The organism is Exiguobacterium sp. s102, from assembly GCF_018618635.1.
In the GTDB taxonomy this organism is placed as follows: Bacteria; Bacillota; Bacilli; order Exiguobacteriales; family Exiguobacteriaceae; genus Exiguobacterium_A; species Exiguobacterium_A oxidotolerans.
Genome location: NZ_JACSML010000009.1, coordinates 1 through 54,377 on the forward strand (window position 1 = coordinate 1; position 54,377 = coordinate 54,377).

The 54,377-nt window shown below is 47.2% G+C and carries 70 protein-coding genes, 1 rRNA gene and 2 other annotated features; of the genes, 70 read left to right on the plus strand and 1 reads right to left on the minus strand.

The genetic code is table 11. The features are described from left to right. From rrf to rpsI, 67 genes are all read left to right on the plus strand, one after another. A 5S ribosomal RNA gene (gene rrf, locus KNQ02_RS15875) occupies nucleotides 1–80 on the plus strand; the annotation flags it as partial. Between the two features lie 140 nt (nucleotides 81–220). Next, on the plus strand, nucleotides 221–676 hold the full coding sequence (locus KNQ02_RS14590; RefSeq protein WP_088835991.1) for a CtsR family transcriptional regulator: 456 nt from the start codon (nucleotides 221–223) through the stop codon (nucleotides 674–676). Nucleotides 677–693: 17 nt separating this feature from the next. Further along, nucleotides 694–1,122: a hypothetical protein gene (locus tag KNQ02_RS14595; RefSeq protein WP_088835992.1), complete on the plus strand. Its 429-nt coding sequence runs from the start codon at nucleotides 694–696 to the stop codon at nucleotides 1,120–1,122. Further along, entirely contained in the window at nucleotides 1,115–2,188 is a 1,074-nt protein-coding gene (locus tag KNQ02_RS14600) for a protein arginine kinase (protein ID WP_214771737.1), read from the plus strand. Before KNQ02_RS14595 ends, KNQ02_RS14600 begins: the two co-directional genes overlap by 8 nt. Beyond that, on the plus strand, nucleotides 2,188–4,635 hold the full coding sequence (clpC, locus tag KNQ02_RS14605) for an ATP-dependent protease ATP-binding subunit ClpC (RefSeq protein WP_088835994.1): 2,448 nt from the start codon (nucleotides 2,188–2,190) through the stop codon (nucleotides 4,633–4,635). The genes KNQ02_RS14600 and clpC overlap by 1 nt, the downstream gene beginning before the upstream one ends. Nucleotides 4,636–4,712: 77 nt before the next feature. After that, the gene (gene radA, locus KNQ02_RS14610; protein ID WP_029332236.1) at nucleotides 4,713–6,089 is read left to right on the plus strand and encodes a DNA repair protein RadA; all 1,377 of its coding nucleotides are present in this window, start codon (nucleotides 4,713–4,715) and stop codon (nucleotides 6,087–6,089) included. A gap of 130 nt (nucleotides 6,090–6,219) precedes the next feature. After that, a complete protein-coding gene (locus KNQ02_RS14615) occupies nucleotides 6,220–7,311 on the plus strand; it encodes a PIN/TRAM domain-containing protein (RefSeq protein ID WP_088835995.1) in 1,092 nt (363 codons plus the stop codon). A 51-nt stretch (nucleotides 7,312–7,362) separates the two neighbouring features. Beyond that, a complete protein-coding gene (gene ispD, locus KNQ02_RS14620; RefSeq protein WP_088835996.1) occupies nucleotides 7,363–8,046 on the plus strand; it encodes a 2-C-methyl-D-erythritol 4-phosphate cytidylyltransferase in 684 nt (227 codons plus the stop codon). Between the two features lie 2 nt (nucleotides 8,047–8,048). Then, complete coding sequence (gene ispF, locus KNQ02_RS14625) at nucleotides 8,049–8,531, plus strand: 2-C-methyl-D-erythritol 2,4-cyclodiphosphate synthase (RefSeq protein WP_029332239.1); 483 nt, start codon at nucleotides 8,049–8,051, stop codon at nucleotides 8,529–8,531. 44 nt (nucleotides 8,532–8,575) lie between these two features. After that, a complete protein-coding gene (gltX, locus tag KNQ02_RS14630; RefSeq protein ID WP_214767893.1) occupies nucleotides 8,576–10,021 on the plus strand; it encodes a glutamate--tRNA ligase in 1,446 nt (481 codons plus the stop codon). Next, nucleotides 10,021–10,238: a binding site (T-box leader), on the plus strand. Its footprint overlaps the gene before it by 1 nt. Before the next feature lie 45 nt (nucleotides 10,239–10,283). After that, the gene (gene cysE, locus KNQ02_RS14635; protein WP_088835998.1) at nucleotides 10,284–10,967 is read left to right on the plus strand and encodes a serine O-acetyltransferase; all 684 of its coding nucleotides are present in this window, start codon (nucleotides 10,284–10,286) and stop codon (nucleotides 10,965–10,967) included. Next, a complete protein-coding gene (gene cysS / locus KNQ02_RS14640; RefSeq protein ID WP_214809014.1) occupies nucleotides 10,921–12,318 on the plus strand; it encodes a cysteine--tRNA ligase in 1,398 nt (465 codons plus the stop codon). The genes cysE and cysS overlap by 47 nt, the downstream gene beginning before the upstream one ends. Next, nucleotides 12,315–12,719: a Mini-ribonuclease 3 gene (locus KNQ02_RS14645; protein ID WP_214805995.1), complete on the plus strand. Its 405-nt coding sequence runs from the start codon at nucleotides 12,315–12,317 to the stop codon at nucleotides 12,717–12,719. The genes cysS and KNQ02_RS14645 overlap by 4 nt, the downstream gene beginning before the upstream one ends. Nucleotides 12,720–12,798: 79 nt before the next feature. After that, nucleotides 12,799–13,560, plus strand: coding sequence for a 23S rRNA (guanosine(2251)-2'-O)-methyltransferase RlmB (gene rlmB / locus KNQ02_RS14650; RefSeq protein ID WP_088838388.1), 762 nt, complete (start codon nucleotides 12,799–12,801; stop codon nucleotides 13,558–13,560). Beyond that, on the plus strand, nucleotides 13,557–14,087 hold the full coding sequence (locus KNQ02_RS14655; protein WP_088836001.1) for an NYN domain-containing protein: 531 nt from the start codon (nucleotides 13,557–13,559) through the stop codon (nucleotides 14,085–14,087). Before rlmB ends, KNQ02_RS14655 begins: the two co-directional genes overlap by 4 nt. A gap of 179 nt (nucleotides 14,088–14,266) precedes the next feature. Beyond that, a complete protein-coding gene (sigH, locus tag KNQ02_RS14660) occupies nucleotides 14,267–14,911 on the plus strand; it encodes an RNA polymerase sporulation sigma factor SigH (RefSeq protein ID WP_088836002.1) in 645 nt (214 codons plus the stop codon). Nucleotides 14,912–15,067: 156 nt separating this feature from the next. Beyond that, the gene (gene rpmG / locus KNQ02_RS14665; RefSeq protein WP_029332247.1) at nucleotides 15,068–15,214 is read left to right on the plus strand and encodes a 50S ribosomal protein L33; all 147 of its coding nucleotides are present in this window, start codon (nucleotides 15,068–15,070) and stop codon (nucleotides 15,212–15,214) included. Nucleotides 15,215–15,258: 44 nt separating this feature from the next. Beyond that, nucleotides 15,259–15,429: a preprotein translocase subunit SecE gene (secE, locus tag KNQ02_RS14670; RefSeq protein ID WP_029332248.1), complete on the plus strand. Its 171-nt coding sequence runs from the start codon at nucleotides 15,259–15,261 to the stop codon at nucleotides 15,427–15,429. A gap of 19 nt (nucleotides 15,430–15,448) precedes the next feature. Next, the gene (nusG, locus tag KNQ02_RS14675) at nucleotides 15,449–16,000 is read left to right on the plus strand and encodes a transcription termination/antitermination protein NusG (RefSeq protein ID WP_214809017.1); all 552 of its coding nucleotides are present in this window, start codon (nucleotides 15,449–15,451) and stop codon (nucleotides 15,998–16,000) included. 149 nt (nucleotides 16,001–16,149) lie between these two features. Then, the gene (gene rplK, locus KNQ02_RS14680) at nucleotides 16,150–16,575 is read left to right on the plus strand and encodes a 50S ribosomal protein L11 (RefSeq protein WP_012368996.1); all 426 of its coding nucleotides are present in this window, start codon (nucleotides 16,150–16,152) and stop codon (nucleotides 16,573–16,575) included. Nucleotides 16,576–16,692: 117 nt separating this feature from the next. After that, complete coding sequence (gene rplA, locus KNQ02_RS14685; RefSeq protein ID WP_029332250.1) at nucleotides 16,693–17,379, plus strand: 50S ribosomal protein L1; 687 nt, start codon at nucleotides 16,693–16,695, stop codon at nucleotides 17,377–17,379. Nucleotides 17,380–17,433: 54 nt separating this feature from the next. Then, nucleotides 17,434–17,588 (plus strand) — a sequence feature (ribosomal protein L10 leader region). Between the two features lie 50 nt (nucleotides 17,589–17,638). Continuing rightward, nucleotides 17,639–18,145: a 50S ribosomal protein L10 gene (gene rplJ, locus KNQ02_RS14690; RefSeq protein ID WP_029332251.1), complete on the plus strand. Its 507-nt coding sequence runs from the start codon at nucleotides 17,639–17,641 to the stop codon at nucleotides 18,143–18,145. Nucleotides 18,146–18,221: 76 nt separating this feature from the next. Next, nucleotides 18,222–18,587 carry a 50S ribosomal protein L7/L12 gene (gene rplL / locus KNQ02_RS14695; protein ID WP_214767887.1) on the plus strand — a complete coding sequence of 122 codons (366 nt, stop codon included), beginning with the start codon at nucleotides 18,222–18,224 and terminating at the stop codon, nucleotides 18,585–18,587. 81 nt (nucleotides 18,588–18,668) lie between these two features. Beyond that, nucleotides 18,669–19,265, plus strand: coding sequence for a class I SAM-dependent methyltransferase (locus KNQ02_RS14700; RefSeq protein WP_088836004.1), 597 nt, complete (start codon nucleotides 18,669–18,671; stop codon nucleotides 19,263–19,265). 231 nt (nucleotides 19,266–19,496) lie between these two features. Beyond that, a complete protein-coding gene (gene rpoB / locus KNQ02_RS14705) occupies nucleotides 19,497–23,054 on the plus strand; it encodes a DNA-directed RNA polymerase subunit beta (RefSeq protein WP_088838389.1) in 3,558 nt (1,185 codons plus the stop codon). A 20-nt stretch (nucleotides 23,055–23,074) separates the two neighbouring features. Then, nucleotides 23,075–26,674: a DNA-directed RNA polymerase subunit beta' gene (rpoC, locus tag KNQ02_RS14710; protein ID WP_088836005.1), complete on the plus strand. Its 3,600-nt coding sequence runs from the start codon at nucleotides 23,075–23,077 to the stop codon at nucleotides 26,672–26,674. Nucleotides 26,675–26,754: 80 nt separating this feature from the next. Further along, nucleotides 26,755–27,006, plus strand: a complete 252-nt coding sequence (locus tag KNQ02_RS14715) for a ribosomal L7Ae/L30e/S12e/Gadd45 family protein (protein WP_088836006.1) — start codon at nucleotides 26,755–26,757, stop codon at nucleotides 27,004–27,006. Between the two features lie 125 nt (nucleotides 27,007–27,131). Continuing rightward, nucleotides 27,132–27,554: a 30S ribosomal protein S12 gene (gene rpsL / locus KNQ02_RS14720; RefSeq protein ID WP_012369004.1), complete on the plus strand. Its 423-nt coding sequence runs from the start codon at nucleotides 27,132–27,134 to the stop codon at nucleotides 27,552–27,554. A gap of 49 nt (nucleotides 27,555–27,603) precedes the next feature. Next, a complete protein-coding gene (rpsG, locus tag KNQ02_RS14725) occupies nucleotides 27,604–28,074 on the plus strand; it encodes a 30S ribosomal protein S7 (protein WP_023466623.1) in 471 nt (156 codons plus the stop codon). A gap of 124 nt (nucleotides 28,075–28,198) precedes the next feature. Further along, nucleotides 28,199–30,277: an elongation factor G gene (gene fusA, locus KNQ02_RS14730; protein WP_029332256.1), complete on the plus strand. Its 2,079-nt coding sequence runs from the start codon at nucleotides 28,199–28,201 to the stop codon at nucleotides 30,275–30,277. A gap of 117 nt (nucleotides 30,278–30,394) precedes the next feature. Beyond that, nucleotides 30,395–31,582 (plus strand): elongation factor Tu, encoded by a 1,188-nt coding sequence (gene tuf, locus KNQ02_RS14735; RefSeq protein WP_088836007.1) that lies wholly within the window; start codon nucleotides 30,395–30,397, stop codon nucleotides 31,580–31,582. A gap of 316 nt (nucleotides 31,583–31,898) precedes the next feature. Beyond that, on the plus strand, nucleotides 31,899–32,207 hold the full coding sequence (rpsJ, locus tag KNQ02_RS14740) for a 30S ribosomal protein S10 (protein WP_029332258.1): 309 nt from the start codon (nucleotides 31,899–31,901) through the stop codon (nucleotides 32,205–32,207). 68 nt (nucleotides 32,208–32,275) lie between these two features. Then, entirely contained in the window at nucleotides 32,276–32,902 is a 627-nt protein-coding gene (rplC, locus tag KNQ02_RS14745) for a 50S ribosomal protein L3 (protein ID WP_029332259.1), read from the plus strand. 29 nt (nucleotides 32,903–32,931) lie between these two features. Continuing rightward, entirely contained in the window at nucleotides 32,932–33,555 is a 624-nt protein-coding gene (gene rplD / locus KNQ02_RS14750) for a 50S ribosomal protein L4 (RefSeq protein ID WP_029332260.1), read from the plus strand. After that, nucleotides 33,555–33,839, plus strand: coding sequence for a 50S ribosomal protein L23 (rplW, locus tag KNQ02_RS14755; RefSeq protein WP_029332261.1), 285 nt, complete (start codon nucleotides 33,555–33,557; stop codon nucleotides 33,837–33,839). Before rplD ends, rplW begins: the two co-directional genes overlap by 1 nt. 32 nt (nucleotides 33,840–33,871) lie before the next feature. After that, a complete protein-coding gene (gene rplB / locus KNQ02_RS14760) occupies nucleotides 33,872–34,702 on the plus strand; it encodes a 50S ribosomal protein L2 (RefSeq protein ID WP_029332262.1) in 831 nt (276 codons plus the stop codon). A 63-nt stretch (nucleotides 34,703–34,765) separates the two neighbouring features. After that, nucleotides 34,766–35,044 (plus strand): 30S ribosomal protein S19, encoded by a 279-nt coding sequence (gene rpsS / locus KNQ02_RS14765; protein ID WP_012369013.1) that lies wholly within the window; start codon nucleotides 34,766–34,768, stop codon nucleotides 35,042–35,044. Nucleotides 35,045–35,064: 20 nt separating this feature from the next. Next, the gene (rplV, locus tag KNQ02_RS14770) at nucleotides 35,065–35,397 is read left to right on the plus strand and encodes a 50S ribosomal protein L22 (protein WP_029332264.1); all 333 of its coding nucleotides are present in this window, start codon (nucleotides 35,065–35,067) and stop codon (nucleotides 35,395–35,397) included. Nucleotides 35,398–35,409: 12 nt separating this feature from the next. Continuing rightward, nucleotides 35,410–36,066 (plus strand): 30S ribosomal protein S3, encoded by a 657-nt coding sequence (gene rpsC, locus KNQ02_RS14775; protein ID WP_026834299.1) that lies wholly within the window; start codon nucleotides 35,410–35,412, stop codon nucleotides 36,064–36,066. Between the two features lie 33 nt (nucleotides 36,067–36,099). Beyond that, complete coding sequence (rplP, locus tag KNQ02_RS14780; protein WP_012369016.1) at nucleotides 36,100–36,537, plus strand: 50S ribosomal protein L16; 438 nt, start codon at nucleotides 36,100–36,102, stop codon at nucleotides 36,535–36,537. Next, entirely contained in the window at nucleotides 36,524–36,727 is a 204-nt protein-coding gene (rpmC, locus tag KNQ02_RS14785; RefSeq protein ID WP_012369017.1) for a 50S ribosomal protein L29, read from the plus strand. The genes rplP and rpmC overlap by 14 nt, the downstream gene beginning before the upstream one ends. 31 nt (nucleotides 36,728–36,758) lie before the next feature. Continuing rightward, nucleotides 36,759–37,022, plus strand: coding sequence for a 30S ribosomal protein S17 (gene rpsQ / locus KNQ02_RS14790; RefSeq protein ID WP_014969155.1), 264 nt, complete (start codon nucleotides 36,759–36,761; stop codon nucleotides 37,020–37,022). Between the two features lie 48 nt (nucleotides 37,023–37,070). Beyond that, complete coding sequence (rplN, locus tag KNQ02_RS14795) at nucleotides 37,071–37,439, plus strand: 50S ribosomal protein L14 (protein WP_012369019.1); 369 nt, start codon at nucleotides 37,071–37,073, stop codon at nucleotides 37,437–37,439. A 34-nt stretch (nucleotides 37,440–37,473) separates the two neighbouring features. Then, a complete protein-coding gene (rplX, locus tag KNQ02_RS14800; RefSeq protein WP_029332265.1) occupies nucleotides 37,474–37,785 on the plus strand; it encodes a 50S ribosomal protein L24 in 312 nt (103 codons plus the stop codon). Nucleotides 37,786–37,816: 31 nt separating this feature from the next. Beyond that, nucleotides 37,817–38,356, plus strand: coding sequence for a 50S ribosomal protein L5 (gene rplE / locus KNQ02_RS14805; RefSeq protein WP_029332266.1), 540 nt, complete (start codon nucleotides 37,817–37,819; stop codon nucleotides 38,354–38,356). Between the two features lie 14 nt (nucleotides 38,357–38,370). Next, nucleotides 38,371–38,640: a 30S ribosomal protein S14 gene (gene rpsN / locus KNQ02_RS14810; protein ID WP_012369022.1), complete on the plus strand. Its 270-nt coding sequence runs from the start codon at nucleotides 38,371–38,373 to the stop codon at nucleotides 38,638–38,640. 31 nt (nucleotides 38,641–38,671) lie between these two features. Further along, nucleotides 38,672–39,070: a 30S ribosomal protein S8 gene (rpsH, locus tag KNQ02_RS14815; protein ID WP_012369023.1), complete on the plus strand. Its 399-nt coding sequence runs from the start codon at nucleotides 38,672–38,674 to the stop codon at nucleotides 39,068–39,070. A gap of 31 nt (nucleotides 39,071–39,101) precedes the next feature. Further along, entirely contained in the window at nucleotides 39,102–39,638 is a 537-nt protein-coding gene (gene rplF, locus KNQ02_RS14820) for a 50S ribosomal protein L6 (protein ID WP_029332267.1), read from the plus strand. A gap of 37 nt (nucleotides 39,639–39,675) precedes the next feature. Continuing rightward, nucleotides 39,676–40,026 (plus strand): 50S ribosomal protein L18, encoded by a 351-nt coding sequence (gene rplR / locus KNQ02_RS14825; protein WP_029332268.1) that lies wholly within the window; start codon nucleotides 39,676–39,678, stop codon nucleotides 40,024–40,026. 22 nt (nucleotides 40,027–40,048) lie between these two features. Beyond that, a complete protein-coding gene (gene rpsE / locus KNQ02_RS14830; protein WP_012369026.1) occupies nucleotides 40,049–40,549 on the plus strand; it encodes a 30S ribosomal protein S5 in 501 nt (166 codons plus the stop codon). Nucleotides 40,550–40,567: 18 nt separating this feature from the next. After that, nucleotides 40,568–40,753, plus strand: coding sequence for a 50S ribosomal protein L30 (rpmD, locus tag KNQ02_RS14835; protein WP_012369027.1), 186 nt, complete (start codon nucleotides 40,568–40,570; stop codon nucleotides 40,751–40,753). 35 nt (nucleotides 40,754–40,788) lie between these two features. Further along, the gene (gene rplO / locus KNQ02_RS14840; protein WP_029332269.1) at nucleotides 40,789–41,229 is read left to right on the plus strand and encodes a 50S ribosomal protein L15; all 441 of its coding nucleotides are present in this window, start codon (nucleotides 40,789–40,791) and stop codon (nucleotides 41,227–41,229) included. Then, nucleotides 41,229–42,518: a preprotein translocase subunit SecY gene (secY, locus tag KNQ02_RS14845; protein WP_088836008.1), complete on the plus strand. Its 1,290-nt coding sequence runs from the start codon at nucleotides 41,229–41,231 to the stop codon at nucleotides 42,516–42,518. Before rplO ends, secY begins: the two co-directional genes overlap by 1 nt. Before the next feature lie 72 nt (nucleotides 42,519–42,590). Then, nucleotides 42,591–43,238 carry an adenylate kinase gene (locus KNQ02_RS14850; protein WP_026834297.1) on the plus strand — a complete coding sequence of 216 codons (648 nt, stop codon included), beginning with the start codon at nucleotides 42,591–42,593 and terminating at the stop codon, nucleotides 43,236–43,238. Next, nucleotides 43,238–43,990, plus strand: a complete 753-nt coding sequence (gene map / locus KNQ02_RS14855; protein WP_029332271.1) for a type I methionyl aminopeptidase — start codon at nucleotides 43,238–43,240, stop codon at nucleotides 43,988–43,990. Before KNQ02_RS14850 ends, map begins: the two co-directional genes overlap by 1 nt. A 150-nt stretch (nucleotides 43,991–44,140) precedes the next feature. Beyond that, nucleotides 44,141–44,359 (plus strand): translation initiation factor IF-1, encoded by a 219-nt coding sequence (gene infA / locus KNQ02_RS14860; protein ID WP_012369032.1) that lies wholly within the window; start codon nucleotides 44,141–44,143, stop codon nucleotides 44,357–44,359. A 33-nt stretch (nucleotides 44,360–44,392) separates the two neighbouring features. Beyond that, on the plus strand, nucleotides 44,393–44,506 hold the full coding sequence (gene rpmJ / locus KNQ02_RS14865; RefSeq protein WP_003156543.1) for a 50S ribosomal protein L36: 114 nt from the start codon (nucleotides 44,393–44,395) through the stop codon (nucleotides 44,504–44,506). Between the two features lie 20 nt (nucleotides 44,507–44,526). Beyond that, on the plus strand, nucleotides 44,527–44,892 hold the full coding sequence (rpsM, locus tag KNQ02_RS14870) for a 30S ribosomal protein S13 (RefSeq protein ID WP_012369033.1): 366 nt from the start codon (nucleotides 44,527–44,529) through the stop codon (nucleotides 44,890–44,892). Between the two features lie 16 nt (nucleotides 44,893–44,908). After that, nucleotides 44,909–45,304 carry a 30S ribosomal protein S11 gene (gene rpsK / locus KNQ02_RS14875; RefSeq protein ID WP_029332272.1) on the plus strand — a complete coding sequence of 132 codons (396 nt, stop codon included), beginning with the start codon at nucleotides 44,909–44,911 and terminating at the stop codon, nucleotides 45,302–45,304. Nucleotides 45,305–45,441: 137 nt separating this feature from the next. Beyond that, the gene (locus KNQ02_RS14880) at nucleotides 45,442–46,386 is read left to right on the plus strand and encodes a DNA-directed RNA polymerase subunit alpha (protein ID WP_029332273.1); all 945 of its coding nucleotides are present in this window, start codon (nucleotides 45,442–45,444) and stop codon (nucleotides 46,384–46,386) included. A 34-nt stretch (nucleotides 46,387–46,420) separates the two neighbouring features. Further along, entirely contained in the window at nucleotides 46,421–46,792 is a 372-nt protein-coding gene (gene rplQ / locus KNQ02_RS14885; protein WP_023466649.1) for a 50S ribosomal protein L17, read from the plus strand. 95 nt (nucleotides 46,793–46,887) lie between these two features. Continuing rightward, nucleotides 46,888–47,718 (plus strand): energy-coupling factor ABC transporter ATP-binding protein, encoded by an 831-nt coding sequence (locus KNQ02_RS14890; RefSeq protein ID WP_029332274.1) that lies wholly within the window; start codon nucleotides 46,888–46,890, stop codon nucleotides 47,716–47,718. Continuing rightward, complete coding sequence (locus KNQ02_RS14895) at nucleotides 47,706–48,563, plus strand: energy-coupling factor transporter ATPase (protein WP_214809020.1); 858 nt, start codon at nucleotides 47,706–47,708, stop codon at nucleotides 48,561–48,563. Before KNQ02_RS14890 ends, KNQ02_RS14895 begins: the two co-directional genes overlap by 13 nt. Next, on the plus strand, nucleotides 48,560–49,351 hold the full coding sequence (locus KNQ02_RS14900) for an energy-coupling factor transporter transmembrane component T family protein (protein WP_088836011.1): 792 nt from the start codon (nucleotides 48,560–48,562) through the stop codon (nucleotides 49,349–49,351). Before KNQ02_RS14895 ends, KNQ02_RS14900 begins: the two co-directional genes overlap by 4 nt. Then, the gene (truA, locus tag KNQ02_RS14905; protein WP_029332277.1) at nucleotides 49,351–50,100 is read left to right on the plus strand and encodes a tRNA pseudouridine(38-40) synthase TruA; all 750 of its coding nucleotides are present in this window, start codon (nucleotides 49,351–49,353) and stop codon (nucleotides 50,098–50,100) included. The genes KNQ02_RS14900 and truA overlap by 1 nt, the downstream gene beginning before the upstream one ends. Before the next feature lie 155 nt (nucleotides 50,101–50,255). After that, nucleotides 50,256–50,693, plus strand: a complete 438-nt coding sequence (gene rplM, locus KNQ02_RS14910) for a 50S ribosomal protein L13 (protein WP_012369041.1) — start codon at nucleotides 50,256–50,258, stop codon at nucleotides 50,691–50,693. 24 nt (nucleotides 50,694–50,717) lie between these two features. Beyond that, nucleotides 50,718–51,110: a 30S ribosomal protein S9 gene (rpsI, locus tag KNQ02_RS14915; RefSeq protein WP_012369042.1), complete on the plus strand. Its 393-nt coding sequence runs from the start codon at nucleotides 50,718–50,720 to the stop codon at nucleotides 51,108–51,110. A gap of 92 nt (nucleotides 51,111–51,202) precedes the next feature. Here rpsI and KNQ02_RS14920 read toward each other — a convergent pair whose 3' ends face one another. Beyond that, nucleotides 51,203–51,493, minus strand: coding sequence for a hypothetical protein (locus tag KNQ02_RS14920; RefSeq protein WP_214809023.1), 291 nt, complete (start codon nucleotides 51,491–51,493; stop codon nucleotides 51,203–51,205). A 100-nt stretch (nucleotides 51,494–51,593) separates the two neighbouring features. Here KNQ02_RS14920 and KNQ02_RS14925 point away from each other — a divergent pair, with 100 nt between their 5' ends. The 3 genes from KNQ02_RS14925 (at nucleotide 51,594) to KNQ02_RS14935 (ending at nucleotide 54,059) form a co-directional block, all read left to right on the plus strand. Then, nucleotides 51,594–52,226, plus strand: a complete 633-nt coding sequence (locus KNQ02_RS14925) for a M15 family metallopeptidase (RefSeq protein ID WP_214809026.1) — start codon at nucleotides 51,594–51,596, stop codon at nucleotides 52,224–52,226. 192 nt (nucleotides 52,227–52,418) lie between these two features. After that, nucleotides 52,419–53,450 carry an Mrp/NBP35 family ATP-binding protein gene (locus tag KNQ02_RS14930; protein ID WP_029332281.1) on the plus strand — a complete coding sequence of 344 codons (1,032 nt, stop codon included), beginning with the start codon at nucleotides 52,419–52,421 and terminating at the stop codon, nucleotides 53,448–53,450. 3 nt (nucleotides 53,451–53,453) lie between these two features. Continuing rightward, on the plus strand, nucleotides 53,454–54,059 hold the full coding sequence (locus KNQ02_RS14935) for a KinB-signaling pathway activation protein (protein WP_088836014.1): 606 nt from the start codon (nucleotides 53,454–53,456) through the stop codon (nucleotides 54,057–54,059). Nucleotides 54,060–54,377 lie beyond the last annotated feature (318 nt).

Here is a 54,377-nt window from a genome sequence, read left to right on the forward strand (position 1 = left end):
ATGCCGAACACGGAAGTTAAGCACTTGAACGCCGAAAGTAGTTGGGGGCTTCCCCCTGTGAGGATAGGACGTTGCCAGGCAATTGAAAAGGACCGATCTGCATCTTGCAGGTCGGTCTTTTTGTGTATGTTCATTTAGAGTTAAATTATTTGCAATTCACTTTTAAGATGATTACTATTAAATCAAACAATAGTCAAAGATGGTCAGAGAGGTGGTGCCCATGCAAAACATCACAGATATCATCGAAGCCTATTTAAAACAAATCTTAAATGATGAAACAAAAGTTGAAATCAAACGTCAAGAAATTGCCCAGCGTTTTGATTGTGTCCCTTCCCAAATCAATTATGTCATCAACACACGTTTTACAGTCGAAAAAGGCTATTTTGTCGAAAGTAAGCGTGGTGGTGGAGGGTATATCCGGATTCAGAAAATCGTTTTGCTAGATAGTCACGATCTCTTAGACGAGATGAGTGCCTGGGTCGGTGATCAATTAACCGAACAGGCTGCTGAAGATTATTTGATTCGATTAATGAATGAACAATTATTAACGCGACGTGAAGCGATTATCATCCAAGCGTTGTTACGAAAAGAAAGTCTACCGATGGATGTAGAAGATCAACACCGGATGCGAGCGCATCTGATGCAATCACTTCTCCAAACCATCAAGCGATTGTAGCATTGGAGGAATGCCATATGCGATGTCAACGTTGTTTAGAGCGCGAGGCAATCGTACGTGTCAAACTTCCACAAGAAACGGAAGGAGCAGAGCGTGTTTTATGTTCTGTATGTGTCCGAGAGCTTGCGCGCGAGTATCAAGGTACAACGTGTCCTTCTTGTGGTATGACACGACAACAGTTGTTGCATTTGAGAAAAGTTGGTTGTGCGACGTGTTACACCGTATTTAAGGATGAAGTCGATGGAATGGTCCGTCAATTCCAGCATGGCCACTCCAAACATTATGGATCACGCCCTGATGAAGAATCAGTCGAAAAGCGTTTGAAGCAACAGTTAAGCCGGTTAAAAGAACAACTCAATCGGAAGGTCTTGTCAGAAGATTACGAAGAAGCTGAACTGATTAAACAACAGATTGTTAGCGTCGAGGAGGATTTGCGCCATGTTTAAAGAATTATTGACGCATCCTTTAAGTGAAAAAATGAATCAACAAGCCCCTTATGATGACATCGTCGTCTCGACACGGATTCGTTTAGCTCGAAATGCGATGCAATATCCGTTCTCGACGATGCTGTCGGAAAAAGAGGCGAATGAACTGATTGATGAAACGGAACGCCAGTTGAGTGGACTAAAAGGATTCCGATTTGGACGGGTCGACCAGGCGGATGCGCTGACACGGACTGCTTTAGTGGAAAAACATTTAATCAGTCCCGCACTTGCATCCCATCCACGGACGGGATTGTTCATTAGTGAAGATGAACAGATTAGCGTCATGGTGAATGAAGAAGATCATTTCCGGATTCAAACATTGTTTCCGGGTCTACAACTCGAAGAAGCTTTTCGGATCGCGAAACAAGTCGATCAATTGATTAGTGAACGTTTTAAGATTGCCTTTGATGATACACTCGGTTATTTGACAACCTGTCCGAGCAATGTCGGGACGGGACTTCGCGCTTCTGTCATGCTGCATCTACCTGGACTTGTCTTGACGAATCAAATTCAAGGATACGTCAAGCACTTGAGACAGCTTGGTTTTGCGATTCGTGGCCGGTATGGTGAAGGCAGCGACGCCTCTGGGCGGATGTTTCAACTGTCGAATCAACGGACTCTTGGAGCGAGTGAAGATATGCTGATTACGGATTATCTTTTTGCTGTTGAAGCATTAATTGAGGCAGAACAGGCCGCAAGAAAAGGATTAATGGAGATGTATCAAGAAGAACTAGAAGACCGGTTATACCGGTCGTATGGCATTTTAACATCCGCCCGTTTAATTACGGCACGAGAAGCAACGGAACGTCTATCCGATGTTCGCTTAGCAGATGGGCTAGGATTAGCTGTCAATCTCGCACCGAATGTGTTTCATCATTTACTTGTATCCTTACAAACAGGTTTTCTACAAAAGCATTTCGGGAATCAATTAACAACAAGAGAACGGGACATCGAGCGAGCGAATGTGATTCGTCAGATGTTAACCGAACAGAAACACAGGGATCACACACAAGGAGGTTTTGCGTAATGATGTTTGGACGATTCACAGAACGTGCCCAACGCGTACTCGCACTTGCACAGGAAGAAGCAGTACGACTCGGACACCATAATATCGGGACAGAACATATTTTACTCGGGCTTGTACGTGAAGGAGACGGGATTGCTGCGAAAGCTTTAACAGCACTCGGACTCAGTTCAGATAAAATTCAAATGGAAGTCGAAGCATTGATCGGTCGTGGACAAGATGGTGCGACGACGATTCACTATACGCCGCGCGCAAAAAAAGTCATCGAACTTTCAATGGATGAAGCACGTAAGCTCGGTCATTCGTATGTCGGCACGGAGCACCTCTTACTCGGCTTGATTCGTGAAGGTGAAGGTGTTGCGGCACGCGTCTTAAACAACCTTGGAATCAGTCTTTCTAAAGCACGTCAGCAAGTATTGCAACTGCTTGGGAACAGCGAAACGACAGCTAACGCATCACAAGCAGGCTCAGGCGTCGCGACGCCAACGCTAGATGGCTTGGCACGCGACTTGACGCAACAAGCACGTGAGACACGTCTCGACCCAGTCATCGGACGCGCAAAAGAAATTCAACGTGTCATCGAAGTCTTGAGTCGTCGGACGAAAAACAACCCGGTTTTGATTGGGGAGCCAGGTGTTGGTAAAACAGCTGTCGTCGAAGGACTCGCCCAACAAATCATCAACAATGAAGTGCCGGAAACGTTACGGAATAAACGCGTCATGGTTCTCGACATGGGGACGCTCGTCGCCGGGACGAAATACCGTGGTGAGTTCGAAGACCGTTTGAAAAAGGTCATGGATGAAATCCGTCAAGCTGGAAACATCATTCTCTTCATCGACGAATTGCACACATTGATTGGTGCAGGTGGAGCAGAAGGCGCAATCGATGCGTCAAACATTTTAAAACCATCACTCGCGCGCGGTGAACTCCAATGTATCGGTGCGACGACACTTGACGAATACCGCAAATATATCGAAAAAGATGCAGCGCTTGAGCGTCGTTTCCAACCAATTCAAGTCGCTGAACCAACAGCGAACGAAGCAACACAAATCTTGTTTGGTCTTCGTGACCGTTATGAAGCCCACCACCGTGTCACGATCACGGATGAAGCGATTCAAGAAGCGGTGACGCTTTCTGACCGTTACATCTCAGACCGTTTCCTACCGGATAAAGCAATCGACTTAATTGACGAAGCGGCTTCAAAAGTTCGTCTTCGTTCATATACAGCACCACCGAACTTAAAAGAAGTCGAAGCAAAACTTGAAGGCATCCGAAAAGATAAAGACGAAGCCGTCCAAAGCCAAGAATTCGAAAAAGCAGCAAGCTTACGCGACACAGAGCAAAAACTTCGCGATGAGCTCGAGCGCTTAAAAGAAGAATGGCAGAACAAACAAGGCAATGAGAAGCTTGAAGTCACAAAAGATGATATCGCGCAGGTCGTCGCGAGCTGGACGGGCGTACCCGTAACGAAAATCGCTGAAGAAGAAACCGATCGTTTGCTCCGTCTCGAAGAAATTCTTCATAGTCGGGTCATCGGTCAAAATGAAGCGGTCAAATCAATCTCAAAAGCAATCCGTCGCGCACGTGCCGGACTCAAAGATCCTAAACGTCCAATCGGTTCATTCATCTTCCTCGGTCCAACGGGTGTCGGTAAAACAGAGCTTGCCCGTGCCGTCGCAGAATCGATGTTTGGTGACGAGGATGCCATCATCCGAATCGACATGTCAGAATACATGGAGAAACATGCAACAAGCCGACTCGTCGGTTCACCTCCTGGATATGTCGGATATGAAGAAGGCGGTCAATTGACTGAAAAAGTACGCCGTAAACCGTACTCCGTCATCTTGCTTGATGAAATTGAAAAAGCTCACCCTGAAGTCTTCAACATCTTGCTTCAAGTGCTCGATGATGGACGTCTTACGGATTCAAAAGGCCGGACAGTCGATTTCCGTAATACGATCATCGTCATGACGTCGAACGTCGGTGCAAGTGCCCTCAAACGGAATAAATACGTCGGGTTCACAGTGTCGGACGATACGGACCGCGAATACAAAGACATGAAGGGGAAAGTGATGGACGAACTGAAGAAAGCCTTCCGTCCTGAGTTCTTGAACCGGATTGACGAAACGATCGTCTTCCACTCACTTGAGAAAAAACACATCGAAGAGATCGTCAAACTCATGGCGAAGACTCTCGAAAAACGCCTTGCGGAACAACAGGTTCACTTTGAATTGACACCTGCCGCGCTTTCGAAGATTGCCGACATCGGATACGACCCAGAATACGGAGCTCGCCCAATCCGTCGTGCACTTCAACGAGAAGCTGAGGATCGTTTGTCGGAAGCATTGCTTGCGGGAGACATTCAAAAAGGAGAACGTGTTGCACTTGATGTAGAAAACGATGAATTCATCGTCCGCCGCCACCAAGTGGAACCGGCAACGACAGAATAAGTGATCAACAGGGTCCAGCTTTCGCAAGTACGAAGCGAAAGCTGGGCTTTTTCTTGGATAGAGAAAGGATGAACAGAGTGGCTAAAATGAAGACGAAATTTGTTTGCCAAAGCTGTGGGACGGAGTCACCGAAATGGATGGGACGCTGCTCCGGCTGTGGGGAATGGAATACGATGGTCGAAGAAGTCGTCGAGGAGAAGAAAGCACGACGCGGTTCCGCTTTTGTCCATACGACGACGAAACAATTGAAACCGGAACGTCTCGCAAATATCGTCTCACAAGAAGAAAGTCGTGTCTTCACGGGGAGTAGTGAATTTGACCGTGTGCTCGGCGGCGGGATTGTGCCCGGATCGATGGTCCTCGTCGGAGGTGACCCGGGGATTGGGAAATCGACGATTCTGTTACAGACAAGTGCTCGCCTTGCACAACGCGGCGAAAAAGTCCTCTATATCTCAGGTGAGGAATCGCTCAAACAGACAAAACTCCGCGCCGAACGACTCGGTTTACCGACTCAAGACTTATTCGTGCTCAGTGAAACGGACATGAATATGATTGAGCGGGTCGTCGACGAAGAAAAACCAGGCTTTTTAATCATCGACTCGATTCAAACGGTCTATATCGATGAAATTCAGTCTGCCCCTGGTAGCGTCACGCAAGTACGTGAATGTACGGCGATGCTGATGAAAATCGCGAAGAGTCGCGGCATTGCCATCTTTATCGTCGGTCACGTCACGAAACAAGGTTCGATTGCCGGACCTCGTTTACTCGAACACATGGTCGATGCCGTCCTGTACTTCGAAGGGGAACGTCACCATACGTTCCGGATCCTCCGTGCCGTCAAAAACCGGTTTGGTTCGACGAACGAGATTGGAATCTTTGAAATGCGGGAGTCTGGTTTAGAAGAAGTCTTGAATCCATCGGAAATCTTCCTCGAGGAGCGGACGTCCGGTGTGTCGGGTTCGACAATCGTTGCTTCGATGGAGGGGACACGGACTGTTCTCGTTGAGTTACAAGCCCTGATTTCACCGACATCATTCGGTAATCCACGCCGTATGGCAACAGGGATTGACCAAAACAAAGTGGCCTTGCTGATGGCAGTGCTTGAGAAACGATCTGGTTTACTGCTCCAGACACAAGATGCCTATTTGAAAGCAGCTGGTGGCGTCAAGCTCGATGAACCGGCGATTGACCTCGCCGTCTGTGTCGCGATTGCCTCGAGTTTTCGCGACAAGCCGACACGTCCGACAGATGTCGTCATTGGTGAAGTAGGTTTGACGGGAGAAGTCCGGCGCGTCTCACGGATTGAGCAACGCGTCGCAGAAGCTGCGAAGCTCGGATTCACACGAGCCATCATTCCGAAAAACAATCTCGGGGGATGGACCTATCCGGACGGCATCACGGTCATCGGTGTCGAAAGTGTTGACGAAGCGTTACGCGAAACCATCCCGTTTTAAACGCCTGAAATGTAGGAAAAGATGGGGAGGCTGTAATGGATATGTAAACAGTTTCCCCACCTTAAGGCGTAGGTGATTCAAATAAATACATGTTACAATGAACTTAAAATAATAGAAGGAGGTGGGAAGATTGAAAATCATCATTCGAATCTTTTTCGCGTTACTCGGTCTTGCGCTTGGTGTCTTGTTATTGCCCCAGTTATTTCAATTAATTGAAGCGGCGACAGGGATGACTTTCCCGGAATGGTTGATGACGACATACGTAACCGGAACGATTGGTGCACTCATATTTTTATTAATTGGATTATTCATTACGGATGCGGTTATTCGACTTCTCCGATTTTTAGAAGAAAAACTAGTAAAGGCGCCCGCTGCAGATTTATTCTTTGGAACATTTGGCCTCTTGCTAGGTCTCGTGATGGCATTTCTCGTCAGCATGTTGATCGAACTTGTCGGGATTCCGCTGCTTAGTAATGTCTTAACCATTTTCGCGACTGCCTTATTCGGATACCTCGGCTTTACGGTCGGATATCGCAAACGGCATGAGTTGACGAAAATCTTTTTACGGTCAAACAGTAGTAACTCGGATAAAAAGTCGACACCGGAACCCGTTGTTGTCGCAAAATCAAACAGTAAAGTACTCGATACGAGTGTTATCATCGATGGACGGATCACAGATATCGCGAAGACCGGATTTGTTGAAGGGAAACTGATCGTTCCGCAGTTCGTGATTGGGGAACTTCAATACATTGCCGATTCATCGGATACATTAAAACGAAATCGTGGACGCCGGGGGCTTGACGTCTTAAAAGAACTCCAATCAATCCCTGGAATGGAAGTCGAAATTTATGATGGTGACTTCGAGGATGTACCAGAAGTCGACATCAAACTGATTAAGCTGGCAGAGTTGATGAAAGGAATTGTCGTTACGAACGATTACAACTTGAATAAAGTGTGTGAAGTCCGGAACGTACCCGTCTTGAACATCAATGATTTAGCAAATGCCGTCAAGCAAGTTGTGATTCCGGGTGAAGAGATGATGGTGCTTGTCATCAAAGAAGGAAAAGAGCAAAAGCAAGGGATTGCCTACCTCGAAGATGGCACGATGGTCGTCGTCGAAGGTGGTAAACACTTGATTTCGAAAACGATTGGTGTTGTCGTGACGAGTGTCCTTCAGACGTCTGCTGGACGGATGATTTTTGCGAAGCCACAAGAAAAATAAGGGACTGCCACAACTGTGGCAGTCTTTACTTATGAGAAAAGAGGGAATGCAGTGATAGAACAGACATACCGCGTCGTCATTCCGGCAGCTGGTGCCGGAAAAAGAATGGGCGCAGATCGTAATAAACTGATGCTGCTGTTACGGGACCGTTCAATCATTGAGTGGACACTCGATGTGTTTGAAGCCGATCCCTTATGTGAAGAAATCATTCTTGCCATCAATCCGGCGGAACAAGTCTGGTTTGAGCAAGTGACGGACCGATACGCAACGCCTGTACGCCTTGTTGCCGGAGGACGGGAACGGCAAGAAAGTGTCTTACGCGGACTGGAAGTCATCGAAGCACCCGGTATCGTGTTGATTCATGACGGCGCCCGGCCATTCATCGAACAGACAGCGATTCATGCCGTCGTCGCGGCGGCAGTCGAGCACAAAGCAGCGATTCTCGCCGTCCCGGTCAAAGATACGGTCAAACGGATCATCGGAGAGACGATCGTCGAAACGGTTCCGCGTGACGAACTGATGGCAGCTCAAACACCGCAAGCCTTCGATCTCGACACGATCCGAACCGTCCATCAAAAAGCAGCAGAACACTATTTAGGTACAGATGATGCAAGTTTGATAGAATGGGACGGAGGAAAGGTGACGCTCGTCACCGGTCAGTATGAAAATATTAAAGTGACGACACCGGATGATTTATGGTTTGGTGAAGCGATCTTAATGAAACGAGGGAAATAACGATGATTCGAATTGGACAAGGTTTTGATGTACATGCATTCGCAGAAGATCGGAAACTCATTTTAGGTGGGATTGAAATCCCACATACGAAAGGATTACTCGGTCACTCGGATGCGGACGTCTTGCTCCATACGATTGCGGATGCAGCACTCGGAGCGATTGCAGAAGGGGATATCGGCAAACATTTTCCGGACACCGATCCTGAGTTCAAAGATGCGGACTCTGCTAAACTGCTCGAACATGTCTATGCACTCGTCAAGCGTAAAGGATATGAATTGAGTAACTTAGACGCGACCGTCATCGCGCAAGCGCCTAAATTACGCCCGTACATCGATACGATGCGTGCGCGGATTGCGGAACTGCTTGAAGCGGACATCGAGCAGATCAATGTCAAAGCGACGACGACGGAATGGCTCGGGTTTACAGGGCGCGAAGAAGGAATTGCGTGCCAAGCTGTGATTCTGCTGAAACGAATCGAAGAATAAGGTATACTAATTAAGCGAATTTGAGACTAAAGGAGTGATCGGCAATGGCAGAAGTACGTGTACGTTATGCACCAAGTCCGACCGGGCACCTTCATATTGGGAATGCACGGACGGCTTTATTCAACTATTTGTTCGCACGTCATGCGGGCGGGAAAATGATTTTACGGATTGAGGATACGGACCAAAAACGAAACATTGATGGTGGCGTTGAAAGTCAGATGAAGTACCTCGAGTGGCTCGGAATCGATTGGGATGAAGGTCCAGGCCGCGGTGGCGATTACGGTCCTTACTTCCAAATGGAACGGCTTGATCTTTATCAAAAATACACAGACGAGTTACTTGAAAAAGGACTCGCCTACCGTTGCTACATGACCTCGGAAGAACTTGAGGCGGAACGTGAAGCACAAATTGCACGTGGTGAAGCACCGCGTTATTCAGGTGCACACCGAGATTTATCGCAAGAACAAGAAGACGCATTCGTCGCGGAAGGACGGACACCATCGATTCGGATTCGTGTACCGGAAAGCGTGACATATACGTGGAACGATATCGTCAAAGAAGACGTATCGTTTGAATCAAAAGACTTCGGGGACTGGGTCATCGTCAAAAAAGACGGGATTCCGACGTATAACTTCGCCGTTGTCGTCGACGATCACTTGATGGCAATCAGCCATGTCTTACGTGGAGACGACCACATCTCGAATACACCGAAACAGATGATGATTTATGATGCGTTCGGTTGGGAGTATCCAACATTTGGTCACATGACGCTCATCGTCAACGAAGAGCATAAAAAACTGTCGAAACGTGATCAATCAATCATTCAGTACATCGAGCAGTATAAAGACCTCGGGTATCTCCCGGAAGCGTTACTTAACTTCGTGACGTTGCTTGGTTGGTCGCCGGTCGGAGAACAAGAAATCTTTACGAAAGAAGAATTCATCGAGATCTTTGATGCGTCCCGCCTGTCGAAGAGTCCAGCTGTTTTCGATCAACAAAAACTCGCTTGGATCAATGGGCAGTACATGAAACATCAATCGTTCGAAGAAGTATTCGAAGCGAGTCTTCCATTCCTTCAAGCAGCAGGACGCGTCTCAAACGAGCCGTCAGCAGAAGAACTCGACTGGGCGAAGAACCTCGTCGGACTTTACCGTGAGCAGATGACACACGGAGCGGAAGTCGTTGAGCTTTCAGAGATGTTTTTTGAAGATGAAGTGGTGTATGATGAAGAAGCAAACACTGTCTTGAGTGGCGAAACGGTTCCGACCGTCTTAGCTGAATTCGCGAACCAATTGCGGACACTTGAAGAGTGGACGCCGGAAGCGATCAAAGCATCGATTAAGGCAACACAAAAAGCAACCGGTCAAAAAGGAAAAAATCTGTTCATGCCAATCCGCGTCGCAACGACGGGGCAAACACATGGTCCAGAACTTCCGAATACGATTCAACTATTAGGAAAAGACCGCGTACTTGCGCGACTAGACGTATAAATAAAGCGTAGATGAGGAAAGTAGTGTCAATGTTTCTTCTCCAGAGACAAGCTTGTGTGGTGCGAGAGCTTGAAGAAAATTGCCATGAAATGCCCCTCTGAGTGCTACCCGAAATCAGTGAGAGTAGGCGTAGACGTATCTCCGGCGTTAACGGACACGGAGAGGGACGATTGATTCGTCCAAACAGAGTGGGACCGCGCTAATTAGCGTCTCTGTGCAGCGATGCACGGAGGCGCTTTTTCTTATGGAGAGGAGATTGAACATGACACGTATACGAGAAGACATTCGCAATGTATTCAACCAAGACCCGTCTGCACGCAGTAGCATTGAAGTCATCTTGACGTACCCCGGCTTACATGCGATTTGGATGCACCGTGTAGCCCATCGGTTATGGAAGTTGAACTTAAAGTTACTGGGGCGAAGCATTTCACAGTTCAGCCGCTTCTTGACAGGGATCGAAATTCATCCGGGTGCGACGATTGGTCGTCGCTTCTTCATCGACCATGGGATGGGTGTCGTCATCGGAGAAACAGCCATCATCGGCGACGATGTGACGATTTTTCAAGGCGTGACGCTCGGCGGGACGGGCAAAGAGACGGGCAAACGTCATCCGACGCTCGGTAATGGCGTGCTCGTTTCAGCCGGAGCACGTGTACTCGGTGATATTTCGGTCGGGGATGCATCAAAAATCGGGGCAAGCTCAGTCGTCCTAAAAGACGTCCCTGCTAACGCAACCGTCGTCGGGATTCCGGGACGTGTCGTCATCCAGGACGGAATGAAAGTCGAGGCCCCTCTCGATCACCGTCTACCGGATCCCGTTAGTGAGTGCCAGGAACGGATTGAAATTGAAATCGAAGAACTAAAACGGGAAATTGAACGAATCAAAGGAGGACTTCGGAATGATACAACTCTACAACAGCATGACCGGAAAAAAGGAACCATTTAAACCGTTAGAAGAAGGTAAGGTCAAGATGTACGTCTGTGGACCGACCGTCTATAACTATATCCACATTGGTAATGCCCGCCCGGCAATTGTCTTCGATACAGTCCGCCGCTACTTTACGTACCGCGGTTATGAGGTTCAGTACGTCTCGAACTTTACGGATGTCGATGATAAAATCATTCGGACGGCAAATGAACTCGGTGAAGATTATCATGACTTAACGAAACGTTTCATTGCCGCGTATCATGCAGATACGGGCGCTTTGAACGTCCAACAAGCGGACGTCCATCCGCTCGTTACGGAGACGATGGATGATATCATCGACTTCATCAAAGTTCTCGTTGAAAAAGGGAATGCCTATGCTTCAGGCGGAGATGTCTACTTCCGGACACGGAGTTTTGAGACGTATGGTCAGTTGAGTCAGCAATCGATTGATGAATTACAATCGGGCGCGCGGATTGAAGTCGGCGAGAAAAAAGAAGATCCACTCGATTTCGTTCTTTGGAAAGCCGTTAAGCCGGACGAACCGTCTTGGACAAGTCCATGGGGTGAAGGACGTCCGGGCTGGCACATCGAGTGCTCGGCGATGGCAAAGAAATACCTTGGCGATACGATTGATATCCATGCCGGTGGACAAGACTTGAAATTCCCGCACCATGAAAATGAAATTGCCCAGTCGGAAGCATGCAATTCTCAAAAATTCGCGAACTACTGGATGCACAATGGATTCGTCAACATCGAAAACGAGAAGATGTCGAAATCACTCGGAAACTTTTTGACGGTCCATGAAGCGATTCAAGTCGTCGATCCAATGGTCTTACGCTTCTTCATGCTGTCTGTTCAGTATCGTCATCCGATCAACTACAGCCGTGAGCTGATTGATCAAGCGGTCAACGGTCTCGCGCGAATTCGGGAGTCGGTCGCAAACGTCGAGCATCGTCTCGCGATGACGGCAGATCTCGGAATGGCAAACGAAAAATGGTTGAAGCGGATTGAAGACATCAAGCAACATTTCATCACGTCGATGGATGATGACTTCAATACAGCGAATGCTGTAACGGATTTGTTCGATTTATCGAAAGAAGCAAATCTTTATCTTGCAGAAGCACAAGCGTCAAAAGAAGTTCTTGAGCGCTTCCTGACCGTTTTCAATGAATTGTCGGGCGTATTAGGTGTAACGTTGACGGTCGACCGCGGACTGCTCGACGAAGAAGTCGAACAGTTGATCACAGAACGAAACGAAGCACGGAAAAATCGTGATTTCGGACGGGCAGATGAAATCCGCGATCAGTTACGCGACCAGGGCATCTTGCTTGAAGATACAGCACAAGGGATGCGGTGGAAGCGCGGATGAAGAACTATAAACAATTGAACGCGCTCGCGCTCGCCTATATGGGAGACGTCGTCTATGAGATGCATGTAAGAGAGCGACTACTTGACCGTGGTTTCGTCAAACCAGGCGAGTTGCATAAAGCAGCGGTCCAGTATGTCCGGGCGCAAGCACAGGCGACCGTCGTTACACATTGGCTCAATCAGGGAACACTGACAGAAGAGGAACAAGCCGTCGTCCGGCGTGGGAAAAATGCGAAGTCCGGTTCTGTACCAAAAAGTACGGATGTCCATACGTACCGCTACGCGACGGCGTTCGAAGCATTGTTAGGCTACATTTATCTTTCAGAAGGAGGGGATCGTCTTGAAGAACTCATCGGGCAAGCGTTCGAATTACTCGAAGCCGAAACGACAGACGGAAAATAACCCAGTCGATCAAGGACAGCGCCCTAAGACTGGCGAAAAACGAAAACGTGTTGAAAAGAAACAAGAGGACCCGGTCGTCATCGAACCACTCGCGGAAGGGCAGGATTTCCTTTACGGACGAAATCCTGTTCTCGAAGCGTTACGAAGTGGACGCGAAATGAATAAACTCTTTATCCAGGAAGGTCAACAAAAAGGTCCACTCGCCGTCATCCACGCGATGGCGCAAGAAGCGAATGTCCAAATTCAAATCGTCCCCCGTTCAAAACTGCATGGTCTGACAGGGAGCGACAACCACCAAGGTGTCGTTGCGGCAGTTGCCGCCTATGAATACGCGGAACTCGACGATATCTTTGCCTTAGCAGAGAAGAAGGATGAGACACCACTCATCGTCTTACTCGACGAGCTGGAAGACCCGCATAACCTCGGTTCGATTCTTCGGACGGCAGACGCTGTCGGTGCGCACGGGGTCATCATTCCGAAACGGCGCTCGGTCGGATTGACACAAGTCGTCGCAAAAGCATCGACGGGTGCAATCGAGCATATTCCGGTCGTTCGCGTGACGAACTTAACGCGGACGATGGAAGACCTCAAGAAAAAAGGACTTTGGTTCGTCGGGACGGATGCGCGTGAAAGTGATGATTACCGGACGCTTGACGGAACGATGCCGCTTGGAATCGTCATTGGTAGTGAAGGAAAAGGGATGAGTCGCCTCGTCCGAGAGAAATGTGATTTCCTTGTCCACCTTCCGATGGCGGGCCATGTCACGTCACTCAATGCTTCCGTTGCCGCGTCACTCTTATTGTATGAAGTGTACCGGACGAGAAAGCCGTACGCGCGATGAAATATGACCGTCTGATCGTTGATGGCTACAATATCATTGGCGCATGGCCGGAATTCCGGACATTGCGGGAGCAAGATTTTGAATTAGCACGGGAACGATTGGTCGATGCAATGGCGGAATATCAGGCAGTGACAGGAATTAGTGTCACCATCGTCTTTGATGCCTATCTTCAGCCAGGGCGCGAGTCACGCTTAAAAAAGAGTGGACTCGAGGTCATTTATACACGCGAGAATGAAACTGCTGACGAATGGATAGAAAAAACGGCAGCCGAGTGGTTACAAGACATCCGTGTCAAGCTGACGGTCGCGACGAACGACTTCACGGAACAATGGGTGATCTTTACGCTCGGCGCACTCCGCATCTCGGCACAAGAGTTGAGACGGGACTGGAAAGCAGCGGTCGCCGTCATTCAGGGACAGACGACGATGTCGAAGACGAGCAAGAAACCGCGGTCGACAATCGATTTGCCGGCAGATGTCATCGAACGGCTTGAACAAATCCGAAGAAGAAAAAATTCAGATCAGTAAGGGGGTCTCCCCTTAAAAATAAACCGTTTTCTTGACGTACCTGTCGAGAAGGCGGTTTTTTTAAGGGCGAAATACAGATAAAAAGAGGTCATGCCAATTTTCACTGTCGCAGGATAGGAAATTATTGTATAATTGTAGGCAATTGATTAGTTCGTCATAGAAGCTTGGAGGGATGAAGGATGAGTTTGGTTTCGTTCGACCAGTTTGAGTGCATGTCTGATGAGGCGCTTGTGGAACAAGCGAAGGTATTCGATAATAGCGATGCCCTTGAATTTTTGATCGAGCGCTATCGTAACTTCGTACGTGCGAAGGCCCGTTCATATTTTTTGATTGGCGCGGACCGCGAAGATATCATTCAAGAAGGCATGATTGGCCTATACAAAGCAGTCCGTGACTACCGGACTGATAAGTTGGCTTCTTTTAAAGGATTTGCTGAACTCTGCATTACACGGCAAATGATCACGGCAATCAAGACGGCGACCCGTCAAAAACATATTCCTCTCAATTCGTACATCTCGCTCGATAAACCAATTTATGATGATGAATCTTCTGAACGGACGTTGCTTGATATCATCACTTCGACGGCACCATCGGATCCGCAAATCTTGATCGTCAACCGAGAAGAGTATGCAGATATCGAAACGAAGATGGATGAAATCCTTAGTGACTTAGAACGAAAAGTGTTGGCACTTTATCTCGACGGAAGAACGTACCAAGAGATTTCGGATGATCTCGATCGCCACGTCAAATCAATTGATAACGCGTTACAGCGTGTCAAACGGAAACTGGAGCGATACCTCGAGGCACGTGAGTTGATTGTCTAACCGCGAGGTGGATTGACCAATCCGACTACCGTATGCTACTGTATAAATAGCGCCTTACTAGCGAGACGCCGCTCATAGGCGTTTTTTTTTACGCTCTTTTTTGGAGGAATCTCCTCCGTTCGAGAGAGAGAGCGGCAAAGAAGGAGGTCTTTTGAGATGGCGAAGAAAGTAGGCCTTGCTTGTGATATTTGCGGTGCCCGCGATTATACGACGATGAAAAAAGAGGATGTCACAGTCCGCTTGGAATTGAAAAAATTCTGTCGGCGTTGTAACGCGCATACGATTCATAAAGAAGCGAAATAAGGCTTCATCTATCCCGATTTAATACATCCTGGAGGGAAAGTACGATGAAATTTTTGCGTGACGTATGGAATGAACTGAAAAAGACGAGCTGGCCAAAACGAAAAGAATTGACGAAGTACACATTGACGGTAATCGGTATGGTTATCTTCATGGGCGTCTTCATCTTTGGTATCGATTCTGGTCTCAGCGCACTCATGAGTTGGTTGATTAAGTAAAAAGAAGAGGTGGCGTACCATGGATAAACAGTGGTTTGTCGTCCAAACGTACTCTGGATTCGAAAACAACGTCAAGGCTAACCTTGAACGTCGGATCGAGTCTATGAACATGGACGAGAAAATCTTCCGTGTACTCGTTCCGATTGAAACGGTACAGGAAGAAGTAACGAATAAAAAAGGTGAAACAAAAATCAAGGAACGTGAAATCAAGATCTTCCCGGGGTATGTCCTCGTCGAGATGGTCATGACGGATGATTCTTGGTATGTTGTTCGTAACACACCGAACGTAACCGGATTCCTCGGTTCAGTGGGTGGTGGATCGAAACCGACGCCGCTTCTTCCTGAAGAAGCTGAAAACATCCTTGGTTCAATGGGACTTGTCGACATGAAGAGTCGTTATGACTACTCACTCGGTCAAATCGTCCGAATCAAAGAAGGTGCCTTCGAGAACCTTGAAGGAACGGTTGAAGAGCTTGATACAGAAACAGAAAAAATGAAAGTTTCTGTAGATATGTTCGGTCGCGAAACGAAAGTAGAACTCGATTTTTCACAAGTTGAAAAAATCGATTAAGTTTCCTATTGCGAATGTTTTGTTTTAATGGTACAATTTTTCCTGTTTGATGTTGTGCTTATTTCGATAAATAACTCGTCGAATAGAATGAGTGGGAGGACGCGCAACGTCCAATTAAACCACATTAAAGAATTAAGGAGGTGTGTCTCGTGGCGAAGAAGGTTATGAAACTAGTTAAACTTCAAATTCCTGCGGGCAAAGCAAACCCAGCTCCACCAGTTGGACCGGCACTCGGTCAAGCAGGTGTGAACATCATGGGCTTCTGTAAAGAGTTCAACGCTCGTACACAAGACCAAGCCGGCTTGATTATCCCTGTAGTCATCACGGTTTTTGAAGATCGTTCATTTACGTTTATTACTAAAACTCCACCAGCAGCAGTTCTCTTGAAGAAAGCAGCTGGAATCGAGAGCGGTTCAGGCGAGCCTAACCGTAAGAAAGTAGCGACTGTCAAACGTGACAAAGTTCGCGAAATCGCTGAAACGAAAATGCCAGACCTCAACGCAGCATCTGTTGAAACAGCGATGTTGATGGTTGAAGGTACTGCACGTTCTATGGGTATCGTAATCGAAGACTAAGTCTTTCGAATTACAATGAACAACGATGAGGGTCGCAGGCGGATAGTTAATTGAAGCCTTGCTACCCTTTCATTATGTGGGAGGATTTTCCGCACAACCACAAAGGAGGAACCTAAAATGGGTAAGAAGTACAAAGAAGCTGCTAAACTTATCGATCGTACGGTTTCATACGAACTCGCTGAAGCTGTAGACTTAACTAAAAAGTCTGCAACAGCGAAATTCGATGAAACGATCGAACTTGCTGTTCGTCTCGGAGTCGATCCGAAGAAAGCAGATCAACAAATCCGTGGAGCAGTCGTATTGCCACACGGTACTGGTAAAACACAACGCGTTCTCGTCTTCGCGAAAGGTGAGAAATTGAAAGAAGCGGAAGCTGCTGGAGCAGATTACGCTGGTGATTCTGAGTATATCGCTAAAATCCAAAAAGGATGGTTCGACTTCGATGTTATCGTTGCGACACCTGACATGATGGGTGAAGTTGGTAAACTCGGTCGTGTTCTCGGACCTAAAGGCCTCATGCCTAACCCGAAAACAGGAACTGTTACATTTGACGTCACAAAAGCAATCAACGATATCAAAGCTGGTAAAGTTGAGTACCGTGTCGACAAATCAGGTAACATCCACGTTCCTGTCGGTAAAAAATCATTCGATAACGAGAAGTTGGTTGAAAACATCACTACCGTTATGGAAACTCTCGTAAAAGTTAAGCCTGCTACTGCTAAAGGTGTTTACCTTAAAAACATCGCGATCGCTTCTACAATGGGTCCTGGTGTTAAAGTATCTTCAGCTGACTTCGCGAAATAATTTCGTCTAAAACGAACTTGACAACGTTCTAAGAACGCTGTTACAGTATAAAACGTTGATATATTCGACATACCGTAGACAGAAGGTGCTCATCGATTGAGCTTAAACCCTTCCGAGGTGTTCTTGCTCAGAGAGCCTGTTTGTTCAGGTATCCTTTTTGACGATTACGCCTCCTCTGCCCTGCAGAAGGAGGCTTTTTATTTGAAATCGAGCAGCCCCTCGCGCCGGTACAATTTATTTACCAGGAGGTGCAACAGAAATGGCAAACGAAAAAGTTATCGCTGTCAAAGCGGATCTCGTATCTGAGATCGCTGAGAAAATGCAAGCGAGCGCTGGAACAATCGTCGTCGACTACCGTGGTCTCACAGTAGACGAAGTCACTGAACTTCGTAAACAACTCCGCGAAGCGGGTGTTGAATTCAAAGTTTACAAAAACGGTCTCCTTCGCCGCGCAGCAGTTCAAAGCAACCTTGAAGGTCTTGACGAAGTATTCACTGGTCCTAGTGCGATCGCATTCAGCAATGAAGACGTTATCGCGCCAGCTAAGATCTTGAACAACTTCTCTAAAGAACACAAGGCTCTCGAACTTAAAGGTGGTATCATTGAAGGCAAAGTCACTTCAGTAGAAGATGTCAAAGCCCTTGCAGAACTTCCATCACGCGAAGGTCTCCTTTCAATGCTCCTCAGCGTGCTTCAAGCGCCAATCCGCGGTCTCGCGGTGGCAACGAACGCAATCGCAGAGCAAAAAGAAGAACAATCTGCTTAATGTCCGCTTAGCGGGATAGGCAAACACACAATTTTTCAAACCCCAACGTGGGCTAAATCAAAGGAGGAAAACCATAATGGCTTTCAACAAAGAGCAATTTATCGAAGACCTCAAGGGCATGACTGTTCTTGAACTTAACGAACTCGTAAAAACAATCGAAGAAGAATTCGGCGTATCAGCAGCAGCTCCAGTAGCAGCAGCAGGTGCAGGCGCAGCAGCAGCTGAAGAGCAAACTGAATTCGACGTAATCCTTACTAACGCAGGTTCTGGTAAAATCAACGTCATCAAAGCAGTTCGCGAATTGACAGGCCTCGGTCTTAAAGAAGCGAAAGCACTCGTTGACGGAACTCCGGCTCCAGTTAAAGAAGGCGTTTCGAAAGAAGACGCTGACGCAATCAAAGCTAAGCTTGAAGAAGCTGGCGCAAGCGTAGAAGTTAAGTAATTTTCTTCTTCCGCAGACAAAAGAAGCTCGCTTTGCGGGCTTCTTTTGTTTTCATCTTTAATCAAGAGAGGGGAAGGAAACATGGCAGACCATTATTACACGAATGATCCCTCCTCAAAACGAGATCCGAAATCATGGGAGTTCGTCTTACGCGGCGAAACATTCCGCTTCACATCGGACCACGGTGTGTTCTCAAAAGGTGGCGTCGACTTTGGTTCGCGTCTATTGATTGAGGCATTCGTTGAGCCGGATGTACCGGGTGCGATTCTAGATGTCGGTTGCGGATATGGACCGATGGGGATTTCACTGGCAAAAGCGACCGGGCGTGACGCGAAACTCGTTGATGTTAACGAACGGGCACTTGAACTAGCGGCTGAAAATGCACGTGCGAATGGTGTTTCCGTGACGACCGGTGTAAGTGACGGGTATGTTGGCGTAGGTGATGAGACATTTGCAGCGATCGTGACGAATCCACCGATTCGGGCAGGAAAAGCAGTTGTTCATCGGATTTTACGTGAAGCTTATGATCACCTCGTAGTAGGGGGCGCCCTCTGGGTCGTCATTCAGAAAAAACAAGGGGGACCATCAGCGAAGAAACTGATGGAAGAAGTCTTCGGTTCTTGCGAGACAGTAACCCGCGATAAAGGGTATTCAATATTTAAATCAATTCGGTCTTGACAAATCGGGTGATTTGTCGTTGACCTTGTGTTGTGTCTATGATAGTATTATAAAATGCCATTGGAGTGATTTTTGGATAAGCAGGTTGAAAGTAGCTGGCGTTCTCGACTACAGATGATTGAGTAGACAAGACGTCGCTTTTTTGCGCTTATCGGTCAAAAAATGGCTTCAATGTTCGATATTACACCCGTCCTTCTCTAGAAGAAGAAGTGGGTCTGAGAGGTGAATCAGTTGACTGGTCAACTTGTTCAGTACGGTCGTCACCGTCAGAGAAGAAGCTATGCACGTATCAGCGAAGTATTAGAACTTCCAAATCTAATTGAGATTCAAACGAATTCATACGAATGGTTCCTACGGGAAGGTCTTCGTGAGATGTTTCATGACATTTCGCCGATTTCCGACTTCACAGGAAATCTCGTATTAGAATTCATCGATTACTCGCTCGGTGAGCCGAAGTATTCGATTGATGAATCGAAAGAACGCGACGTGACCTATTCGGCACCACTGCGCGTTAAAGTCCGTCTTCAAAACAAAGAGACGGGTGAATTGAAGGAACAAGAAGTCTTCATGGGTGACTTCCCGCTTATGACGGAGTCGGGAACATTCATTATTAATGGTGCGGAACGAGTTATCGTTTCTCAGCTTGTTCGTTCGCCAAGTGTGTATTACAACAATAAGTTAGATAAGAACGGTAAACGTGGATTCTCGGCAACGGTCATCCCGAACCGTGGAGCATGGCTCGAACTTGAGACAGATGCGAAAGATATCGTATATGTCCGAATCGACCGCACGCGTAAGATTCCTGTAACGGTTCTTTTACGTGCTCTTGGTTTCGGTACGGATCAGGAAATCATCGATCTCCTTGGAGATGATGAGTACCTCCGGAATTCGCTTGAAAAAGATAATACAGAATCAACGGAAAAAGCCCTCATCGAAATCTATGAGCGTCTACGCCCGGGTGAGCCACCGACAGTTGAAAATGCGAAAGCACTTCTCGTGTCACGGTTCTTCGACCCGAAACGTTACGACTTGGCAAACGTTGGTCGCTATAAAATCAATAAGAAGCTTCATCTGAAGAATCGTCTGTTCGGACAAAAGCTTGCGGAAACGCTCGTTGACCCTGAAACAGGTGAAGTAATCGCAGAAGCTGGAACGGTTCTTGACCGTCGTATGCTCGACAAAGTCTTGCCATTCCTTGAAGGATCTGTCGGTTACATCGAAGCGACGCCAACTGGCGGCGTAACACAAGGCGAAGCCTTCAACTTACAGTCGATCAAGGTGTTCGCACCGGACGATGCTGAAGGTGAACGCATCATCAATATCATCGGTAACGGTAACATCGATCGTGACATCAAGCACATTACGCCTGCTGACATGATTGCTGCAATCAACTACTTCTTCAACTTGTTGCATGAAGTAGGAACAACAGACGATATCGACCACCTCGGTAACCGTCGTCTCCGTTCTGTCGGTGAATTGCTCCAAAACCAGTTCCGTATTGGTCTTTCACGTATGGAACGTGTCGTTAAGGAACGTATGTCGATTCAAGATCAGAATGCGATCACGCCACAGGCATTGATCAACATTCGTCCTGTTATCGCGTCAATTAAAGAGTTCTTCGGTAGCTCACAGTTATCACAGTTCATGGACCAAACAAACCCGCTCGCTGAGTTGACGCACAAACGTCGTCTATCTGCTCTCGGACCCGGTGGTTTGACACGTGAGCGTGCTGGCTTTGAAGTTCGAGATGTTCACTACTCGCATTATTCCCGTATGTGTCCAATCGAAACGCCAGAGGGACCAAACATCGGTTTGATCAACTCACTGTCTTCGTTCGCGAAAGTCAATGAGTATGGTTTCATCGAAGCACCATACCGCCGTGTCAATCCGGAAACGGGTGTTGTCACGGATGAAATTCACTACATGACGGCAGACGAAGAAGATCTCTACGTCGTTGCGCAGGCAAACATGTTGTTGACGGAAGAGAAGACGTTCCAAGATACACACGTCCTCTCACGTTTCCGTGGACAAAACTTGTCTGTTGAGCCATCACGTGTCGATTACATGGATGTTTCTCCGAAACAGGTTGTTTCGGCAGCGACAGCATGTATTCCGTTCCTTGAGAACGATGACTCGAACCGTGCCCTCATGGGAGCAAACATGCAACGTCAGGCCGTACCACTTCTCGATCCAGAATCTCCGATTGTTGGAACTGGGATGGAGTACGTGTCTGCGAAAGACTCAGGAGCTGCCGTTGTTGCAAAACACTCTGGTATCGCTGAGCGCGTAACGGCTCGTGAAATCCTTGTCCGTCGTACGACGGAAGTCGATGGCAACATCGTTCAAGGTGAACTTGATCGTTATAAAATCCAAAAATTCATTCGTTCTAACCAAGGAACGTGCTATAACCAAAAACCAATCATCAAAGCAGGCGATCCTGTCGATAAAGGCGAGATTCTTGCAGATGGTCCATCAATGGACGGTGGGGAACTTGCGCTCGGTCGTAACGTACTCGTCGGTTTCATGACATGGGATGGTTACAACTACGAGGATGCCGTCATCATGAGCGAACGTCTTGTGAAAGATGATGTCTACACGTCGATCCACATTGAGGAATACGAATGTGAATCACGCGATACAAAACTCGGACCGGAAGAAATCACTCGTGATATTCCGAACGTCGGTGACGACGCCCTGAAAAACCTCGACGACCGCGGAATCATTCGTGTCGGTGCTGAAGTAAAAGATGGGGATATCTTAGTCGGTAAAGTTACACCTAAGGGCGTAACGGAATTGACAGCTGAAGAACGTCTGTTACATGCGATCTTCGGTGAAAAAGCACGTGAAGTGCGTGATACATCACTCCGTGTACCACACGGCGGCGACGGTATCATCCTTGACGTCAAAATCTTCGATCGTGATAACGGCGACGAACTATCTCCTGGTGTCAACCAGTTGATCCGTGCGTACATCGTTCAAAAACGTAAGATTCACGAAGGAGATAAAATGGCAGGTCGTCACGGTAACAAAGGTGTTATCTCACGTATCTTGCCAGAAGAAGACATGCCGTACATGCCAGACGGCACACCAATCGACATCATGTTGAACCCACTTGGTGTACCATCACGGATGAACATCGGGCAGTTGCTCGAGCTTCACCTTGGTATGGCTGCACGCCAACTCGGAATCAAAGTCGCATCACCGGTATTTGATGGTGCACGTGAGGAAGATGTTTGGGCAACGATTGAAGAAGCCGGTATGGATCGCGACGCGAAGACTGTTCTTTATGACGGTCGTTCGGGTGAAGCGTTTGATAACCGCATCTCGGTCGGTGTCATGTATATGATTAAACTCGCCCACATGGTCGATGATAAGCTTCACGCACGTTCGACGGGTCCTTACTCACTCGTTACGCAACAGCCGCTCGGTGGTAAAGCCCAGTTCGGTGGACAGCGTTTCGGAGAGATGGAAGTTTGGGCACTTGAAGCATATGGTGCCGCGTATACACTCCAAGAGATCTTAACGATCAAATCGGATGATACGATCGGTCGTGTTAAAGCGTATGAAGCGATCGTTAAAGGCGAAAATGTACCGCAACCGGGCGTACCGGAATCGTTCCGAGTTCTCATTAAAGAACTTCAATCACTTGGTATGGACGTTAAGATGATGTCTGCTGAGGACGAAGAGATCGAAATGAAGGACGACGACGAGGACAACATCCCGAACGCGACTCCAGCACTCGAAGAAGTTCAAGCGCCTGTCGCACCAGTTGTTACTGAAGAGGAATAAGCGAAAGGGAGGTCCACCCCTTGGTAGATGTTAATAGATTTGAATATATGAAAATCGGCCTCGCTTCCCCCGAAAAGATCCGTTCGTGGTCTTTCGGGGAAGTGAAAAAGCCGGAGACGATCAACTATCGTACGCTCAAGCCAGAGAAAGACGGCTTGTTCTGTGAACGGATTTTTGGTCCAACGAAAGACTGGGAATGTTACTGTGGGAAATACAAACGAATCCGTTATAAAGGAATCATTTGTGACCGCTGTGGCGTTGAAGTCACGAAGTCGAAAGTCCGTCGTGAGCGCATGGGTCACATCGAGCTCGCAGCACCGGTTTCGCACATTTGGTACTTCAAAGGAATCCCAAGTCGTATGGGTCTTGTCTTAGATATGTCACCACGTGCGCTCGAAGAGATCATTTACTTCGCATCGTACGTCGTTACAGATCCGGGCGAATCGACACTCGAGAAAAAACAACTCCTTTCAGAAAAAGAATACCGTGCATACCGTGAGAAATTCGGTAGCTCATTCACAGCTGAAATGGGTGCGGAAGCAGTTCGTAAATTGCTCCGCGACGTTGAACTCGAAAAAGAAGTAGCTGGTTTACGTGAAGACCTTCGAATGATTCAAGGACAACGTCGTACACGTGCGATCAAACGTCTTGAAGTCTTAGATGCTTTCCGCAACTCAGGCAACAACCCGGAATGGATGGTTCTCGAAGTATTGCCAGTCATCCCGCCGGAACTTCGTCCGATGGTCCAGCTTGATGGTGGACGTTTCGCGACATCAGATTTAAACGATTTATATCGTCGTGTTATCAACCGTAACAACCGTCTCAAGCGTCTTCTTGACCTTGGCGCTCCGAACATCATCGTTCAGAATGAAAAACGGATGTTACAAGAAGCGGTTGATGCCTTGATCGATAATGGTCGTCGTGGCCGTCCGGTCACTGGACCAGGTAACCGTCCATTAAAATCTCTTTCACATATGTTGAAAGGGAAACAAGGACGTTTCCGTCAAAACTTACTCGGTAAACGTGTCGACTACTCTGGTCGTTCGGTTATCGTCGTTGGTCCAAACTTGAAGATGTATCAATGTGGTCTTCCAAAAGAAATGGCCCTTGAGCTCTTCAAACCGTTTGTCATGAAAGAACTCGTCTCACGTGGTATCGCACCAAACATTAAGAGTGCGAAACGTAAAATCGAACGAGTTCAACCTGAAATCTGGGATGTACTTGAAGAAGTCATCCGCGAGCATCCGGTTCTCTTGAACCGTGCACCGACACTTCACCGTCTCGGTATTCAGGCGTTCGAACCAACACTTGTCGAGGGTCGCGCGATTCGTCTTCACCCGCTCGTATGTACGGCTTACAACGCCGATTTTGATGGTGACCAAATGGCGGTCCACGTACCACTTTCTGCAGAAGCACAAGCAGAAGCACGTCTTCTCATGCTCGCTGCACAAAACATCTTGAACCCGAAAGACGGTAAGCCTGTTGTTACACCATCGCAGGATATGGTCCTCGGTAACTACTACCTCACACTCGAACGCGAAAACGCGATCGGTGAAGGTAAAATCTTCTCGACTGTGAATGAAGCACTCATCGCCTACCAAAACGGGTATGTTCACTTCCATTCACGTGTTGCGATTCCTGCCGGCGTTCTTAAGAACCCGACGTTTACAGAGTCACAAAACGAGAAATTATTGGTTACGACTGTCGGTAAGTTGATCTTCAACGAGATCCTCCCAACGACTTTCCCATACTTGAATGAGCCAACAATGAGCAACTTACAGGAAGCAACGCCTGAGAAGTACTTCCTTGAAAATGGAACGGATGTTGCTGCTGAAATCAAGAACCGTCCAATCATTGAGCCATTCAAAAAAGGATTCCTTGGAAATGTCATCGCGGAAGTCTTCAAACGTTTCGAAACGACGGAGACGAGCCGTATGCTCGACCGCATGAAAAACCTTGGTTTCAAACACTCGACACGTGCCGGTATCACGGTTGGTATCTCGGATATCATCGTACTTCCGGATAAACAGGAAATCCTGGTCGAAGCACAAGATAACGTGGATCGCGTTATGAAATCGTACCGCCGTGGTCTCATCACGGAAGACGAGCGCTATGAGCGTGTCGTCAAGTCGTGGAACGACGCGAAGGATGAAATTCAGTCTCGTCTGATGAAATCCCTCAACCGTCTAAACCCGATCTTCATGATGAGTGACTCTGGTGCCCGTGGTAACGCGTCAAACTTTACGCAGCTTGCAGGGATGCGTGGACTCATGGCCGCTCCAAGTGGACGGATCATCGAGCTCCCGATCAAATCTTCGTTCCGTGAGGGTCTGACGGTTCAGGAATACTTCATCTCGACGCACGGTGCGCGTAAAGGTCTTGCCGATACAGCCTTGAAAACTGCCGATTCAGGTTACCTGACTCGTCGTCTCGTTGATGTAGCGCAAGATGTTATCATTCGTGAAGATGATTGTGGAACGGATCGTGGTATCCGTGTCATGGCTCTTCGCGAAGGAACGGAAGAAATCGAAAGTCTTTACGACCGACTCGTCGGACGTACGGCATTCGAAAAAGTCGTTCACCCGGAAACGGGAGAAGTTCTTGTTTCTGTTAACGAACTCATCGACGAAGATATCGCGCGTACAATTACGGACGCTGGTATCGACAACGTTGAAATTCGTACTGCCTTCACTTGTAACACGAGTCATGGTGTCTGTAAGAAATGTTACGGACGTAACCTTGCAACGGGTAACGATGTTGAAGTCGGTGAAGCAGTCGGAATCATTGCGGCACAATCAATCGGTGAGCCAGGAACGCAGCTTACAATGCGTACCTTCCACACAGGTGGGGTTGCCGGAGATGATATCACGCAAGGTCTTCCACGTATCCAAGAGTTGTTCGAGGCCCGTAACCCGAAAGGTCAAGCGGTCATCTCGGAAATCGACGGACAAGTCATCGACTTTACAGAGTCGCGTGACAAACGTGAATTGACGATTCAAGGTCTGAGCGAAACACGCACATACACGATTCCATTCGGATCGCGTCTACGTGTTCAACTCGGTGAAGAAGTCATTGCCGGTCAAGTGTTCACAGAAGGATCGATTGATCCGAAAGAACTCTTAAACGTTAAAGGTGTATCTGGTGTTCAGAACTACCTTCTTCAGGAAGTTCAAAAAGTATACCGGATGCAAGGAGTTGAAATCGGTGACAAGCACGTCGAGGTCATGGTTCGTCAAATGATCCGCCGCGTTCGCGTCATCGAGTCAGGTGAGACAACACTTCTCCCTGGTTCACTCGTTGATATCAGTACCTTTAAAGAAGCATGTAAAGAAGCGCTCCGTGCAGGAAAAGCACTCGCTTCCGCTAAACCAGTTCTCCTTGGTATTACAAAAGCATCGCTTGAGACAGACTCGTTCCTATCAGCTGCTTCGTTCCAGGAAACTACTCGTGTCCTTACGGATGCAGCAATCAAAGGGAAGAGCGACTACCTTCGCGGCTTGAAAGAGAACGTTATTATCGGTAAACTAGTTCCAGCTGGTACAGGAATGACACGTTACCGTCAAATCGGACTCGAAGTAGCTGGTGAAGCACCTGTAGAAGCAGATTCTCCTGTAGAATAAAACGCCTTGACACGTCGGTATGGCGGTGCTACTATGATATAGTGTTGCCAACCGGCCGTGTTATTTTGGAGGATATCTTCATGTCTTACAAAAAAGTAGTCGGCGCAGATTTGAAGTTTGTCGGTCAAAAGCAAACGCTCAAAGCATTGCGATCTGGCAAGGCGTCGGAAGTGATCATCGCGGATGACGCAGATGAACACGTAAAACAAGCATTGCTCGATGCGGCGAAACAAGCTAACGTTCCGGTTGTGAACGTGCCTTCTAAGCTTGAGCTTGGTAAGGTTTGTGGAATCGATGTCGCGGCAACTGCTGTTGCCATTAAGAAAGTTTGATAATACGTTTTGTGTGGCGATGGAATGCCTGAGCCACGCAAAACGTTTCATTATGACTTTCGATGAACCACCCGGCTCGGTGGTTTTGAAACTTGTCATGAATTCAGGAAGGGAGGATCTCAAAGATGCCTACTATCAATCAATTGGTCCGTAAAGGACGTCAATCAAAAGTTGTGAAATCAGATTCGCCAGCGCTGAACAAAGGGTACAACAGCTTCATTAAAGCTCGTACTGACATCAGCTCACCACAAAAACGTGGTGTTTGTACTCGTGTAGGTACAATGACTCCGAAGAAACCGAACTCGGCTCTTCGTAAGTACGCACGTGTACGCTTGACGAACACAATGGAAGTAACAGCTTACATCCCAGGTATCGGCCACAACTTACAAGAACACAGTGTTGTTCTTATTCGCGGAGGCCGCGTAAAAGACTTACCAGGGGTACGTTACCACATCGTTCGTGGTGCACTTGATACAGCTGGAGTTGACGGCCGTATGCAAGGTCGCTCGAAATATGGTACTAAACGTCCAAAAGCAGCAAAAAAATAATCTAGATATCTGAAGATATCACCTCACTATATGAAAGGAGGGACTCGGAATGCCACGTAAAGGTCAAGCAGAACGTCGTGATGTAATGGCTGATCCGATCTACAACTCTAAACTCGTTACCCGCCTTATCAACCGTCTTATGTTAGATGGTAAAAAAGGTACTGCTCAACAAATCTTATACAAAGCTTTCGAAACTATCGCTGAACGTTCAGGTCGCGATGCAATGGAAGTTTTTGAAGAGGCGATGAACAACATCATGCCAGTTCTTGAAGTAAAAGCACGCCGTGTAGGTGGAGCTAACTATCAAGTTCCTGTCGAAGTCCGCCCTGAGCGCCGTACGACACTCGCACTTCGTTACCTCGTGAACTACTCACGTCTCCGTAACGAGAAAACTATGGATGCTCGTCTTGCTAATGAAATCATGGACGCTGCAAACAACACTGGTGCTTCTGTTAAGAAGCGCGAAGATATGCACAAAATGGCGGAAGCGAACAAAGCGTTTGCTCACTACCGCTGGTAAATCCGGAATTAACCACCTCATCTATGCCATTTTGTATGGAAATATGAGGTGGCTTTCGGGTATAGTCATGACGTGTGGCAACGCACGTACACTAAATTAAAATGCGAAAGGAGAATGTTTAAAGATGGCAAGAGAATTCTCCCTTAAGAACACCCGTAATATCGGGATCATGGCCCACATCGATGCTGGTAAAACAACAACGACTGAGCGTATCCTCTATTACACGGGTCGTATCCACAAAATTGGTGAAACGCACGAAGGTGCTTCACAAATGGACTGGATGGAGCAAGAGCAAGAACGTGGAATCACGATTACATCGGCAGCAACAACTGCACAATGGAAAGGTAACCGCGTAAACATCATCGATACTCCTGGACACGTAGACTTCACTGTTGAAGTTGAACGTTCACTCCGTGTACTTGATGGTGCGGTTGCAGTACTTGATGCTCAGTCTGGTGTTGAGCCACAAACTGAGACAGTATGGCGCCAAGCTACAACTTACGGCGTACCACGTATCGTTTTCGTAAACAAAATGGATAAAATCGGTGCAGACTTCCTGTACTCGGTCGGAACGCTCCGCGATCGCCTTCAAGCGAACGCACACGCAATCCAAATTCCAATCGGCGCTGAAGATGAATTCAAAGGAATCATCGACCTCGTTGAAAAGAAAACATACATGTACGGTAACGACATCGGTACTGATATCGAAGTAACGGATGGTTTCCCTGCAGAATTCGCAGACGAAGCTGAAGAACTTCGTGCATCATTAATCGAAGCTGTTGCGGATTACGAAGAAGAAATGATGATGAAATACCTCGAGGGCGAGGAAATTTCAATCGAAGAGTTAAAAGCGGGTATCCGTAAAGCGACTCTTACAGTTGATTTCTACCCTGTACTCGTTGGTTCGGCATTCAAGAACAAAGGTGTCCAGCTTATGCTTGACGCAGTCCTTGACTACCTCCCATCACCAGTCGACGTAAAAGCAATCACAGGAATTAACATGGATACAGATGAAGAGATCGTTCGTGAGTCTACTGACGAAGCGCCATTCTCTGCACTTGCATTCAAAGTTATGACTGACCCGTATGTTGGTAAATTAACGTTCTTCCGTGTGTACTCTGGTACAGCTTCGGCAGGATCATACGTTAAGAACTCAACAAAAGGTAAACGTGAGCGTCTTGGACGTATCCTTCAAATGCACGCGAACAGCCGTGAGGAGATCCCAATGGTCTTCGCTGGTGACATCGCTGCAGCTGTAGGTCTTAAAGATACGACTACTGGTGATACGCTTTGTTCTGAGAAAGACAACGTCGTTCTCGAATCAATGACATTCCCAGAACCAGTTATCTCGGTCGCAATCGAACCAAAAACGAAAGCCGACCAAGATAAAATGGGTCAAGCACTTGCTAAGCTTGCTGAAGAGGATCCAACGTTCCGCACTGAAACAAACCCAGAGACTGGTCAAACGATCATCTCAGGTATGGGTGAGCTTCACCTCGACATCATCGTTGACCGTATGCGTCGCGAGTTCAAAGTCGAAGCTAACGTTGGTGCTCCACAAGTAGCTTACCGTGAAACGATTCGCCAAGCAGCGAAAATCGATTCTAAGTTCGCTCGTCAATCAGGTGGTCGTGGTCAGTATGGTCACGTCGTCGTAGAATTCGAGCCGAACGAAGAAGGTGCTGGCTTCGAGTTCAACAACAAAATCGTCGGTGGTGTTGTTCCGCGTGAATACATCCCAGCGGTTGAAAACGGAATCGAAGAAGCACTTCAAAACGGTATCCTTGCTGGTTATCCAGTAGTTGACGTTAAAGCAGCACTCGTTTTCGGTTCATACCACGATGTCGACTCAAACGAGATGGCATTTAAAATCGCGGCTTCAATGGCAGTCAAACAACTTAAAGATAAGAGCGGCGCTGTTATCCTTGAGCCAATGATGAAAGTTGAAATCGTCATCCCAGACGAATACATGGGAGACATCATGGGTGACGTTACGTCACGCCGTGGACGCGTTGAAGGTATGGAAGCTCGTGGGAACGCACAAGTCGTTCGCTCGATGATTCCACTTTCGGAAATGTTCGGATATGCAACAGGACTTCGTTCGCGCACACAAGGTCGCGGTACGTACTCAATGCACTTCGATCACTACGAAGAAGTACCGAAATCAGTTGCTGAAGAAATCATCAAAAAATCAAACGGCTAATCCTTCACAGGTTGTCACGATTATTTGATTAGTGTAAGCTAAGGAAGGTGTACGTTATTCGACGATTCACCTTCCTAGTTATAAAAAATTATTAGACACATAGAGGAGGAATTCAGAATGGGTAAAGAAAAATTCGACCGTTCTAAACCGCACGTTAACGTTGGTACAATTGGCCACGTCGACCACGGTAAAACAACTTTAACAGCAGCTATCTCAGCTGTACTTGCAAAATCACAAGGTAAAGCTGCAACTAAGTTTGACCAAATCGATGGTGCTCCAGAAGAGCGCGAGCGCGGTATCACTATCGCAACAGCTCACATCGAGTACGAAACAGAAAAACGCCACTATGCACACGTTGACTGCCCAGGTCACGCTGACTATGTTAAAAACATGATCACTGGTGCTGCACAAATGGACGGCGCGATCCTCGTTGTTTCTGCAACTGATGGTCCAATGCCACAAACACGTGAGCACATCTTGCTTTCACGTCAAGTAGGTGTTCCTTTCATCGTAGTATTCATGAACAAAGTCGACATGGTTGACGACGAAGAGCTTCTTGAACTCGTTGAAATGGAAATTCGCGAACTTCTTTCTGAGTATGACTTCCCAGGCGATGACCTCCCAGTTATCCAAGGATCTGCTCTCGGCGCGCTTAACGGCGAAGCTAAATGGGAAGAAAAAATCATGGAACTCATGACAGCTGTTGATGAGTACATCCCTGAGCCAACTCGCGACACTGAAAAAGACTTCATGATGCCAGTTGAGGATGTTTTCTCAATCACTGGTCGTGGTACAGTAGCTACTGGCCGCGTTGAGCGTGGAGTTCTTAAAGTCAACGACGAGATCGAAATCGTTGGTCTTCACGAAGAAACTAAAAAATCAGTATGTACTGGTGTAGAGATGTTCCGTAAGCTTCTTGACTATGCTGAAGCTGGCGACAACATCGGAGCTCTTCTTCGTGGTGTATCACGTGACGACATCGAGCGTGGACAAGTTCTCGCGAAACCAAACACAATCACACCGCACAAAACTTTCAAAGCGCAAGTTTACATCCTTTCAAAAGAAGAGGGTGGCCGTCACACGCCATTCTTCGGTAACTACCGTCCACAGTTCTACTTCCGTACAACTGACGTAACTGGTATGTGCCAACTTCCTGAAGGTACTGAAATGGTTATGCCTGGGGACAACATCGAATTGACTGTTGAACTCATCGCACCAATCGCTCTTGAAAAAGAAACTCGTTTCTCAATCCGTGAAGGTGGCCGTACAGTAGGCGCTGGATCAGTTACAGAAATCGTTGAGTAATTTTTAAGCAAAAAGGTCTTCCGTCTCCCGTGACGGAAGACCTTTTTTTGTTTTCTGAAAAACAGTCTTGCAACATGGTCAGACATCTTATATACTGAGGAAAGTGTTTGTGCGAGTGGTGAGAGACTTGAAAACAAGTTCTAATTTATTTTGCTTGCATTCTTGCTTGGAATTAAGTAAACTAGAATATGTTGGTCACAAACACAACGCGATGAAGCGGGAGGTTATGACACACCAGGCGGCATTGCCATGGCTAGTGTGGAAATTTCCGCGGAGAATGTCTATTTACGAAATAGGCGAAAAGGAGGGAAACAACATGGCAAATGAAAAAATTCGGATCCGTTTGAAAGCATACGATCACCGCGTGCTTGATCAATCGGCTGAGAAGATTGTCGACACAGCAAAACGTTCTGGTGCTACTGTATCTGGACCGATCCCACTCCCAACGGAGAAAGCGATCTACACAGTACTTCGTGCCGTTCACAAGTACAAAGATGCTCGTGAGCAGTTCGAAATGCGTACACACAAACGTTTGATCGACATCGTTAACCCAACACCGAAAACAGTTGATGCGCTTATGCGTCTTGAACTTCCGTCGGGCGTTGACATTGAAATCAAACTTTAATTTTTCTTCTATAAATAGTTGATACTAGCCAGAAGATCAAAATCATTCAATATTAGGAGGTGTATCTCATGGCTAAAGGAATCTTAGGAACTAAACTCGGTATGACACAAATCTTCAACGAGTCAGGCGAAGTAGTACCAGTTACTGTCGTTTCAGTAGAAGGTAACGTTGTTCTTCAATTGAAGACAATGGAAGTGGACGGTTACGAAGCAGTCCAACTCGGCTTTGGTGATATCAAAGAAGGTCGTCAAAACAAACCGCAAAAAGGTCACGCTGCGAAAGCAAGTGCGACACCTAAGCGCTTCATTAAAGAAATCCGTACATCTGTAACAGATTTCGAAATCGGTCAAGAGATTAAAGCAGATACTTTCGCTGCAGGCGAAATGGTTGATGTAACAGGTACGTCGAAAGGTAAAGGTTTCGCTGGAGCAATCAAGCGTCACAACCAATCACGTGGTCCAATGGCTCACGGTTCGCGTTACCACCGTCGCCCAGGTTCAATGGGTCCTGTCGCTCCAAACCGTGTATTCAAAGGGAAATTGCTCCCAGGACGCATGGGTGGAGAACAAATCACTGTTCAAAACCTTGAAATCGTAAAAGTTGATGTAGAACGTGGCTTACTCCTCGTCAAGGGTGCTATCCCAGGCGCACGTAAGAGCCAAGTTGTCGTCAAAACTGCGGTTAAAGGCAACTAATCCGTTTGCAAGGAAAGGAGGAATAACGAATGCCTAAAGTAGCTTTGCTTAACCAAACAGGTACACAAGTTGGAGATATTGAGCTCGCAGATGCCGTTTTCGGAATCGAGCCAAACGAAGCAGTCGTATACGATGCAATCGTCATGCAACAAGCTTCACGTCGCCAAGGTACACATGATACAAAAGGTCGCTCGGAAGTTCGCGGTGGCGGCCGTAAACCATGGAAACAAAAAGGTACTGGTCGTGCACGCCAAGGTTCGATCCGTTCGCCACAATGGGTTGGCGGTGGAACAGTCTTCGGTCCAACACCACGTTCGTACGCTTATAAACTTCCTAAAAAGGTTCGTCGTCTCGCATTACGTTCAGCACTTTCTTCGAAAGTCGCTAACAACGAGTTCATCGTTCTTGAAGGTTTGACAATCGATGCTCCGAAAACAAAAGATATGATTTCGGTCTTCGCTGCTCTTTCAATCGAACGTAAAGTTCTTGTCGTTACTGCTGATTACAACGAGACAGTCGTTCTTTCAACACGCAACATTCCTGGTGTCACAGTCGTTGACGCTGCTGGAGTAAACGTCCTTGATCTTGTCGGACACGACAAAGTCATCTTCACGAAGGATGCAGTTGCGAGAGTAGAGGAGGTGCTTGCATAATGGCACATACACACGACATTATCAAACGTCCTGTAATTACTGAACGCTCAGTGAACCAAATGGCTGAGAAAAAGTACACGTTCGAAGTAGACGTGAAGGCATCTAAGACTCAAATCAAAGATGCTGTTGAAGCGATCTTCGGCGTTAAAGTTGAAAAAATCAACACACTTATCTCAAAACCAAAAGCAAAACGCGTAGGTCGTCACGCTGGTTACACAGCACGCCGCAAAAAAGCGGTCGTCACGCTTACTGCAGATAGCAAAGAACTCGATTACCTCGGTTAATCGGTACTCTGTAGAAAAGGAGGGAACTCTCGATGGGAATTAAAAAGTTTAAACCGACCACTAACGGTCGTCGTAACATGACTGCACTCGACTTTGCTGAAATTACGGCTTCACGTCCTGAAAAATCGTTAACTGAAAAGCTTTCGAAAAAGGGCGGACGTAACAACCAAGGTCGCTTGACAGTACGTCACCAAGGTGGCGGACACAAACGTAAATACCGTATCATCGATTTCAAACGTAACAAGGATGGCATCGCTGGCCGTATCGCTACAATCGAGTACGATCCGAACCGCTCTGCAAACATCGCTCTTGTACACTACATCGATGGTGAAAAACGCTACATCCTCGCACCTAAAGGATTGAAAGTTGACATGCAAATCATGTCAGGAGCAGAAGCTGACATTAAAGTCGGTAACGCTCTTCCACTTGTAAACATCCCAGTTGGTACGTTGATCCACAACATCGAACTTAAGCCTGGTAAAGGTGGTCAGCTCGTTCGTTCAGCTGGTACTTCTGCTCAGCTTCTCGGTAAAGATGGTAAATACGCGATTGTTCGTCTTCAATCAGGCGAAACACGTATGATCCTTGCTACTTGCCGTGCTACAATCGGCGCTGTCGGTAATGAAGAGCATGAGCTCGTCAATATCGGTAAAGCTGGTCGTTCACGCTGGCTCGGAAAACGTCCTACAGTTCGTGGTTCTGTAATGAACCCAGTTGATCACCCACACGGTGGTGGTGAAGGACGTGCTCCAATCGGTCGTTCGGGCCCACTTACTCCTTGGGGTAAACCGGCACTCGGATACAAAACTCGTAAGAAAAACAAAGCGAGCGATAAATACATCGTCCGCCGTTCTAAAAAATAATTACGTGATTTCTGAACGGTTCGTAGGAACCGTTCCTGAATCATGCCAAAGGGAGGTACAACTATGGGTCGCAGCTTGAAAAAAGGTCCATTTGCAGATCACCATTTGCTCGCTAAGGTTGATAAAGCCAACGAAGCTGGTGACAAGCATGTTATCAAAACTTGGTCACGCCGCTCGACAATCTTCCCAGAGTTCATCGGTCACACGATCGCTGTCTACGATGGTCGTAAACACGTACCGGTTTACGTGACAGAAGATATGGTCGGTCACAAACTTGGTGAATTCGCGCCAACTCGTTCTTATAAAGGACATGCTGGTAACGATAAGAAGACGAAACGTTAATCTGAGGGGAGGTACTCATTATGCAATCAAAAGCATCGGCTAATATGGTTCGCATTGCTCCTCGTAAGGCACGTCTCGTAGTAGACTTAATCCGCGGGAAGCAAATCGGCGAAGCTCTTTCGATTCTTGCTTACACGAACAAGGCAGCAACGCCAATCGTTGAAAAAGCATTGAAATCGGCAATCGCGAACGCTGAGCACAACTTCGACATGAACATCGAAAACCTCGTAGTAACAGAGGCTTACGTCAACGAAGGTCCAACGCTCAAACGTTTCCGCCCACGTGCAATGGGTCGCGCAAGCCGTATCAACAAACGTACGAGCCACGTTCACATCGTGGTATCTGAAAAATAAGGAGGGATTACCGTGGGTCAGAAGATTAACCCAACTGGTCTTCGCGTAGGTATCATCAAAGACTGGGAATCACGTTGGTTCGCAGATAAAGACTATGCTGATCTCCTTCATGAAGACTACGTAGTTCGTGAATATATCGAAAAACGTCTTAAAGACGCTAGTGTTTCTAAAATTGAAATCGAGCGCGCTGCAAACCGCTTGAACATTTCACTTCACACTGCTAAACCTGGTATGGTTATCGGTAAAGGCGGTTCTGAAATCGAAACACTTCGTACAGACATCACTAACCTTGCAAAAGGCAAACGCGTTCACGTTAACGTCGTTGAAGTGAAAAACCCGGATGCAGTTGCTAAACTTGTCGCTGAAAACATCGCTCGCCAACTTGAAGGCCGCGTATCTTTCCGTCGTGCAATGAAGCAATCAATCCAACGTTCTATGCGTTCAGGTATCAAAGGAATCAAGACTGAAGTTTCTGGTCGTCTTGGTGGCGCTGATATCGCTCGTTCAGAGAAGTATTCAGAAGGAACAGTTCCACTTCATACACTCCGTGCAGACATCGATTACGGTACTGCTGAAGCTGATACAACTTACGGCAAAATTGGCGTAAAAGTATGGCTCCACCACGGTGAAGTGCTTCCTACTAAAAAAGCAGCATCTAACGAACAATAATCCACATCCGTCTAGGGAAGGAGGCAACACAACATGTTGTTACCAAAACGTGTAAAATATCGTCGTGTTCACCGCGGCAACATGCGTGGTAAAGCGAAACGTGGTACTACAGTACACTTCGGCGAGTTCGGTATCCAAGCTCAAGAAGCTAGCTGGATCACTAGCCGTCAAATCGAATCAGCGCGTATCGCGATGACTCGTTATATGAAACGTGGTGGTAAAGTGTGGATCAAGATTTTCCCACATAAACCATACACTAAAAAACCTCTTGAAGTCCGAATGGGTTCAGGTAAAGGTGCTCCGGAGGGCTGGGTTGCAGTCGTTAAACCGGGGAAAGTAATGTTCGAAATCGCAGGAGTATCGGAAGAGATCGCACGCGAAGCTCTCCGTCTTGCATCACACAAACTTCCAGTAAAATGTAAGTTCGTAAAACGTGAAGAAAATGGTGGTGATACGAATGAAAGCAACTGATCTCCGTCAGCAAACTACAGAAGAGCTCAACGGTAAAGTCGGTTCGTGGAAAGAAGAGTTGTTCAACCTTCGTTTCCAACTCGCGACTGGTCAGCTTGAGAACCCTGCTCGTATCCGTGAAGTGCGCAAGTCGATTGCACGCGCGAAAACCGTTCTTCGTGAACGCGAACTCGGCATCAACAACGCATAATTCACTCGGATTCTGAGAGGAGGAACACTCAATGGAACGCACTAACAACCGCAAAGTATTAACTGGACGCGTCGTATCTGACAAAATGGATAAAACGATCGTTGTTTCAGTTGAGACTAAAGTAAAGCACAAGCTCTACGGCAAACGCGTAAACTACTCTAAGAAGTATAAAACGCATGATGAAAGCAACACAGCTAAAATCGGTGATGTTGTACGCATTCAAGAAACACGTCCACTTTCTAAGGACAAACGTTTCCGTCTCGTAGAAGTCGTCGAAAAAGCAGTAATCATCTAAACTCTAATTAGTTCGGATGAATAAACATCCGGAGGGAGGTACAATCGTATGATTCAACAAGAATCTCGCTTGAAAGTAGCAGACAACTCAGGAGCTCGTGAAGTCTTGACGATCAAAGTCCTCGGTGGATCTGGTCGCAAAACTGCTAACATCGGTGACGTAATTGTTTGCACAGTTAAACAAGCAACACCAGGTGGCGTTGTCAAAAAAGGTGAAGTTGTACGCGCAGTAGTCGTTCGTACTAAACGTGGCGTTCGTCGTAAAGACGGTTCGTACATCCGTTTTGACGAAAATGCAGCAGTCATCATCAAAGATGATAAAAGCCCACGTGGCACACGTATCTTCGGACCAGTCGCACGCGAACTTCGTGAAAAAGACTTCATGAAGATCGTCTCGTTGGCACCGGAAGTACTTTAATTCCAAAGAATTCCTACAAGGAGGTGCTCTAACGATGCATGTCAAAAAAGGTGATAAAGTTCAGGTTATGACTGGTAAAGATAAAGGCAAACAAGGCGTTATTCTTACTGCTATGCCTAAAAAAGATCGCGTTATCGTCGAAGGCGTTAACATGATCAAAAAACACACAAAACCTTCTCAACTTAACCCGCAAGGCGGAATTGTCGAGAAAGAAGCACCGATTCACGTATCGAACGTTATGCTCATCGACCCTAAGACAGGAACTCCAACACGCGTTGGTTTCACTGTGGTTGACGGCAAGAAAGTACGTATCGCTAAAAAATCGGGCGAAGCTTTAGATAAATAAGAAGATTTAAAGAAAGGAGGTCCACTTTCTGATGAACCGTTTAAAAGCTAAATACCAAGACGAAATCGTCAAAGTAATGATGGAGAAATTCAACTATACTTCTGTAATGCAAGCGCCGAAAGTCGATAAGATCGTAATCAACATGGGTGTTGGTGACGCTGTTACGAACACGAAAGCACTTGACATGGCAGTAGAAGAGCTTCAGCTCCTCACTGGTCAGAAGCCACTCATCACGAAAGCTAAGAAATCAATCGCTGGTTTCAAACTTCGTGAAGGTATGCCAATCGGTGCGAAGGTTACACTTCGCGGAGAGCGCATGTTCGAATTCCTCGACAAGTTGATCAACGTGTCACTTCCACGTGTACGTGACTTCCGTGGTGTATCGAAGAAATCATTCGATGGCCGTGGTAACTACACGCTAGGCGTGAAGGAACAATTGATCTTCCCAGAGATCGACTACGATCGCGTATCTAAAGTCCGTGGTATGGACATCGTTATCGTAACTACTGCTAATACGGATGAAGAGTCTCGTGAGCTTCTCACAGCACTCGGCATGCCATTCCAAAAATAAGGGAGGCCGCACACATGGCTAAGAAATCAATGATCGCACGTGAAGTAAAACGCCAAGCACTCGTAGAGCGCTACGCTGAACAACGCGCAGAATTGAAAGCACAAGGCGACTACATCGGCTTGAGCAAACTCCCACGTAACTCTTCAGCGGTTCGTTTACACAACCGTTGCAGTATCACTGGCCGTCCACACGGTTACATTGGTAAATTCGGTATCAGCCGTATTAAGTTCCGTGATCTTGCTCATAAAGGTCAAATCCCTGGTGTTAAAAAAGCAAGCTGGTAATTCATTAAAGTTGTGAAAGGAGGTACATCGCATGGTTATGACAGATCCGATTGCAGATATGCTTACACGCATTCGTAATGCAAACATGGTTCGCCATGAGAAGTTGGAAATGCCAGCTTCTACAATCAAACGTGAAGTCGCTGAAATCCTCAAACGTGAAGGTTTCATCCGCGATGTTGAATATCTCGAGGACAGCAAACAAGGTACGCTCCGCGTATTCCTTAAGTATGGCGCAAGCAACGAACGCGTTATCACTGGACTCAAACGTATCTCGAAACCAGGTCTTCGCGTTTACGCGAAAGCTGATGAAATCCCGAAAGTACTCGGTGGTCTCGGAATCGCTATCGTTTCAACATCTAAAGGTGTTATGACAGACAAAGAAGCTCGCCAACAAAAAGTCGGCGGCGAAGTGATCGCATACATCTGGTAATTCACGCATAAAAAGAACGGAGGTGTCTTAAATGTCACGTATTGGTAAAAAGCCGGTCGTTATCCCAGCAGGCGTTACAGTAACAGTTGAAAACAGCACAGTTACAGTAAAAGGTCCTAAAGGTGAACTCACACGTGAGTTCAACCCGACTATGGCTATCAACGTAGAAGGTAATGAATTGACTGTCGTTCGTCCAAACGACGAAAAGGCTAACCGTACAATTCACGGAACGACTCGTGCGCTTATCGCGAACATGGTCGAAGGTGTAAACAACGGTTTTGCTAAGACACTTGATATCCAAGGTGTTGGTTACCGTGCTCAAAAGCAAGGTAACAAAATCGTACTCAACCTCGGTTACTCACACCCAATCGAGTACACTCCGGAACAAGGCATTGAAGTCGAAGTTCCTACGAATACGCAAATCATCATCCGCGGAATCAACAAAGAGCGTGTTGGACACGTTGCTGCATTGATTCGTTCGTACCGTCAACCTGAGCCGTACAAAGGTAAAGGAATTCGTTACAGTGATGAAGTCGTTCGTCGTAAAGAAGGTAAAACAGGTAAGTAATTCGTTGATACGAATTGACCGGAAAGGAGTGGCATAAATGATCTCAAAGGCAGACAAAAACGCTACGCGTAAAAAGCGTCATGGTCGTGTACGTCGTACAATCATCGGGACTGCAACACGTCCACGCATGAACGTATTCCGTTCGAACAAGAACATTTACGTACAAGTCATTGACGATGCAACACATGCAACACTCGCATCTGCATCATCACTCGATCTTGAAAAAGGCAACACAGCTGACGCTGCAACAGCAGTCGGTAAGCTCGCAGCTGAACGCGCTCTTGAAAAAGGTATTGAAACAGTCGTTTTCGACCGTGGAGGATATCTCTATCATGGACGTATCAAAGCTGTAGCTGAAGCAGCTCGTGAAGCTGGTCTCAAATTCTAATAGAAAAGGAGGGAACCTCTACATGCGCCAGTTAGAAATTAACATGGATCAACTCGAAGAACGCGTTGTTACTGTAAACCGCGTCGCGAAAGTAGTAAAAGGTGGCCGTCGCTTCCGTTTTGCTGCACTCGTCGTCGTAGGTGACAAGAATGGTCACGTAGGTTTCGGTACGGGTAAAGCTCAGGAAGTGCCTGAAGCGATCCGTAAAGCAATCGAAGATGCAAAGAAAAACATGGTTAACGTTCCAATCGTTAACACTACAATTCCACACGAAATCAACGGAATTTTCGGTGCAGGTCACGTCTTCTTGAAACCTGCTTCTGAAGGTACTGGAGTCATCGCTGGTGGCCCAGTTCGTGCGGTTCTCGAATTAGCGGGAATCAACGACATTCTTTCGAAATCACTTGGATCAAGCACTCCAATCAACATGGTTCGTGCGACTGTTAAAGGTCTCACTTCACTTAAACGTGCTGAAGACGTTGCGAAACTCCGCGGTAAAACCGTCGAAGAACTTCGCGGTTAAGAAAGGGAGGGAATACAGATGGCGAAACTCGCAGTTACCCTCACACGCAGCATGATCGGTCGTCCGGAGAACCAACGCGTTACTACTCGTACGCTTGGTCTCCGTAAGATGCACCAAACGGTTGTCGTACCTGACAACGCTGCTATGCGTGGGATGATTAACCACGTGTCACACTTATTGACAGTTAAAGAAATTCAAGAGTAATAGAACGATATAATTTTATGAGGAGGTGCCCCACTATGAAACTCCATGAATTGAAACCAGCTGCTGGTTCACGTTCAGAACGCAACCGTGTAGGTCGCGGTATGTCTTCTGGTAACGGTAAGACTTCTGGCCGTGGTCACAAAGGTCAAAAAGCTCGTTCAGGCGGTGGTGTTCGTCCAGGTTTCGAAGGTGGACAAAACCCACTTTTCCGTCGTTTACCAAAACGCGGCTTCAACAACCCAACTCGTAAAGAGTTCGCGGTTATCAACCTTGACACACTTAACCGTTTTGAAGAAGGAACTGAAGTAACTCCTGAACTTCTTATCGAGACTCGCGCAGTCAAAGGTATGAAAGACGGCGTTAAGATCCTTTCAAACGGCAAGATTGAAAAGAAACTGACAGTAAAAGCTCACAAGTTCTCCGAAGCTGCGAAGCAAGCGATCGAAGCTGCCGGCGGTACGGTTGAGGTGATCTAATGTTTCAAGCGATCTCCAATATGTGGCGCGTAGCCGACATCCGTCGGCGCATTCTCTTTACCTTGGCCCTGATTATCGTGTTCCGGATCGGAGCGCATATCCCAGTGCCGATGGTAAACACTGAAGTATTCAAGATTGACGAGAATGGTATTCTCGGATTCTTGAACTCCTTCGGCGGGAATGCTTTGCAGAATTTCTCACTCTTTGCGATGGGAATCATGCCGTATATTACGGCCTCGATCGTTGTCCAACTCTTACAGATGGACGTTGTTCCAAAGTTTGCCGAATGGGCAAAACAAGGAGAGGCGGGCCGTAAGAAGTTAGCAACGGTAACGCGCTATGGAACGATCGTACTCGGCTTAGTCCAAGCGTTTGGAATCGCGCTTGGATTTAACCGTATCTATCCAGGTCTTGTCAATGAAGATTTTGGCACCTGGACGTACGTTATGATTGCACTTGTTTTGACGGCTGGTACAGCGTTCTTGATGTTCCTCGGTGAACTCATTACGGAGAAGGGCATTGGTAACGGGATATCAATGATCATCTTCGCTGGGATTGTCGCAGGCTTCCCGAACGCGTTCCGCCAGATTTACGAAACAAAGCTCCAAAATGCAGGGGATGCTTTGTTCGTCAATGTGCTTTATATCGTACTGTTGCTTTTAATCATCATTGCGGTCATCGTCGGTGTCATCTATGTGCAGCAAGCTGCACGTAAGATTCCGATTCAGTACGCTAAGCGTACGGTGAACCGTGCGCCAGTAGGCGGCCAATCGACACACTTGCCGATGAAGCTGAATGCTGCTGGTGTTATCCCAGTTATCTTCGCGGTATCGTTCATGGTGACTCCACCAACGATTGCAAGTTTCTTTGCGAGTCCGGAAAACGCGACGAAAATTCGTGACATCTTCGACTATACGAGTCCAATCGGAATGTCGATTTATGTTGCATTGATCATCGCCTTCTCGTACTTCTACACATTCGTTCAGGTCAACCCGGAACAAATGGCAGAGAACCTTCAAAAACAAGGCGGGTACATTCCTGGTATCCGTCCTGGTAAGCAAACGGAACAATACATCACGAAGATCCTCTATCGTCTGACATTCTTCGGTTCGCTCTTCCTTGCTGTCATCGCGGTAACGCCAACGTTCTTTATTAAGTTCGCTGGTTTACCGAACTCGGTGCAAATTGGTGGAACAAGCTTGCTGATTGTCATCGGTGTAGGTCTTGAGACGATGAAACAGATTGAAAGTCAACTGGTTAAACGACACTACAAAGGCTTTATCCGATAAGGCGGGAGGAAGGGGACCATCCCTTTCCTTTCTGTTGTGTCTATAGAGTCTATAGAAGTGGAGGCTACCGACATGAATCTTGTATTGATGGGCTTGCCGGGTGCTGGAAAAGGGACGCAGGCTGCGAAAATTATCGAAGACTACGCCATTCCACACATCTCGACAGGCGACATGTTCCGCGCGGCGATCAAAGATCAAACACCGCTCGGGCAGGAAGCGAAATCGTACATGGATAAAGGGGAACTCGTTCCGGATGAAGTCACAATCGGCATCGTACGTGAACGTCTCGCCAAAGAAGACTGTGCAAATGGTTTTCTTCTTGACGGTTTCCCACGCACAGTGAAACAAGCAGATGCTCTTGAAGCATTACTTGCGGATCTTAACAAACAAATCGATCACGTCATTCACATCGGTGTCAACCCGGAGAAACTTGTCCCTCGTTTGACAGGCCGCCGGATTTGCCCGACATGTGGAGCAACGTATCACGTCATCTATAACCCACCAAAAGTGGAAGGTGTCTGTGATATCGACGGATCAGCACTTGTTCAACGTGAAGATGATCAAGAAGAAACGGTTCGCCGTCGTCTTGAAGTCAACGTCGCGCAAGCGCAACCTTTGATTGACTTTTACGCTGAAAAAGGGTATCTTCGTAATTTGGACGGTGATCGTCCGATTAATGAAGTTTACTCCGATGTTCAAGCACTTCTTGGTGGTCAGTAATGATCATTACGAAAGCGCCGCGTGAAATCGACATTATGCGTAAGGCAGGACAAATCGTCGCTCGGACGCATAAGGAGCTTAAAGCTCACATTCGTCCAGGCATCACGACGGGGCAACTCGACGCGATCGCTGAACGTTATATTCGAAGTCAAGGGGCAACACCATCGTTTAAAGGTTATAATGGGTTTACTGGTAGCATCTGCGCATCAGTAAATGAAGAACTTGTCCATGGTATTCCGGGTGACCGCGTACTCCACGATGGAGACATCATCTCGATTGATATCGGGGCGGAGTATAATGGATATCACGGAGATTCAGCCTGGACATATCCGGTCGGTACAATCTCTGAAGAGACAAAGCAGTTACTTGACGTAACTGAAGAATCTCTGTATAAAGGATTGGAGCGCGCCAAAGCTGGTGTGCACCTGACAGATATTTCGCATGCGATTCAGTCACATGTCGAAGCAGCGAATTTTTCTGTAGTCCGCGAATATGTGGGCCACGGCGTGGGACAAAATTTGCATGAAGATCCGCAAATCCCACATTATGGACCACCGGGGAAAGGGCCGCGCCTGAAAACCGGCATGACACTGGCGATTGAGCCAATGGTCAACGTCGGGAAACGCTATGTTCGCACACTATCCGACAATTGGACGGTAGTGACAGTGGACGGTAGCATGTGCGCCCACTTTGAGCACACCATCGCCATCACAGACGACGGCTACGAGATCTTAACGGTCGATGCAGAGTGAGCTGTGCGCGTTATTGGTGTCACCTTTCTATAAGCCGCTATCCACTCGTGTTTGTGACCGATGATCTCTCAACGGCTACTGTAGAAAGCCCCTAAGCGCTACAAATCGTCTGGGCTCCCAATCAACTTTATAGAGAAAGGGGTATAATTGATGGCGAAACAAGATGTAATCGAAGTGGAAGGTACGGTTATCGAACCACTTCCAAATGCGATGTTTAAGGTGGAGTTAGAAAACGGCCACACGGTCCTCGCGCACGTCTCAGGAAAAATTCGGATGCACTTCATTCGGATCTTACCAGGAGATAAAGTAACAGTTGAGTTGTCACCATACGACTTAACTCGCGGACGGATCACATACCGTTTCAAATAAAAACTCCGATTTTTTCAGGAGGAGGTATTCACAATGAAAGTAAGACCTTCGGTTAAACCGATCTGTGAAAAGTGTAAAGTTATCCGCCGTAAAGGCAAAGTAATGGTTATTTGCGAAAACCCTAAGCATAAACAAAAACAAGGGTAATTAAACAAGGAGGTGCACACATGGCACGTATTGCTGGTGTAGATATTCCACGTGAGAAACGCATCGTTATCTCACTCACTTACATCTATGGTGTTGGTAAAACGACTGCTCAGAAAGTCTTGAAAGAAGCTGGTATCTCTGAAGATACTCGTACTCGTGAATTGACTGAAGAACAACTCAACCAACTTCGTGATGGTTTAGATAAAGTAAAAGTTGAGGGTGACCTTCGTCGTGAAATCTCACTCAACATCAAACGTTTGATCGAAATCGGTTGCTACCGTGGTGTTCGTCACCGTCGTGGTCTTCCAGTTCGTGGTCAAAACACTAAAAACAACTCGCGTACTCGTAAAGGCCCACGCCGTACAGTAGCGAACAAGAAGAAGTAAGGGAGGGTAAACTAATATGGCAAAACGTAAACAGAACGTTCGTAGTAAACGTAAAGTCAAAAAGAATATTGAGTCTGGTATCGTGCATATCCGTTCAACATTCAACAACACAATCGTTACGATCACTGATGTGCAAGGGAATGCAATCTCTTGGGCAACTGCAGGTAACATGGGCTTCAAAGGCTCACGTAAATCGACTCCATTCGCAGCACAACTTGCTTCTGAAACAGCTGCAAAAACTGCAATGGACAACGGTATGCGTACTGTAGAAGTCAACGTTAAAGGTCCTGGTGCAGGTCGTGAAGCTGCTATCCGTGCGCTTCAAGCAATCGGTCTCGAAGTTACAGCGATCCGTGACGTAACTCCAGTTCCACACAACGGTTGCCGCCCTCCAAAACGTCGTCGCGTGTAACCCGTCTTGTACTGCAAAGCGGGAAATCGAGTAGACTTTTGTTGATCGTTTGACCAAATCAAGCAGTAGACACGTACACGAGACGGTTGGCGATTGAACGCGATGGCCAACAGGACGATATTCAAGGAGGGGTTCAGATGATCGAAATCGAAAAACCGAAGATTGAAACGGTCGAATTAAGCGAAAACGCTACGTTTGGTAAATTCGTAGTAGAACCGCTTGAGCGTGGATTCGGTACAACGCTTGGTAACTCATTGCGTCGTATCCTATTATCTTCACTTCCGGGTGCTGCAGTCACTGCAGTCCAAATCGATGGCGTTCTTCATGAGTTCTCGACGATTGATGGCGTTGTAGAAGACGTTACCCAAATCATCTTGAACCTTAAGAAACTCGCCCTCAAAGTTTACTCGGAAGAAGAGAAAACACTTGAGATCGATATTCAAGGCGCTGGCGTTGTTACTGCGGCAAACATTACGCATGACAGCGACGTCGAAATCCTCAACCCAGAACTTCACATTGCAACACTTGCAGAAGGTGCATCACTTCATATGCGTCTGACAGCTCGTCGCGGTCGTGGGTATGTTCAGGCTGAAGATAACAAACGGGACGATATGCCAATCGGTGTGATCCCAATTGATTCGATTTACACGCCAATTCAACGTGTAAACTATCAAGTTGAAAAAACACGTGTCGGTCAAGATGCGAGCTTCGATAAATTGACGCTTGATGTTTGGACGGACGGTTCAATCCGCCCTGAAGAAGCAGTGTCACTCGGTGCGAAAATCATGACAGAACACTTAAACATCTTTGTTGGTCTTACGGACGAAGCGCTCCATGCCGAAATCATGGTCGAAAAGGAAGAAGATCAAAAAGAAAAAGTACTTGAAATGACGATCGAAGAACTCGATCTTTCAGTTCGTTCGTACAACTGTTTGAAACGCGCTGGTATCAATACGGTTCAAGAACTCGCGAATAAGAGCGAAGACGAGATGATGAAAGTTCGTAACCTCGGACGTAAATCACTCGAAGAAGTTCAAGCGAAGCTCGACGAACTCGGACTTGGTTTGCGTAAAGAAGACTAAAAACTATTAATTGCACGAAGGAGGGAATCCATCCATGGCATACTCGAAATTAGGCCGTACAAGCTCACAACGTAAGGCACTTTTGCGTGACCTTGCGACTGATCTCATCATCAATGAGCGTATCCAAACTACAGAACAAAAAGCGAAGGAACTTCGTCCAGTCGTTGAGAAACTCATCACTTTAGGTAAACGCGGTGATCTCCACGCTCGTCGTCAAGTTGCATCGTTCGTTCGCCGTGAAGCTGCTGGTCAAAACGCAGAGGGCAAAGCACAAGACGCGATCCAAAAATTATTCGCTGATGTTGCTCCACGTTTTGCTGAGCGTCAAGGTGGTTACACACGCATCATGAAAATGGGACCACGTCGTGGTGACGGCGCAGAAATGGTCATCATCGAACTCGTTTAATTTTTAAATGATTCGTTATAAAAGGGCAGTGCGTAACTCGCTTCTGCCCTTTTGTTACAAATGGAATTAATTGATTTGATGAAGGAGGAGTAGACATGACGAAGCTAATTGAACTGGATCACGTTACGTATCGGTATCCGGAACAGGAACAAGCTGCGTTACAAGATGTCTCTCTGACGATTCATTCTGGTGAATGGGTCGCCATCGTTGGACACAACGGCTCTGGAAAATCAACGCTGACTAAATTGTTTAATGGCTTGTTGCTTCCTGAATCAGGGACGGTGACCGTAGGCGAGACGTTCTCGAGTGCGAATCCGGAGCAACTATGGGAGATGCGTCGGGCAATCGGCATCGTCTTTCAAAATCCAGATAATCAATTTGTTGGCACGACCGTGCGCGACGACGTGGCATTTGCCCTTGAAAATTGGGGTGTGCCACGCGAGGAAATGGTTCGTCGTATTGACGACAGTCTAGCGCGCGTTGGCCTTACGGATTTTGTTGATCGGGAACCCCATCAACTATCCGGCGGACAGAAGCAGCGTGTCGCAATTGCTTCGGCACTTGCGATGCGCCCTGATGTTCTCGTGCTTGATGAAGCAACATCGATGCTTGATCCACTCGCACGTGAAGAGGTTATGTCGACCGTTCAAGAATTATATGAACGACATCCGATGGCGGTAGTCGCCATTACACATGAATTAGACGAGGTCTTACAGGCCAGTCGTGTCATCGTGATGGATGCCGGGAAAATCGTATTAGAAGGTACACCTCAAGAAGTCTTTGCGAAATCGGCGTTTCTCCAAGAAATCGGTCTCGATGTTCCTTTCATCGTTCGAGTTCAGGAGCAATTGCGGGCGCGAGGTCTCTCGTATGGGGACACGATACTAGATGAAAGTGAATTGGTGAACCGCTTATGCCAATCCTAATCCAGGAATTGAACTATACGTACCAACTTAATAGTCCGTTCGAACGAGTCGCGCTGCGTGATGTGAATCTTGAGATTCCGTCAGGGGCGCTTGTTGCGTTTGTAGGGCACACTGGGTCTGGGAAGTCGACGCTCGTCCAGCACATCAATGGATTGCTGAAACCGACGAGAGGAAAAGTCCAAGTCGATGACATCATCATTGAACCAAAACGAAAACAAGATTTAAAGGCACTACGAAAACGTGTCGGTCTCGTCTTTCAGTATCCTGAGTACCAGCTGTTTGAAGAAACAGTCTTAAAGGATGTCATGTTCGGTCCAATGAACTTCGGGCATGAGCAGGAAGAGGCGGAACGGCTCGCAAAAGAGGCATTACGCACAGTAGGGCTAGACGAAGTCTTCTGGTCCCGATCGCCGTTTGACTTGTCTGGTGGGCAAATGAGGCGTGTTGCGATCGCAGGCGTACTCGCTAGTCAACCAGACGTGTTGATCGTCGACGAACCGACCGCTGGACTCGATCCGCAAGGACGTAAGCAAATGCTGAGTCTTTTCGCCCGGCTTCATGCGGAAACGGGTTTGACATTACTCTTGATCACGCATGATATGGATCAAGTGCTCGAATATACGAATCGTGTCGTCGTCATGGAGCATGGACAAGTCGCGTATGATGGAGAGCCGATTGGATTATTCCAACAGGCGGAGCTGCTGAAGCAGTTCCATATTGATCTTCCGCACGTCTTAGCACTTGCCTGGCCGGTGGCAGACCGACTCGGACTTTCGCGTCCGAACTTACGAACGGAACCGGAAGTCGTGGATTGGATTCTACAGGTACAGGGGGGACGTATATGATCGTCGGACAACATATTCCGGGTACGTCCTATCTTCATCGTTCTTCTGCGCTTGCAAAAATTATTTTTGCATTTTGTTTCATCCCGCTCGTGTTCCTCGCGAACAATGCAGCGACGAACATTTTTTTACTCATCTTTACGTTTTTAGCGTTAGCGAGTAGTAAATTGCCACTCCGCTACGTCTTGAAGGGCTTACGTCCGATTCTTTTCCTAATCGTCTTCACCTTCATCGTTCAACTGTTCTTTACGCGAGAAGGAACCGTCTTGTTCGAATTTGGATGGTTTAAAATTTATTCGGAAGGTCTGCGTCTCGCCATCATCGTCTCGCTCCGCTTCTTCTATTTGGTCTCGATCACGACACTCGTCACCTTGACGACGTCACCGATCGAGCTGACAGATGCAATTGAGTTGCTTTTGAAGCCATTCAAGGTCGTCCGCGTTCCGACGCATGAGATTGCCTTGATGCTCTCGATTTCGCTGCGGTTCTTACCGACATTGGCAGAAGAGACGGAGAAGATCATGAAAGCACAGCAGGCACGTGGTGTTGATTTAGCGGCAGGACCGATTAAAGAGCGTCTGCGGGCAATCATCCCACTTTTGATTCCATTGTTCATCTCGGCCTTTAAGCGGGCAGAGGACCTCGCGATTGCGATGGAAGCACGCGGCTACCGTGGGGGAGAAGGACGGACGCGTCTTCGGGAATCGAAATGGACGGCACGTGATACCGGTTTGATGGGTCTCCTCGTCGTCGTCGCGCTCCTGCTTGTTTACTTACGGGGAGGTTTCTGATGCGACGTTTTAAATGTACGATTCAATATGACGGGACGGGTTACTCTGGTTACCAAGTCCAACCGAATGGTGTAACGATCCAGGAGGTCGTCGAGAAGACGCTTGCGCGGATGCACAAGCACCCGGTCAAGGTGATTGGATCAGGGCGTACAGACGCTCGTGTGCACGCACAGGGGCAAGTCATCCATTTCGATACGGAACTTGCGATTGCGCCGGACAGCATGGTCAAGGCCTTAAATACGTTATTACCGGACGATATTCGTGTCCGGGACTGTAAAGAGGTCGCTTCTGACTTCGAAGCAAGGTATGATGTAGTGGGGAAAGAGTACCGGTACTTCGTACGCCGGACCGAAGATGCGTTTCGACGTCATCAATCGGTATTGATTCCGTACGCGCTTGATCTCGACGTGATGCGTCAAGCGATGACGTATTTAGTCGGCACCCATGATTTCAGTTCGTTTTGTGTCGCGAAGACGGAAACGGATAATCGAATCCGGACGATTTATGAAGCGGAGTTGATTGAGTACGGGGAAGAGCTAATCTTTCGGTTTAAAGGAAGCGGTTTTCTCTATAATCAGATTCGTATCATGGTCGGGACTTTGTTTGATGTCGGACGCGGACGTTTTGCTGCTACGGACATCAAGAAGATGCTTGCCGCGAAGGATCGAAACGTCGCTGGTGTGACGGCACCACCGCACGGGTTGTACCTTTGGGAAGTTTTCTACCCAGAGTCTAAAAAAGGCATTTGACATTAGCCGCTAAAAAACATACAATGTTTATTGGCATTTCATTTATTATGAAACCACAATCTTAGCCCCGTACACCTAAGATTCTGATAGATTCACACAGTGAATAAATGAAAAATCAAAAAAGAAACTTTTAAATTCCTTAGGAGGTATTTTACATGCGCACAACTTTCATGGCGAAAGCTACTGATGTAGAACGCAAATGGCTCCTTATCGACGCAGAAGGCAAAACACTCGGTCGTCTTTCGAGCGAAGTGGCTTCACTTCTCCGCGGTAAGCACAAACCTACGTTCACACCACACGTTGACTGTGGGGATCACGTTATCCTCATCAACGTTGAGAAAATCGTATTAACTGGTAACAAACTCGACAAAAAGGTCTACTACCGTCACTCTGGTCATCCAGGCGGCTTGAAGCAGACTGTCGCACGCGACTTACTCGCTAACAAACCTGAGCGTATGCTTGAACTCGCGATCAAAGGGATGCTTCCAAAAGGTAGCCTCGGTCGTCAAATGTTCAACAAACTCCACGTTTACGCTGGAGATACTCATAAGCAAGAAGCACAACAACCAGAAGTTTACGAACTTCGCGGTTAATACGAATTTAGGAGGAACTACACGATGGCAGATGTACGTTACTACGGCACTGGTCGCCGTAAACACGCGGCAGCTCGCGTTTTCCTCGTTGCTGGAGACGGTAAAGTCACAGTTAACGGGCGCGATATCAGCGAATACTTCGGTTATGAAACTTTAATCATGACTGCAAAAGAACCACTTGTACTCACAGAAACAGAAGGTAAATACGATATCATGGTAACGGTCAAAGGCGGCGGCTTCACTGGTCAAGCAGGCGCTATCCGTCACGGTATCTCACGTGCACTTCTTCAAGCGGATCCAGATTTCCGTGGAACACTTAAAGCTAAAGGCTTCTTAACACGCGATGCTCGTATGAAAGAACGTAAAAAATACGGTCTTAAAGCAGCACGTCGTGCGCCTCAGTTCTCAAAACGTTAATCGTTTTATCTCTCATCCTTACGGGTGGGAGATTTTTTTATGCCAAAAGACCGCTCTCTAATTAAAAAAGCGGTCAAGCAACTGTCTGCCGTTCAAAACGTACGTCGTCGTATTGTTCGGATGAGGAATAAGAGTGCTGTGAGAGCAACAAACGTCAGCGGGATACTCCAGAGGAACAGATGCTGTAAAAATGCAAGAGGATCATTCGCCGTCTGTGAACCGACTGTACCGGTAAAAGACGTCTCCTGACTTAACACCGTGCTGTTTTCAGGGAGAGCGGGTTGATAAGCTACATTTGCTTCATGCCTTGCATAAAAGTAAATCGCATAGCCGATATGTAAGAAGACTGTGATGACGCTTGCGAAGACTAACATTTTTTTCATCAAAAAACTCCTTTTTCCGAATGCTTGGTGAGGATAAGTCCATCGTTAAGTATACCGGATTCTGTTTTCGGGAACAGAAGAGAAAGGAGTGTGGTGAAAGATGACACTATCAGTCAATTGGTTGCTCGAACGAGCCAATCGAAAACTGAATGTTCCCGGACTCTCGCCGGAAGTCGCCCGAAAGACACGCCAAGTCATCCGGGAACTCCATGTCAAAGGAATTTATGTCGGAGTGGCCCAAGGCTTCCGTTCCTATGCCGAGCAGGAGAAACTCTATGCACAAGGACGAACGACGCCGGGAGCGATTGTCACGCATGCCCGTGGCGGACAATCGAATCATAACCGCGGGATTGCCGTCGATCTCTTTCGTTATACGGATGACGGGACGCGGGCGATTTTTGACATCGACGACCCGTTCAAGCAGATTGTCACGGCAATGAAAGAGCAAGGCTTTTCTTGGGGCGGTGATTGGGTGACGTTTCAAGATTACCCTCACTTTGAACTACTCAAGGCAACGACCGACGTCCTTGTTCCGTATCCAAGTCGTCCACTGTACCGGGGGGCGATCGGGATGAATGCACGTGACATCGAGCGAATCCAGCGCGCTGTGAAGGCACCTGTTACAAAAAGGTTTGACGAGACGACGGCACGGCAGGTGAGAGCCTATCAAGTACGGCAAGGGCTTGCGGTTGACGGTGTCGTCGGACCAGCGACCTGGAATCGAATGTTTTAATGAAATGACTACTGTTTTTTCTGCGGGTACGCTGAAGGAGAGTAGTCTTTTTCGATCATAAAGCGAGTCGTCTTTCGCTGAGTACGAAAACTTCAGGAAATATTCTCCTTTCCGAGTCGAAATGTGCAAGCGCTATCTTATTTTTGTTATACTGAAATGGAATAAATCGAACGTTCTCAGGGGGAAGGCACTATGTTGAATGAACAAGAAATTCGCGAGGTAGTCGGACAGTTAATTGATCCGACGATCGAACGCTCGCTTGCAGATACGAACGGGATTCGTGATGTCCGAATCAAAGGAGACTACGTCAGCCTGAAAATCGCACTTGCGCAAGCAGGTTCAGGTGAACAGTTGACGTTACAACAAGAAATCGTTAAAGAGTTAAAAGAAAAAGGCTTCAAGACGGTCGGACTTCGTTTCGAGGCACTCGGCGATCACGGGATTCAGGCAGCGACGACACCATCGATTCTTAAACCGGAGTCAGGGACGACGTTCATCGCGATCGCTTCTGGTAAAGGGGGCGTCGGAAAATCGACGGTTTCCGTCAACCTCGCAGTTGCCCTTGCACGGGCAGGTAAAAAAGTTGGTTTGATTGACGCGGATATCTATGGTTTTAGTGTTCCGGATATGATGGGAATTGAAACACGACCGACCGTCGTCAATGACCGGATCATTCCGCCAGAGCGGTTTGGCGTAAAAGTCATCTCGATGGGCTTCTTCGTCGAAGACAATGCACCCGTCATCTGGCGTGGACCGATGCTCGGGAAGATGCTCAATAACTTCTTCTCGGATGTTGAATGGGGCGATCTTGATTACCTCTTACTCGATTTGCCGCCAGGAACAGGTGACGTCGCACTTGATATTCACTCGATGCTCCCAAGCTGTCAGGAATTGATTGTCACGACACCACATGCGACAGCGGCATTCGTTGCAGCTCGTGCCGGTGCGATGGCGATTAAGACGAACCACCGTTTGCTCGGTATCATTGAAAATATGGCGTACTTCGAAAGCAAGGTAACTGGTGAAAAAGAGTATGTCTTCGGATCAGGTGGCGGAGAGAAGTTGTCAGAAGCGCTAAAAACAGATATTCTAGCTAAGATTCCACTTGGACAACCATATGCGAATGAATCGGACTTTGCACCATCGATTTATCGCGATGACCATCCATTTGAAACACACTATAATGAACTCGCAGCGCGTGTCATCGAAAAAGTAGAGGGATAATACATGAAGATTAAAGGATTTTTGAAGCTGTTCTGGATGACGCTCCTAATTGGGACGCTAGCCGGCTTCGTGTTTAACCTTGTCGCTGAACCAGGGTACGTCCGCAATCAATCGATTAGCGGATACATTACGGCCTTGGCATACAGTAGTACATGGACGGCAATCAGCCTGATGGGCTTTTTCTCTTATTTGATTTTGCACCGGGTTGGACTTGATCTGTTCCGCGGCGCAAAGTTATGGAATCGGGTTCAGGTCGTTTTGATTGCCTTCGCCTTGTTTGACGGCGTCTACTTACGTGGACTTGCGTTCGGATTCGATAAAACAAGCCTCTATATTGGTGAAATGGTTGTCTTATTGTTCGTCGCATTTCTCGTTGCACGTACGAAAGCCCGTGAAACAAATTTCAGTGCTTTCATCCCGACGTTATTCTTAATGACGGTCATCACGTTGATTGAATGGGTACCAGCTCTTCAGGCAACGCAAGACAAGCGGATGCTTTGGGCCGCACTGGCGACACTCTTGGTTTGTAATGCGTATCAAATCCTGATGTTGCATCGCTTGCAAGAAAAGCCTGCTCCAGCGAAAGTACAGTCGCAAAAACAGGCATAAGAAAAGGACTCGGGGAATGGTTGTTATGACCAATTCCATCGGGTCCATCTTTTTTAAAAGTTTTTTTAGAAAAACAGTTGACGTGAAAAACAAGAGTTGATATATTAATACATGTCGCTAAGGCACACGCCGAAAGCGAGCGTCATACAACGAAAAAAACTTATAAAAAAGAATTGACATTAGTTAATACTTTACTGTAAGATTTAAAAGTCGTCAAATGACATATCGGACTTTGAAAACTGAACGATGAGGCAAAAAACGTATCTTCGGATACAAACAATGAATGAAGCGCAAGCTTCGTCAACGTGACTTTTAGTC

Excerpts from the sequence above, each read along its gene's own strand:
- KNQ02_RS14590 (WP_088835991.1), top strand. The coding sequence starts at position 221 with ATGCAAAACATCACAGATATCATCGAAGCCTATTTAAAACAAATCTTA.
- KNQ02_RS14595 (WP_088835992.1), top strand. The coding sequence starts at position 694 with ATGCGATGTCAACGTTGTTTAGAGCGCGAGGCAATCGTACGTGTCAAA.
- KNQ02_RS14600 (WP_214771737.1), top strand. The coding sequence starts at position 1,115 with ATGTTTAAAGAATTATTGACGCATCCTTTAAGTGAAAAAATGAATCAA.
- clpC (WP_088835994.1), top strand. The coding sequence starts at position 2,188 with ATGATGTTTGGACGATTCACAGAACGTGCCCAACGCGTACTCGCACTT.
- ispF (WP_029332239.1), top strand. The coding sequence starts at position 8,049 with ATGATTCGAATTGGACAAGGTTTTGATGTACATGCATTCGCAGAAGAT.
- gltX (WP_214767893.1), top strand. The coding sequence starts at position 8,576 with ATGGCAGAAGTACGTGTACGTTATGCACCAAGTCCGACCGGGCACCTT.
- cysE (WP_088835998.1), top strand. The coding sequence starts at position 10,284 with ATGACACGTATACGAGAAGACATTCGCAATGTATTCAACCAAGACCCG.
- cysS (WP_214809014.1), top strand. The coding sequence starts at position 10,921 with ATGATACAACTCTACAACAGCATGACCGGAAAAAAGGAACCATTTAAA.
- KNQ02_RS14645 (WP_214805995.1), top strand. The coding sequence starts at position 12,315 with ATGAAGAACTATAAACAATTGAACGCGCTCGCGCTCGCCTATATGGGA.
- KNQ02_RS14655 (WP_088836001.1), top strand. The coding sequence starts at position 13,557 with ATGAAATATGACCGTCTGATCGTTGATGGCTACAATATCATTGGCGCA.
- sigH (WP_088836002.1), top strand. The coding sequence starts at position 14,267 with ATGAGTTTGGTTTCGTTCGACCAGTTTGAGTGCATGTCTGATGAGGCG.
- rpmG (WP_029332247.1), top strand. The coding sequence starts at position 15,068 with ATGGCGAAGAAAGTAGGCCTTGCTTGTGATATTTGCGGTGCCCGCGAT.
- secE (WP_029332248.1), top strand. The coding sequence starts at position 15,259 with ATGAAATTTTTGCGTGACGTATGGAATGAACTGAAAAAGACGAGCTGG.
- nusG (WP_214809017.1), top strand. The coding sequence starts at position 15,449 with ATGGATAAACAGTGGTTTGTCGTCCAAACGTACTCTGGATTCGAAAAC.
- rplA (WP_029332250.1), top strand. The coding sequence starts at position 16,693 with ATGGGTAAGAAGTACAAAGAAGCTGCTAAACTTATCGATCGTACGGTT.
- rplJ (WP_029332251.1), top strand. The coding sequence starts at position 17,639 with ATGGCAAACGAAAAAGTTATCGCTGTCAAAGCGGATCTCGTATCTGAG.
- rplL (WP_214767887.1), top strand. The coding sequence starts at position 18,222 with ATGGCTTTCAACAAAGAGCAATTTATCGAAGACCTCAAGGGCATGACT.
- KNQ02_RS14700 (WP_088836004.1), top strand. The coding sequence starts at position 18,669 with ATGGCAGACCATTATTACACGAATGATCCCTCCTCAAAACGAGATCCG.
- KNQ02_RS14715 (WP_088836006.1), top strand. The coding sequence starts at position 26,755 with ATGTCTTACAAAAAAGTAGTCGGCGCAGATTTGAAGTTTGTCGGTCAA.
- rpsL (WP_012369004.1), top strand. The coding sequence starts at position 27,132 with ATGCCTACTATCAATCAATTGGTCCGTAAAGGACGTCAATCAAAAGTT.
- rpsG (WP_023466623.1), top strand. The coding sequence starts at position 27,604 with ATGCCACGTAAAGGTCAAGCAGAACGTCGTGATGTAATGGCTGATCCG.
- fusA (WP_029332256.1), top strand. The coding sequence starts at position 28,199 with ATGGCAAGAGAATTCTCCCTTAAGAACACCCGTAATATCGGGATCATG.
- tuf (WP_088836007.1), top strand. The coding sequence starts at position 30,395 with ATGGGTAAAGAAAAATTCGACCGTTCTAAACCGCACGTTAACGTTGGT.
- rpsJ (WP_029332258.1), top strand. The coding sequence starts at position 31,899 with ATGGCAAATGAAAAAATTCGGATCCGTTTGAAAGCATACGATCACCGC.
- rplC (WP_029332259.1), top strand. The coding sequence starts at position 32,276 with ATGGCTAAAGGAATCTTAGGAACTAAACTCGGTATGACACAAATCTTC.
- rplD (WP_029332260.1), top strand. The coding sequence starts at position 32,932 with ATGCCTAAAGTAGCTTTGCTTAACCAAACAGGTACACAAGTTGGAGAT.
- rplW (WP_029332261.1), top strand. The coding sequence starts at position 33,555 with ATGGCACATACACACGACATTATCAAACGTCCTGTAATTACTGAACGC.
- rplB (WP_029332262.1), top strand. The coding sequence starts at position 33,872 with ATGGGAATTAAAAAGTTTAAACCGACCACTAACGGTCGTCGTAACATG.
- rpsS (WP_012369013.1), top strand. The coding sequence starts at position 34,766 with ATGGGTCGCAGCTTGAAAAAAGGTCCATTTGCAGATCACCATTTGCTC.
- rplV (WP_029332264.1), top strand. The coding sequence starts at position 35,065 with ATGCAATCAAAAGCATCGGCTAATATGGTTCGCATTGCTCCTCGTAAG.
- rplP (WP_012369016.1), top strand. The coding sequence starts at position 36,100 with ATGTTGTTACCAAAACGTGTAAAATATCGTCGTGTTCACCGCGGCAAC.
- rpmC (WP_012369017.1), top strand. The coding sequence starts at position 36,524 with ATGAAAGCAACTGATCTCCGTCAGCAAACTACAGAAGAGCTCAACGGT.
- rpsQ (WP_014969155.1), top strand. The coding sequence starts at position 36,759 with ATGGAACGCACTAACAACCGCAAAGTATTAACTGGACGCGTCGTATCT.
- rplN (WP_012369019.1), top strand. The coding sequence starts at position 37,071 with ATGATTCAACAAGAATCTCGCTTGAAAGTAGCAGACAACTCAGGAGCT.
- rplX (WP_029332265.1), top strand. The coding sequence starts at position 37,474 with ATGCATGTCAAAAAAGGTGATAAAGTTCAGGTTATGACTGGTAAAGAT.
- rplE (WP_029332266.1), top strand. The coding sequence starts at position 37,817 with ATGAACCGTTTAAAAGCTAAATACCAAGACGAAATCGTCAAAGTAATG.
- rpsN (WP_012369022.1), top strand. The coding sequence starts at position 38,371 with ATGGCTAAGAAATCAATGATCGCACGTGAAGTAAAACGCCAAGCACTC.
- rpsH (WP_012369023.1), top strand. The coding sequence starts at position 38,672 with ATGGTTATGACAGATCCGATTGCAGATATGCTTACACGCATTCGTAAT.
- rplF (WP_029332267.1), top strand. The coding sequence starts at position 39,102 with ATGTCACGTATTGGTAAAAAGCCGGTCGTTATCCCAGCAGGCGTTACA.
- rplR (WP_029332268.1), top strand. The coding sequence starts at position 39,676 with ATGATCTCAAAGGCAGACAAAAACGCTACGCGTAAAAAGCGTCATGGT.
- rpsE (WP_012369026.1), top strand. The coding sequence starts at position 40,049 with ATGCGCCAGTTAGAAATTAACATGGATCAACTCGAAGAACGCGTTGTT.
- rpmD (WP_012369027.1), top strand. The coding sequence starts at position 40,568 with ATGGCGAAACTCGCAGTTACCCTCACACGCAGCATGATCGGTCGTCCG.
- rplO (WP_029332269.1), top strand. The coding sequence starts at position 40,789 with ATGAAACTCCATGAATTGAAACCAGCTGCTGGTTCACGTTCAGAACGC.
- secY (WP_088836008.1), top strand. The coding sequence starts at position 41,229 with ATGTTTCAAGCGATCTCCAATATGTGGCGCGTAGCCGACATCCGTCGG.
- KNQ02_RS14850 (WP_026834297.1), top strand. The coding sequence starts at position 42,591 with ATGAATCTTGTATTGATGGGCTTGCCGGGTGCTGGAAAAGGGACGCAG.
- map (WP_029332271.1), top strand. The coding sequence starts at position 43,238 with ATGATCATTACGAAAGCGCCGCGTGAAATCGACATTATGCGTAAGGCA.
- infA (WP_012369032.1), top strand. The coding sequence starts at position 44,141 with ATGGCGAAACAAGATGTAATCGAAGTGGAAGGTACGGTTATCGAACCA.
- rpmJ (WP_003156543.1), top strand. The coding sequence starts at position 44,393 with ATGAAAGTAAGACCTTCGGTTAAACCGATCTGTGAAAAGTGTAAAGTT.
- rpsM (WP_012369033.1), top strand. The coding sequence starts at position 44,527 with ATGGCACGTATTGCTGGTGTAGATATTCCACGTGAGAAACGCATCGTT.
- rpsK (WP_029332272.1), top strand. The coding sequence starts at position 44,909 with ATGGCAAAACGTAAACAGAACGTTCGTAGTAAACGTAAAGTCAAAAAG.
- KNQ02_RS14880 (WP_029332273.1), top strand. The coding sequence starts at position 45,442 with ATGATCGAAATCGAAAAACCGAAGATTGAAACGGTCGAATTAAGCGAA.
- rplQ (WP_023466649.1), top strand. The coding sequence starts at position 46,421 with ATGGCATACTCGAAATTAGGCCGTACAAGCTCACAACGTAAGGCACTT.
- KNQ02_RS14890 (WP_029332274.1), top strand. The coding sequence starts at position 46,888 with ATGACGAAGCTAATTGAACTGGATCACGTTACGTATCGGTATCCGGAA.
- KNQ02_RS14895 (WP_214809020.1), top strand. The coding sequence starts at position 47,706 with ATGCCAATCCTAATCCAGGAATTGAACTATACGTACCAACTTAATAGT.
- KNQ02_RS14900 (WP_088836011.1), top strand. The coding sequence starts at position 48,560 with ATGATCGTCGGACAACATATTCCGGGTACGTCCTATCTTCATCGTTCT.
- truA (WP_029332277.1), top strand. The coding sequence starts at position 49,351 with ATGCGACGTTTTAAATGTACGATTCAATATGACGGGACGGGTTACTCT.
- rplM (WP_012369041.1), top strand. The coding sequence starts at position 50,256 with ATGCGCACAACTTTCATGGCGAAAGCTACTGATGTAGAACGCAAATGG.
- rpsI (WP_012369042.1), top strand. The coding sequence starts at position 50,718 with ATGGCAGATGTACGTTACTACGGCACTGGTCGCCGTAAACACGCGGCA.
- KNQ02_RS14920 (WP_214809023.1), bottom strand. The coding sequence starts at position 51,493 with ATGAAAAAAATGTTAGTCTTCGCAAGCGTCATCACAGTCTTCTTACAT.
- KNQ02_RS14925 (WP_214809026.1), top strand. The coding sequence starts at position 51,594 with ATGACACTATCAGTCAATTGGTTGCTCGAACGAGCCAATCGAAAACTG.
- KNQ02_RS14930 (WP_029332281.1), top strand. The coding sequence starts at position 52,419 with ATGTTGAATGAACAAGAAATTCGCGAGGTAGTCGGACAGTTAATTGAT.
- KNQ02_RS14935 (WP_088836014.1), top strand. The coding sequence starts at position 53,454 with ATGAAGATTAAAGGATTTTTGAAGCTGTTCTGGATGACGCTCCTAATT.